Source organism: Acidobacteriota bacterium, from assembly GCA_009861545.1.
Lineage (GTDB): Bacteria > Acidobacteriota > Vicinamibacteria > Vicinamibacterales > UBA8438 > WTFV01.
Genome location: VXME01000084.1, coordinates 1 through 50,884 on the forward strand (window position 1 = coordinate 1; position 50,884 = coordinate 50,884).

40 protein-coding genes, 3 tRNA genes and 2 pseudogenes are annotated in these 50,884 nt (G+C 70.2%); 19 read left to right on the top strand and 26 right to left on the bottom strand.

Annotated elements, in window-relative coordinates; translation table 11 throughout:
• Positions 1–98: 98 nt before the first annotated feature.
• Positions 99–425 (top strand): hypothetical protein, encoded by a 327-nt coding sequence (locus tag F4X11_13795; protein ID MYN66086.1) that lies wholly within the window; start codon positions 99–101, stop codon positions 423–425.
• Between the two features lie 549 nt (positions 426–974).
• On the opposite strand, the gene F4X11_13800 is transcribed toward F4X11_13795, so the two are convergent.
• The 3 genes from F4X11_13800 to ligD form a co-directional block, all read right to left on the bottom strand.
• A tRNA-Arg gene (locus tag F4X11_13800) sits at positions 975–1,051 on the bottom strand.
• Positions 1,052–1,109: 58 nt separating this feature from the next.
• Positions 1,110–1,186, bottom strand: a tRNA-Arg gene (locus F4X11_13805).
• A gap of 89 nt (positions 1,187–1,275) precedes the next feature.
• The gene (ligD, locus tag F4X11_13810; protein ID MYN66087.1) at positions 1,276–3,498 is read right to left on the bottom strand and encodes a DNA ligase D; all 2,223 of its coding nucleotides are present in this window, start codon (positions 3,496–3,498) and stop codon (positions 1,276–1,278) included.
• Positions 3,499–3,558: 60 nt separating this feature from the next.
• Here ligD and F4X11_13815 point away from each other — a divergent pair, with 60 nt between their 5' ends.
• Positions 3,559–4,446 (top strand): Ku protein, encoded by an 888-nt coding sequence (locus F4X11_13815; GenBank protein ID MYN66088.1) that lies wholly within the window; start codon positions 3,559–3,561, stop codon positions 4,444–4,446.
• 85 nt (positions 4,447–4,531) lie between these two features.
• On the opposite strand, the gene F4X11_13820 is transcribed toward F4X11_13815, so the two are convergent.
• The 10 genes from F4X11_13820 to F4X11_13865 form a co-directional block, all read right to left on the bottom strand.
• Complete coding sequence (locus F4X11_13820) at positions 4,532–5,950, bottom strand: PQQ-binding-like beta-propeller repeat protein (GenBank protein ID MYN66089.1); 1,419 nt, start codon at positions 5,948–5,950, stop codon at positions 4,532–4,534.
• Positions 5,947–6,405, bottom strand: a complete 459-nt coding sequence (locus tag F4X11_13825) for a carbon monoxide dehydrogenase subunit G (GenBank protein MYN66090.1) — start codon at positions 6,403–6,405, stop codon at positions 5,947–5,949. Before F4X11_13825 ends, F4X11_13820 begins: the two co-directional genes overlap by 4 nt.
• Positions 6,406–6,455: 50 nt before the next feature.
• Positions 6,456–7,640: a VWA domain-containing protein gene (locus F4X11_13830; protein ID MYN66091.1), complete on the bottom strand. Its 1,185-nt coding sequence runs from the start codon at positions 7,638–7,640 to the stop codon at positions 6,456–6,458.
• A gap of 46 nt (positions 7,641–7,686) precedes the next feature.
• Positions 7,687–8,631 (bottom strand): MoxR family ATPase, encoded by a 945-nt coding sequence (locus F4X11_13835; protein ID MYN66092.1) that lies wholly within the window; start codon positions 8,629–8,631, stop codon positions 7,687–7,689.
• A gap of 3 nt (positions 8,632–8,634) precedes the next feature.
• On the bottom strand, positions 8,635–9,549 hold the full coding sequence (locus F4X11_13840; GenBank protein MYN66093.1) for a xanthine dehydrogenase family protein subunit M: 915 nt from the start codon (positions 9,547–9,549) through the stop codon (positions 8,635–8,637).
• A 4-nt stretch (positions 9,550–9,553) separates the two neighbouring features.
• Entirely contained in the window at positions 9,554–11,935 is a 2,382-nt protein-coding gene (locus tag F4X11_13845; GenBank protein ID MYN66094.1) for a molybdopterin-dependent oxidoreductase, read from the bottom strand.
• Positions 11,936–11,949: 14 nt separating this feature from the next.
• Positions 11,950–12,429, bottom strand: a complete 480-nt coding sequence (locus F4X11_13850) for a (2Fe-2S)-binding protein (GenBank protein MYN66095.1) — start codon at positions 12,427–12,429, stop codon at positions 11,950–11,952.
• A gap of 94 nt (positions 12,430–12,523) precedes the next feature.
• The gene (locus F4X11_13855; protein ID MYN66096.1) at positions 12,524–13,399 is read right to left on the bottom strand and encodes an oxaloacetate decarboxylase; all 876 of its coding nucleotides are present in this window, start codon (positions 13,397–13,399) and stop codon (positions 12,524–12,526) included.
• A complete protein-coding gene (locus F4X11_13860) occupies positions 13,396–14,718 on the bottom strand; it encodes an alkaline phosphatase family protein (protein MYN66097.1) in 1,323 nt (440 codons plus the stop codon). Before F4X11_13860 ends, F4X11_13855 begins: the two co-directional genes overlap by 4 nt.
• 26 nt (positions 14,719–14,744) lie before the next feature.
• Positions 14,745–14,820: transfer RNA gene (locus F4X11_13865), tRNA-His, on the bottom strand.
• Positions 14,821–14,952: 132 nt separating this feature from the next.
• On the opposite strand from F4X11_13865, the gene F4X11_13870 reads away from it, so the two are divergent.
• On the top strand, positions 14,953–16,263 hold the full coding sequence (locus tag F4X11_13870; GenBank protein MYN66098.1) for a SpoIIE family protein phosphatase: 1,311 nt from the start codon (positions 14,953–14,955) through the stop codon (positions 16,261–16,263).
• 54 nt (positions 16,264–16,317) lie between these two features.
• Here the strand turns inward: F4X11_13870 and F4X11_13875 are convergent, their stop codons facing one another.
• Positions 16,318–17,367, bottom strand: coding sequence for a DUF3500 domain-containing protein (locus F4X11_13875; GenBank protein ID MYN66099.1), 1,050 nt, complete (start codon positions 17,365–17,367; stop codon positions 16,318–16,320).
• A 217-nt stretch (positions 17,368–17,584) separates the two neighbouring features.
• Between F4X11_13875 and F4X11_13880 the strand changes: the two genes are divergently transcribed.
• The 3 genes from F4X11_13880 (at position 17,585) to F4X11_13890 (ending at position 23,425) form a co-directional block, all read left to right on the top strand.
• Positions 17,585–19,990: a carbohydrate binding family 9 domain-containing protein gene (locus F4X11_13880; GenBank protein ID MYN66100.1), complete on the top strand. Its 2,406-nt coding sequence runs from the start codon at positions 17,585–17,587 to the stop codon at positions 19,988–19,990.
• A 236-nt stretch (positions 19,991–20,226) separates the two neighbouring features.
• Positions 20,227–21,219, top strand: coding sequence for a hypothetical protein (locus F4X11_13885; protein ID MYN66101.1), 993 nt, complete (start codon positions 20,227–20,229; stop codon positions 21,217–21,219).
• The gene (locus F4X11_13890) at positions 21,209–23,425 is read left to right on the top strand and encodes a carbohydrate binding family 9 domain-containing protein (GenBank protein ID MYN66102.1); all 2,217 of its coding nucleotides are present in this window, start codon (positions 21,209–21,211) and stop codon (positions 23,423–23,425) included. Before F4X11_13885 ends, F4X11_13890 begins: the two co-directional genes overlap by 11 nt.
• Here the strand turns inward: F4X11_13890 and F4X11_13895 are convergent.
• Positions 23,403–24,338 carry a methylenetetrahydrofolate reductase [NAD(P)H] gene (locus F4X11_13895; GenBank protein MYN66103.1) on the bottom strand — a complete coding sequence of 312 codons (936 nt, stop codon included), beginning with the start codon at positions 24,336–24,338 and terminating at the stop codon, positions 23,403–23,405. The genes F4X11_13890 and F4X11_13895 overlap by 23 nt on opposite strands.
• Before the next feature lie 102 nt (positions 24,339–24,440).
• Here F4X11_13895 and F4X11_13900 point away from each other — a divergent pair, with 102 nt between their 5' ends.
• Positions 24,441–26,411: an oligopeptide transporter, OPT family gene (locus F4X11_13900; GenBank protein MYN66104.1), complete on the top strand. Its 1,971-nt coding sequence runs from the start codon at positions 24,441–24,443 to the stop codon at positions 26,409–26,411.
• A complete protein-coding gene (locus tag F4X11_13905) occupies positions 26,408–26,863 on the top strand; it encodes a PqqD family protein (GenBank protein MYN66105.1) in 456 nt (151 codons plus the stop codon). Before F4X11_13900 ends, F4X11_13905 begins: the two co-directional genes overlap by 4 nt.
• A 98-nt stretch (positions 26,864–26,961) precedes the next feature.
• Here the strand turns inward: F4X11_13905 and F4X11_13910 are convergent, their stop codons facing one another.
• Positions 26,962–27,903 (bottom strand): glycerophosphodiester phosphodiesterase, encoded by a 942-nt coding sequence (locus F4X11_13910; GenBank protein ID MYN66106.1) that lies wholly within the window; start codon positions 27,901–27,903, stop codon positions 26,962–26,964.
• A gap of 150 nt (positions 27,904–28,053) precedes the next feature.
• Here F4X11_13910 and F4X11_13915 point away from each other — a divergent pair, with 150 nt between their 5' ends.
• Both F4X11_13915 and F4X11_13920 read left to right on the top strand, forming a co-directional pair.
• Positions 28,054–28,512: an NfeD family protein gene (locus F4X11_13915; GenBank protein MYN66107.1), complete on the top strand. Its 459-nt coding sequence runs from the start codon at positions 28,054–28,056 to the stop codon at positions 28,510–28,512.
• Positions 28,513–28,531: 19 nt separating this feature from the next.
• Positions 28,532–29,476 carry a paraslipin gene (locus F4X11_13920; GenBank protein ID MYN66108.1) on the top strand — a complete coding sequence of 315 codons (945 nt, stop codon included), beginning with the start codon at positions 28,532–28,534 and terminating at the stop codon, positions 29,474–29,476.
• A gap of 117 nt (positions 29,477–29,593) precedes the next feature.
• Here the strand turns inward: F4X11_13920 and F4X11_13925 are convergent, their stop codons facing one another.
• The 4 genes from F4X11_13925 to F4X11_13940 all read right to left on the bottom strand — a co-directional run bounded on the left by F4X11_13925 (position 29,594) and on the right by F4X11_13940 (position 34,029).
• The gene (locus F4X11_13925; GenBank protein ID MYN66109.1) at positions 29,594–31,402 is read right to left on the bottom strand and encodes an NAD+ synthase; all 1,809 of its coding nucleotides are present in this window, start codon (positions 31,400–31,402) and stop codon (positions 29,594–29,596) included.
• A 12-nt stretch (positions 31,403–31,414) separates the two neighbouring features.
• The gene (locus F4X11_13930; protein ID MYN66110.1) at positions 31,415–32,281 is read right to left on the bottom strand and encodes a DUF3014 domain-containing protein; all 867 of its coding nucleotides are present in this window, start codon (positions 32,279–32,281) and stop codon (positions 31,415–31,417) included.
• Positions 32,282–32,392: 111 nt separating this feature from the next.
• On the bottom strand, positions 32,393–32,833 hold the full coding sequence (locus F4X11_13935) for a CHRD domain-containing protein (protein MYN66111.1): 441 nt from the start codon (positions 32,831–32,833) through the stop codon (positions 32,393–32,395).
• Positions 32,830–34,029, bottom strand: coding sequence for a CoA transferase (locus tag F4X11_13940; protein MYN66112.1), 1,200 nt, complete (start codon positions 34,027–34,029; stop codon positions 32,830–32,832). The genes F4X11_13935 and F4X11_13940 overlap by 4 nt, the downstream gene beginning before the upstream one ends.
• Before the next feature lie 128 nt (positions 34,030–34,157).
• Here F4X11_13940 and F4X11_13945 point away from each other — a divergent pair, with 128 nt between their 5' ends.
• Positions 34,158–35,705 (top strand): tannase/feruloyl esterase family alpha/beta hydrolase, encoded by a 1,548-nt coding sequence (locus F4X11_13945; GenBank protein ID MYN66113.1) that lies wholly within the window; start codon positions 34,158–34,160, stop codon positions 35,703–35,705.
• 61 nt (positions 35,706–35,766) lie between these two features.
• Here the strand turns inward: F4X11_13945 and F4X11_13950 are convergent, their stop codons facing one another.
• Both F4X11_13950 and F4X11_13955 read right to left on the bottom strand, forming a co-directional pair.
• Positions 35,767–37,101, bottom strand: coding sequence for a DUF1552 domain-containing protein (locus F4X11_13950; protein ID MYN66114.1), 1,335 nt, complete (start codon positions 37,099–37,101; stop codon positions 35,767–35,769).
• On the bottom strand, positions 37,098–39,413 hold the full coding sequence (locus F4X11_13955) for a DUF1592 domain-containing protein (GenBank protein ID MYN66115.1): 2,316 nt from the start codon (positions 39,411–39,413) through the stop codon (positions 37,098–37,100). The genes F4X11_13950 and F4X11_13955 overlap by 4 nt, the downstream gene beginning before the upstream one ends.
• 27 nt (positions 39,414–39,440) lie before the next feature.
• Between F4X11_13955 and F4X11_13960 the strand changes: the two genes are divergently transcribed.
• The 5 genes from F4X11_13960 (at position 39,441) to F4X11_13980 (ending at position 43,095) form a co-directional block, all read left to right on the top strand.
• Positions 39,441–40,823, top strand: a complete 1,383-nt coding sequence (locus F4X11_13960) for a hypothetical protein (protein MYN66116.1) — start codon at positions 39,441–39,443, stop codon at positions 40,821–40,823.
• 27 nt (positions 40,824–40,850) lie between these two features.
• Positions 40,851–41,204, top strand: coding sequence for an AAA family ATPase (locus F4X11_13965; protein ID MYN66117.1), 354 nt, complete (start codon positions 40,851–40,853; stop codon positions 41,202–41,204).
• Positions 41,205–41,254: 50 nt separating this feature from the next.
• On the top strand, positions 41,255–41,959 hold the full coding sequence (locus tag F4X11_13970; GenBank protein ID MYN66118.1) for an ATP-binding protein: 705 nt from the start codon (positions 41,255–41,257) through the stop codon (positions 41,957–41,959).
• Between the two features lie 42 nt (positions 41,960–42,001).
• On the top strand, positions 42,002–42,619 hold the full coding sequence (locus tag F4X11_13975; GenBank protein ID MYN66119.1) for a hypothetical protein: 618 nt from the start codon (positions 42,002–42,004) through the stop codon (positions 42,617–42,619).
• 74 nt (positions 42,620–42,693) lie between these two features.
• The gene (locus F4X11_13980) at positions 42,694–43,095 is read left to right on the top strand and encodes a nucleotidyltransferase domain-containing protein (protein ID MYN66120.1); all 402 of its coding nucleotides are present in this window, start codon (positions 42,694–42,696) and stop codon (positions 43,093–43,095) included.
• Here F4X11_13980 and F4X11_13985 read toward each other — a convergent pair.
• From F4X11_13985 to F4X11_14000, 4 genes and pseudogenes are all read right to left on the bottom strand, one after another.
• A pseudogene (locus F4X11_13985) lies at positions 43,034–43,219 on the bottom strand (ABC transporter ATP-binding protein). The gene F4X11_13980 and the pseudogene F4X11_13985 overlap by 62 nt on opposite strands.
• A gap of 135 nt (positions 43,220–43,354) precedes the next feature.
• Positions 43,355–44,929 (bottom strand): annotated as a pseudogene (locus F4X11_13990) (ATP-binding cassette domain-containing protein).
• 25 nt (positions 44,930–44,954) lie between these two features.
• Positions 44,955–46,751, bottom strand: a complete 1,797-nt coding sequence (locus F4X11_13995) for an ABC transporter ATP-binding protein (protein ID MYN66121.1) — start codon at positions 46,749–46,751, stop codon at positions 44,955–44,957.
• Between the two features lie 26 nt (positions 46,752–46,777).
• Complete coding sequence (locus tag F4X11_14000) at positions 46,778–47,716, bottom strand: sulfurtransferase FdhD (protein MYN66122.1); 939 nt, start codon at positions 47,714–47,716, stop codon at positions 46,778–46,780.
• Between the two features lie 117 nt (positions 47,717–47,833).
• On the opposite strand from F4X11_14000, the gene F4X11_14005 reads away from it, so the two are divergent.
• The 3 genes from F4X11_14005 to F4X11_14015 all read left to right on the top strand — a co-directional run bounded on the left by F4X11_14005 (position 47,834) and on the right by F4X11_14015 (position 50,375).
• Positions 47,834–48,769, top strand: coding sequence for a hypothetical protein (locus F4X11_14005; protein ID MYN66123.1), 936 nt, complete (start codon positions 47,834–47,836; stop codon positions 48,767–48,769).
• Between the two features lie 171 nt (positions 48,770–48,940).
• A complete protein-coding gene (locus F4X11_14010) occupies positions 48,941–50,083 on the top strand; it encodes a tyrosine-type recombinase/integrase (protein ID MYN66124.1) in 1,143 nt (380 codons plus the stop codon).
• A gap of 67 nt (positions 50,084–50,150) precedes the next feature.
• Positions 50,151–50,375, top strand: a complete 225-nt coding sequence (locus F4X11_14015) for a hypothetical protein (protein MYN66125.1) — start codon at positions 50,151–50,153, stop codon at positions 50,373–50,375.
• Positions 50,376–50,884: the final 509 nt, after the last annotated feature.

Below are 50,884 nucleotides of genomic sequence, written 5' to 3' on the forward strand. Positions count from 1 at the left end.
CGAACCGGCCGATCGCGTCCTCGCCAACCGGCAAAAATAATTGTCGTTGATCAAAAGGGCGAAAGCATGCTGGGTCCGGCTACCGACGAGCGTTCACGATGACCGAAATCGGTGTTCAACTTCCCGAAATCGGCGTTCAACTTCCTCCGAAACCGGCGTTCAACTTCCCCCGAAATCGGCGTTCAACTTCCTCCGACAAACCCATCGAATACGGTGGCGACGCACGCTTCCGCCTGGCAACCACCTTGGCGGCCCTCTTTCTGCCGCGCCCAGCGACCGGCGACGACTTCCGGATCACCAGAATGCTCCGGCGTCAGTCGCTCGTCAGCGCGCCGGCCGTCATCGCGATCGACCGAGGGCGTATCGTCGAGGGGCTGCGGGATCGAGCTCCCGCTGCTCAACGACGGTCATTTGCTCGACGATGATACCCGGCACGCAACCCCTTCGGCTGCTTGGTCAATGGGGGAAGCCGGACTGCCCGCGAGTTCCGAAGCGCCTCGTGGTACAGCGCCGCGTCTCCGCCCTTCGTCGTTGACGATCACCTGAGTCCGGCGCGCTGGCGGCCGGAGCTGGCTGAAGACCACGGTCACGCCGCGTCGAAGTACCTCGCGACCTCGAGGGGCTGGACCGTCCCGGTCTCGTTCGGATCCCCGCCCGGCGACGTGCCGGCGCCCCCCGGCCCCACCTGCTGTCGCAATGCGCCGTTCCCGCCGCGGCCCGCCCTGACGAAGTGGTGGCCCCGGACTGCGGAGATCCGCCGGTATGGGAGTTGACCGGGCAGGGCGGCTCGCACGCTGCGAAGCCGCGCGGGCGGGGTGCTAACTTTTTCTGCTAACTTTTGGTGCCTGAAAGGGGCGTCCTGGGACCCGATCTGACCCGATCTGACCCGAACGCGGTAGAGGCGGTCCCGGTCGGAAGAGCGCCAAAAACCCAAAGAAAAAGGCCCTTTTCGTTGAGGAAAGGGCCTGAAGAATTGGCGCGCCCGACAGGATTCGAACCTGTGGCCTTCGGCTCCGGAGGCCGACGCTCTATCCAGCTGAGCTACGGGCGCTTGTATCCACGATCCGCTCGCCAGCCGGATTCCCGGCGGCAGCGAGTACTGACCGCGTTGGCGCGCCCGGAGGGATTTGAACCCCCGACCTACGGGTTCGAAGCCCGGCGCTCTATCCAGCTGAGCTACGGGCGCGCGAACGGCCATCTTACCACGCGGTCCACCGGGAATCTGCGCCGCAGGAGTCTCGCGCCGGCAGACTCCCGACGCGACCCATCGTCGCACTACTCCCCGTAGGCGAATGCCGCCTCGAGTCGCGCCGGCTCGGCGGAGCGCATCTTCGCCCAGAGGTCTCCCACCTGCTCGAGGCGCGGAACGATGGACCGGATCGTGAAGTCCTGCGGCCGGAGACCGGCCGCGACCCCCTCGTGCGCCTCCGTCCAGGCGAGCGGCGTCGACACGCCGGCGAACGGGCTGGCGCGGGCGCTGTAGGCGCAGGCCAGCGTCTTGCCGTAGATGTTCTGCAGGTAGTCGATGTAGACGGCGTCGGGCCGCCGCTGCCGGACCATGCGCTCGACGGTGGCCGCCGCCGGGTGGGCGTCGGCCACCACCGTGGCGACGATCTGGCAGAAGATCATGCCCGCTTCGTAGGGTGTGCCGGGCGGGAGCGGAATGAAGATGTGGACGCCCTCGGAGCCGGAGGTCTTGGCGAAGCAGGGCACGCCGAGACGCTCCAGCTCGTCGTGGAGCCAGCAGGCGACATCGAGCACGCGGTCGAACGTTGCTTCCGGCATCGGGTCGAGGTCGAGGGCCACCTGGTCGGCAGACTCGAGATCGTCCAGCGTGGAGAACCACGGGTCCTGCGAGATGACGGCGAGTTGCGCCATGTAGAGCAGGGTCTGAAGCTGCCCGCCGACCAGGTACGGCACGACCGAGTCGGGCTTGGCGGGGCTCTCGCGGACGGTCGCCACGCGGAGGCCGTCGGGCAGCGGGTCCGGCGCGCGGTGCTGGTAGAACGACTTGCCGCCGACGCCGTTGGGAAACCGCTTCATGACGAGGGGCCGATCCGCGACCACCGGCAGCAGGTGCGGGGCCATGCGGAGCTGGAAGCGGAGCAGCTCGCCCTTGGTGATTCCCGGTTCGGGCCAGAAGACCTTGTGGAGGTTGCCGACGGGGACGCGCGCGCCGTCGTGGAGGACGAGGGTGCCGCGCCGGCGGTTGCGCTCCAGGTCCTCGAGTTGCGCCAGCAGGTCATCGACGCCCGGGTCCGGGTGCTCCGGTTCCGGTGCGGCCGCCCGGTGCTCCGGTCGTGCCGGGGCCGTCGCTCTCCCTGTCTGCGGTGAGGTGCGCGCTTCCTTCTCGACGCGGCCGGTCGGCCGTGTCGCGGCGCGTCGCGCGGGCGGATCGGCGGCGCCGCCCGGGGGCGGGCGCCGCGCCGGAAGCCGGACATCCGCCGGCCGCTTGTCTTCCCGCAGGCCGTGGTAGACGGGATGGCGCAGCACGCCGTCCGGCGTCCACTGGCTGAACCCCGTCTGCACGACGAGGACCGGCTCGACCCAGCGGCGCTTCTCGGACGGTTTCGGCTGTGTCAGCTCCACGAAAGGCGGCGCATCGGTCGCCAGCGGGGTGAGGAGGCCGGCGATGCGGTCGAGCTCGGCGTCGGTGAATCCGGTTCCGACCTGTCCCGCGAAGACGAGCGCCCCGGTCGCCGGTCGACCCTTGCCGGCGGCGTAGTAGCCGAGGAGGAGGGCGCCGAAGTGCGGGCGCGATCCGCGCGGCAGGGTCCAGCCGCCGACCACGAACTCCTCGGTGCGCGTGAACTTCACCTTCTGCCAACCGGAACCGCGGCTGCCGCTGGCGTAGCGCCCGTCGGGGCGCTTGACGATGATTCCCTCCCAGTCGCGCTTCAGGCCGCGATCCGCCAACGCCGCGCCGTTGCCGGTCGTGCTCTCGATCAGGCGTACCGGTTGCGAGCAATCCGGGCGCAGCAGGCGTTCCAGCCGCCGCCGGCGGTCGGTAAACGGGAGCGGCCGGAGATCCTCGTCCCCGTCGCGCAGCAGGTCGAAGACGACGAGCGCGGTCGCGACGCGGCATACCGCCACGCGCACGGCACCGCCCGTCGCGTGCAGCCGCCCCTGCAGGTGCTGAAACGGCAGCGCCGCGCCGTCGTCGCCGGTCGCCACGATCTCGCCGTCCAGCAGCACCGGACGGCGCAGCCGGCGTCCGAGGGCGGCCAGCGGCTCGACGAGATCGGGAAACTGCGCGGTCTTGTCGCGGCCCAGACGTGTGTAGAGGCAGGGGGGCGCCGAGCCGTCCAGCGCCACCAGGGCCCGTATGCCGTCGTACTTCGGTTCGAAGACGAGCTCGGGCCGCGAGAGCAGACGCGCGTGAGCGCTCGGCGGGGCCGATTCGGCCAGCATCGGCCGCACGTCGCGCGGGTCGCCGCGCCACGCCGTCGCCGCCTGCCGTCGCCGCACCTGACGCTTCGCCATGGAAACTACCAGCATACGGGAACCCCGGAGCGCGTCCTGCCGATATATTCAGGGAAGGAACAAGGAGCACGAACGATGGCCGCACGTCCAACCTGGAAGGGCCACCTGAAGGTGAGCCTGGTGACCGTCCCGATCCGGGTCTTTCCCGCGACCAACGCGACCGGCGTCATCCGGTTCAACCAGTTGCACGCCACCTGCCGGACGCGGATCCGCCAGAAGAAGTGGTGCGAGGAGTGCGACACCGAGGTGGACAAGTCGGAGATCGTCAAGGGGTTCGAGTTCGAGAAGGGGCGCTACGTCGTGATGGACGACGAGGACCTCGCCAAGGCGAAGCCCGAGTCGACCCGGATCATCAATCTGCTCCGGTTCGCCGACGTCGAGTCGATCGATCCCATCTACGTCGAGCGGCCGTACTACTTGGCGCCGGACGGGAAGGTCGCCGGCGAGGCGTTCGCGGTGCTCCGTGAAGCCCTCGAGGGCAAGGCGGGCATCGGCAAGCTGGCGCTGCTCGGTCGGGAGTACCTGGTCGCGGTGCAGCCGCGCGAGCGGGGGCTGATGATGTTCACGCTGCGCGCGGCGAGCGAGGTGCGCCGGATGTCGGCGATAGACGAGCTCGAGGACCTGCCGGAGACGGTCAACGAGGCCGAGGTGCAGCTTGCGCGGCAAGTGATTGGAACCTTCGCCGGCGATCTGGACCTGTCGGAGTTCACCGACGAGTACCAGGCGGAGTTGCGGCGCATCATCGACGCGAAGGTCGCCGGCGAAGAGGTGGTCGAGCAGGAAGCGGATTCTCCCGCCAAGGTCGTGAACCTGATGGAGGCGCTGCGCAAGAGCCTCGATCAGGTCAGCGCGTCGAAGAAGAAACCGGTGAAGGCGCCGGCGAAGCGGGCCGCGAAGGGCGCACGCAAACGAGCGTCCGGCGCGGCGGCGGCGGCCCCGGTTCGCAAGCGCAAGCGCGCATGACGGTCACACCGCGCAGGCACGCCCGCCGTGCATCGCGAAGGCGCCGCACCCGGTTGTCGGCAGCAGCGAGCGGCCCGGTCTGCGGTCAGGGCGACAAGTCGAACGCGGCCATCTGCCGGGCGTTCCGCACCAGGATGCGGCCGCCCGCCATGGCCGGGACGTTCCAGGTCTTGCCTTCGATCGCGCGAAAGCCGGCGACCTCGTCGTGGCCGTCCGGCGTCGCCCGCACCAGCACGAGGTCGCCCCGCTCGGTCAGCACCACCAGGTGGTCGCCCGCGGCCAGGAGCTGCCCGTAGCCGTAGCGCCCGCCCTTCCACCGCAGCTCGCCGGTGGCGGCGTCGATGCAGGCGAGTATCGAATTGTCGAGCCCGTAGATGTAGCCGTCGATCAACACGGAGCTGCTGAACTTGTTCTTCATCCGGTTCGATTCCCATACCGTCGCCGCGGTGAGGCGGCTGCCGGCGGGAGTCAGCTCGACGAGCGCGGCGCCCTTTCCGTAGCCGGCCGAGAGGAAGAGTCGCGTGTCGTTTATGACGAGCGGCTGTGCGATGTTGGGCACGACCGGGACGGTCCACGGATACTCCCACAGCAGCGCCCCGTCCGCCGGCCGCAGCCCGGCGGCCCGCTCGGCGGTGACCACCACGACTTGCCGGATGCCGCCCAGCGTCGCCAGCATGGGGGACGTATAGCCCTGGACGTCGTCCAGCACGTGCCAGGCGACGTCGCCGGTGAGGCGGTCGTAGGCGGCCACCGACCAGTCGCGGCCTCCCGGCTGGACCACGACCACGTCGTCGACGACGAGCGGTGCTCCTGACATCGCCCAGGGCAGGTTGGCGGCGCCGCCGTCGGCCAGGATGTCGCGTTCCCACAGGACCGCACCGGTGGAGGCGTCCAGGCAGACGAACCGACCGGTGGCGCCCAGTGCGTAGACCCGCCCGTCGTGCCAGGTCGGCGTGGCCCGCGGTCCCGGCCCGCCCAGCGTCTCCCGGAAGTGCGCCGGCCAGGCGTGCGTCCAGCGTTCGGCGCCGGAATCGACGTCGTAGGCGGCGACCACCTCCTCGTCGCGGCGTTGCTCGATGGTGAAGGCCAGCCCGTCCGCGATCACGAAAGAGGCGTACCCGCCGCCGATCGGTCCGCTCCAGAGCGGCTCGAGCCCCTCGGCGGGCCAGTCGGTGCGAATCGGCGTCTCCGTGTAGAGCCCGTCCCGGTGCGGGCCGCGGAAGTCGGTCCAGACGGCGTCGTGTTCGGGTACCGCCGGCGTCGCCCGGTTCTCACTCGTAGCGGCCTCCGCGGCGGCCGACGGGGCCGCGGCCGAATCGTTCCGATCCGCCTCCAACGCCGCGTAGTGCGCTTCCGGCGCTCCGAACGAGAAGAGCGGCCGCATGCCGTTGCCGGCGAACTCGATCTGCAGGTCGAAGGCGACTACCAGGAGGCCGACCACCCCCGCGGCGAAGGCCGCGAGCAGGACGACCCCGGCCAGCACGCGCCCCGCCAGCGCCGTCACGAGCCGCCTCCCGCCGCACTGGCCCTCTCTTGCAGGCAGGCGAAGAAGCGGTCCATCATCATCTTCGAGACGCCGCCGAGGAGCCGCTGGCCGACGCGGGCGATCGTGCCTCCGACCTGCGCCCTCCCGGTCACCGCGACGCTCGTCCGGGCGCCGCCGTCGGTCTCCGCGAGGGCGACTTCCGCCGAGCCGTTCACGAAGCCGGGCTTGCCCTTGCCCTCGACGGCGAGCGTGTAGCCGGCCGGCTCGTCCTGGTCGGTCATGCGGACCGTGCCCTCGTAGCGCCCGGTGATGGCCGCGATGCCGATGGTGAGCGTGGCCCGGTAGGTGTCGTCGCCGGTCGGCTCCATAGCCTCGCAGCCGGGGAGGCAGCCGGCGATGACCTGCGGGTCGATCAGCAGGTCCCAGACCCGTTGCCGGGGCGCGTCGAACGTGTAGGTGGCCGAAACTTCCATGTGATCAGCATACCGCGCAAACGTCGGCGAGGCGGTGCCGGAAGGAAGGGTCAGGCCGGCGTCGGCGCCTGACGCCGGGCCGGGCGGTGCGCGGGCAGGCCGTTCAGGTGGCGGGCCAGCGCCTCGAGACTGGCCAGGTTGTGCACCGGCAGGAAGTCGTCGATCGACGGCAGGGCGGCCAGCATGCCGCGCGTCAGCGGCACGTAGTCGGGCGACCCGAGCAGCGGGTTCAGCCAGATCAGGCGATGGCACGAGCGCTGGAGCCGCGCGATCTCCGCTCGCAGGCAACCCGGCTCGCCGCGGTCCCAGCCGTCGGATATCAGGAGCACGATCGGACCCTGGCCCCGTACCCGCCGAGCCCAATCGACGTTGAACGTCCGCAACGCGTCGCCGATTCGCGTCCCGCCGCCGAAGTCGGTGATGGTGCGCGGCAGGTGGGGCACCGCGACCTCGGCCTTGCGCGTGACGAGTTGCCGGGTGATGCGCGTCAGGCGCGTCGCGAAGACGAACGACTCGACCCGGCCCAGCCGCCCGCCGCCGGTCAGCGCATGGACGAAGTGCAGCAGCATCCGGCTGTAGCGCTCCATCGAGCCGCTGACGTCGCACAGCAGGATCAGGGGTCGCCGCCTGGTCTTGCGGCGCCGCTCCGGCAGGTCGATCAGCTCGCCGCCGAAGCGCATGTTGGCGCGCACCGTCCGGCGCAGGTCCAACGCGGGGCCCCGGCCGGGCGTCCAGCGCCTGGACGTACGCTCGCCCAGGTCCCAGTGCAGATCGGCCATCATGCGCTCGGCCGCGGCCAGCTCTTCCTCGGTGAACTGCTCGAAGTCCTTCGCGTAGAGCGACTCGCGATCGCTGTAGCTGAGCACCGCCATCCGTTCGACCTGGTAGCCGGTCCGGCGTTCCGCACCGCTGCCGTCCGCATCGGATTCCGGCGCCTCCGATTCGTACTCCGGCGCTCCCGAGCGGCGCTTCTCGCCCATCGCGCTCAGGTCCTTCTCGGTCCAGTCGCCGTGCGGGCGCCGCCAGAACACGCGGAACGCCTCGTCGAACGTGGCGAGATCGTCGGCCCGGTGGATGAGCAGGCTGCGCAGCGTGTGGTAGAAGTCCGCCCGCCGCCCGACGTCGACGTGCGAGAGCGCCGCGGCCACCTCGCGCGCCCGGCCGGCCTGCACGTCGAGGCCCAGTCGGTGGAGCAGCCGGGTGAAGTGGAGCAGGTTGTGAAGGAGGTAGGACACCGTTCGGCAGAGGCTTCAGGAATGCGTGTGCGGCGGGAGCGACGCTCTACCCGGGCGCCGCCACATTCGGCCCGCCCGTGCGCGCGCCCGGCGTTTTCGCCCGGTTGAGCATCTGCTGGATCCGCTCGCCGCGGACGTTCTGCAGGTCTTCCTGCGTCTTCAGCACGATGCCCAGCGTGCGGTCGATGGTGGCCGCGTCGAGCTCCTGCTTGTCGAGCGCCACGAGCGCCGCCACCCAGTCCAGCGTCTCGGACACGCCGGTCACCTTGTAGAGGTCGGCCTGCCGCAGCTCCTGCACGAAGCCGGTCACCTGCTCGGCGAGCACGGCCGGCGCCTCGGGTACCTTCGTAGTGATGATCCGCAGCTCCTTCTCGAAGCTCGGGTAGTCGATCCAGGCGTAGACGCAGCGCCGCTTGAGCGCGTCGTGCAGCTCGCGGGTGCGGTTGGACGTGATGATCACGACGGGCGGCGCCGCCGCCTTGATCGTCCCGAGCTCGGGTATCGTGATCTGGAAGTCGGAGAGCAGCTCGAGCAGGTAGCCCTCGAACTCCTCGTCGGCGCGGTCGAGCTCGTCGATCAGCAGCACCGGGGGCCGTTCCCGCTCCCGTAGCGCCTGCAGCAGCGGGCGCTCGATCAGGAACTCGGGGCCGAAGAGCTCACGAGCCCGCTCGCGGCGGTCGCGCGCCTGCTCGCCGGCCGCCTCGCCGAGCCGGATCTCGATCAGTTGCCGCGCGTAGTTCCACTCGTAGACGGCGTGGGTGACGTCGAGCCCTTCGTAGCACTGCAGCCGGATCAGGTCGGCCCCGAGCGCGGCCGAGAGGACCTTGGCGACTTCGGTCTTGCCCACTCCCGCCTCGCCTTCGAGCAGCAGCGGCCGGCGCAGCTTCAGCGCGAGGTAGATGGCGGTGGCGAGCCCGTCGTCGGCGATGTACCGGCGCTCCGCAAGGAGCTGTCGCAACTCGTCAATCGACTCGGGATTCGACGGCGGCACCGGTCACGCCCGACCGGCCCGCGCGGCGGCTGCCGCGAGCGCGCGCTGGACGTACACCGGCGCGACTGCCTTGCGGTAGTCTCCCGAGGCGAACACGTCGCCGAGCAGGTCCTCGCCGAGATCGCCCGACACCGCGGCGGCCGCGGCGGCGAAGGCCTCGTCCGACGGCGGCTGATCGTTCAACGCCGCGTCGACGCCGCTGCAGCGCACCGGCTTCGGCACGAGCCCGCCGATGGCGACCGAGACGTCCGTGCAGACCGTTTCCTTCGGTTCGCCCTTGATCTTGGAGATCCAGCCCCCGCCCTTCGTGCCGATCGCGAGCGCCGCGGCGACGCCGATGACGGCGTAGCGCGAGGCGGGGTGCGAGAACTTGACGTAGGCGGTGCCGCGGCCCGCGGCCGACGGGACGCGGATCGAGGTCAGCAGGTCGTTCTCGCCGAGCGTCGTCATCATCACGCCGGTGAAGAAGTCGCCGACGTCGACGGACCGCTCGCCGTCCTTGCCGGCCACCGTCAGCGTGGCTCCGAGCGCGGCGAGCACGGTCGGCAGGTCCGACGCGGGGTCGGCGTGCGCCAGGTTGCCGCCGATGGTGCCGCGGTTGCGCACCGCCGGGTCGCCGATCTGGCTCGCCGCCTCGGCGAGCGCGGCGGCGTGCTCCTTGATCGCGTCCGACGCGGCGATCTCCGCATGAGTCGTCAGCGCACCGATGCGCAGCCCGTCGCCGTCGGTCGAGATGCCGCGCAGCTCCGCGATGCGCCCGATGTCGATGACCGCGGCGGGCGCCGCGAGGCGCAGCTTCAGCAGCGGGATCAGGCTGTGACCGCCCGCAAGGAGCTTCGCGCCGGGGTGCGCGGAGAGCAGTTGGCCCGCCTCGGCCACCGAGCCCGCGCGGTAGTACTCAAAATCGGCAGCAAACATTGGCTCAGCTCCCCTTCGCTTCCTGGATGGCGCGCCACACCCGCTCCGGCGTGAACGGCATGTCCACCCGCGTCACCCCGAGCGGCTTCAGCGCATCCATCACGGCGTTGTAGACGGCCGCCGTCGACGCGATCGTGCCCGCCTCGCCGATTCCCTTCACGCCCAGCGGATGGTGCGGCGAGCGCGTCACGGTCGAGATGACGTCCAGGTCCGGCAGCCGGTCCGCGCGCGGGAGCGCGTAGTCGAGCATCGAGCCGGTGACGAGCTGCCCGCTCTCGTCGTAGGCCGCGCCCTCCCAGAGCGCCTGTCCCACGCCCTGCACGATGCCGCCGTGCACCTGCCCCTCGACGATGACGGGGTTGATCTGCGGGCCGCAGTCGTCGAGCGCCGTGTACCCGGTCAGCTCGACCTGGCCCGTGCTCGCGTCCACCTCGACCACCGCGAGGTGCGCGCCGTACGGGAAGACGAAGTTGGGCGGATCGTAGAACGTGGACGCCTCGAGGCCGGCTTCCATGCCCTCCGGCAGATCCCAGGCGACGTTCGCCATCAGGGCGACGTCCTGGATCGTCTTCGCCTTGTCGGGAGAGCCCTTGACGAAGAACTTGCCGTCCGCGTAGTCCATGTCCTCGACCGAGGCCTCGAGCAGGTGCGCGGCCAGCACCTTCGCCTTGTCGCGGATCTTGCGCACGGCCAGCGCCAGCGCCGCCCCGCCCACCGCGGTGGTCCGGCTGCCGTAGGTGCCCCAGCCCATCGGGGTGGAGTCGGTGTCGCCGTGGAAGATCTTCACGTCGCCGGCGTCGACACCGATCTCGCTGGCGACGATCTGTGCGAAGGTCGTCTCCTCGCCCTGCCCGTGCGGTGACGCCCCGATGAAGACGTGCACCTTGCCGGTCGGGTGGAAACGGACGATGGCGCTCTCCCACAGCCCGCCCTGGAAGCCGATGGCCCCGGCCACCTGCGACGGCCCCAGACCGCAGATCTCGACGTAGGACGTGAGGCCGAGCCCGAGGTACTTGCCGTTCGACGGACCGGCGGCCTGCTTCTCGCGCAACGCCTTGTAGCCGGTGTGCTCGATCAGCTTGTCCAGCGCGCCGGGGTAGTCGCCGCTGTCGTAGTTCAGGGTAGTGACCACCTCGTGGCCGTTCTCGAACTTCGGAATGAAGTTCTTCCGCCGGACGTCGGCCGGGTCCATCTCCAGCTTGTTCGCCAGCATGTCGATCAGCCGCTCGAGCATGAACGTCGCTTCCGGCCGGCCGGCGCCGCGGTAGGCCTCCACGGGGACGCCGTTGGTGTAGACGCCGAAGACGTCCTCCTTCAGCGCCGGAATCGTGTAGCAGCCCGACAGCATGAGGCCGTGCAGGATGGTCGGGATGCCGGGCGCCGCGGTCGACAGGTACGCGCCCATGCCGGCGTGGACGGTGCAGCGCAGGCCGGTGATCTTCCCGTCCTTCGTGGCGGCCAGCTCGACGTCCTGGACGTGATCGCGGCCGTGCGTGGTCGCCTGGTAGTTCTCGCTGCGGGTCTCGATCCACTTCACCGGCCGCCCGAGCGTCTTCGAGCAGAACACGGTGATGAAGTCGGCGGGATAGGCGGCGATCTTGCTGCCGAAGCCGCCTCCCACCTCCGGGGCGATGACGCGCAGCTTGTCCTCCGGAATCCCGGTGACGACCGAGCAGAGGAAACGGACGATGTGCGGGTTCTGGGTCGTGTTCCAGAGCGTCAGCTCGCCGGTCGCCTTGCTGTACTGCGCCACCGCGCCGCGCGGCTCCATCGCATTCGGAATCAGCCGCTGCTGGAGGATCCGCTCCTTGATGACGACGCCGTTCGACTCGGCCTCGGCGAACGCCGCGTCGAGGTCGCCGCCGCCCGCCACGGTCCAGTGGAACGCCTGGTTCCCGGGGATGTCCTCCCCGTTGCCGTCCTTGGCGTGCAACTGCGGGGCGTCCGCCGCGGCCGCCTTCTCGGGGTCGGTGACCACCGGGAGCGGCTCGTAGTCGACCTCGATCAGATCCAGCGCGTCGTGCGCCTGATACGGGGTCTCGGCCACGACCACCGCCACGATGTCGCCGGTGTAGCGGACGACGTCCTTCGCGATGCACGGATAGGGAGCGATCTTGAGCTCCGAGTCCGGGAGCAGCCAGGCGCAGGGTGTCGGCGCCAGGGCGCCCTCCGTGTCCGCGCCGGTGTAGACGGCGACGACCCCGGGGGCCGCCTTGGCCTCTCCGGTGTCGATGCGCGTGATGCGGGCGTGCGCGTGGCTGCTGCGGAGCATCGCCGCGTGCGCCATGCCGGGCAGCACGATGTCGTGCGTATAGGTCGCGCTGCCCGTGATGAGGCGCGGATCCTCGCGGCGGCGGATTCCGGAGCCGAAGATTCTGCTGCTCATGGCTGTTTCTCCCGCTACTTGTCCGCCGCGGCCATCGTCTCGGCCGCTTCACGCACGGCGCGCACGATGTTCTGGTAGCCGGTGCACCGGCAGAGGTTGCCCTCGAGGCCGTGCCGGATCTCGTCGTCGCTCGGCGACGCGTTCGTCCGCAGCAGCTCGTGCGAGGCCAGGATCATGCCCGGGGTGCAGAAGCCGCACTGCAGGCCGTGCTTGTTCCAGAAGCTCTCCTGTAGCGCATGCAGCTTCTCGCCGTCGGCCAGCCCTTCGATGGTCTTGACGTCGGCCCCGTCGGCCTGCACCGCCAGCGTCGTGCAGGACTTGGCGGACACGCCGTCGATCAGGACCGTGCACGAGCCGCACTGGCTCGTGTCGCAGCCGACCTTCGTGCCGGTCAGCTCGGCGAAGACCCGGATGAAGTGGACCAGGAGCAGTCGGGGCTCGACCTCCTGCTCGATTAGGCGGCCGTTGACCGTTGTGCGGACGGGGACTTTCACGCGTCACCTCCCAGGGGAGCGGCATTATAGCGTTCGGCGGCGGATGCGCGCCACCGCCGGACTCGCGGGGTCCGGGCCGAAGCACCGCAGGGGACTAGGAATCGCCGCCGTAGCGCTCGGCGAGGGCGTGCTTCTCGCCCACGCCGATCAGGTCGTTGAAGCGCTCGAAGGGGATGAGCCGGTCCTCGGCGCCGGCCGTCGTGCCCTCCGCCCGCAGATGTCCGTACACGGCCTCCAGCGCGCGGGCCGCGGCGTACAGGCCGGACACCGGATAGAGGACGAGCTGGAACCCGAGCGCGGCCAGTTCCTCGCCGGAGAGCAGCGGGGTCCGTCCCTGCTCGACCATGTTCGCCACGGTCGGCCTGGGCGCCGTCCGGCCCACCACCGCCAGCTCCTCGCGCGTGCGGGGCGCCTCGACGAACGTGGCGTCCGCCCCGGCCGCACGGGCCGCCTCCGCCCTTGCGAGCGCCTCGTCCAGGCCGCCGTCGGCGATGGCGTCGGTGCGGGCGACGAGGAAGAAGTCGGCGTCGCCCTTCGCGTCCACCGCGGCGCGGATCCTGCCCAGGTACTCGTCCCGCGGGACGACCCGCTTGCCGCGCATGTGGCCGCAGCGCTTCGGCCACACCTGATCCTCCAGGAAGCAGCCGGCCGCCCCCGCCGCGATCAGCTCGCGCACGGTCCGCACCACGTTCAGCGCATTGCCGTAGCCGGTGTCGGCGTCGACGAGTATCGGGATGCCCACGCTGCCGCAGATACGCCGCGCCCGGTCGATCACCTCGCTCTGGGTCAGGAGTCCGACGTCGGGCTCGCCGATGCAGGTGGCCGAGACGGCGTAGCCCGACACGAACGCCAGCTCGAAGCCGGCCCGCTCGGCCAGCTTCGCCGACAGCGTGTCGTAGACGCCGGGGAAGACCAGGCTGCCGGCCCGGTCGAGTACGGCGTGCACGCGCGTTGCCCCGTCGAGCGTCATTCCGGCGCCGTTCCCGTGGCCTGGCCGCCGCCGTGCGGAGCGGGCTCGAGGGCGGTGCCGAACGCTGCGAGACTGCCGGCGATCTCCGGGTTCGGCGTCAGGCCGAGCAGGTGGGCGACGAGGGGGTAGACGTCGACCGCGTCGACCGCGGGCAGTGCGACCCCGGCCGCGATTCCCGGACCGGCCGCGAGAAAGATGCCGTGCATTTCCGGCAGGGTCGGATCCCAGCCGTGCATGCCGGCCGGGGGCCGGTAGTCGGGGCCGAGGTGCACCATCCCCAGTCCGCTCGGCATGACCAGCAGGTCGCCGAGGCGCGCGCTGCGACGGGCATGGAGGTGTTCCGGGAGCTCCTCGCGCAGGTAGGCGCGCGCATGCACGAGCCGCGCGTTGAGGCGGTCGCGCAGGTCGCGTGCGCGATCCCGATCGCCGACGTGCAGGCTCACCGAAGGTCCGGCCTCAACCACTCGTACGCCGCTGAGCTCCACGACCTCCGACAGCACCGTGGTTCGATCGGGATCCGGCGCGGCCATTCCGTGATCGGAGACCACGACGAGGGCGACGCGCTCTGCGTGGGGCAGCGTGTCGATGCCGTCCATCAGCCGTCCCAGCAGCGCGTCGGCGCTCTCGACGCTTTGGCGCATGTCCGGATGATCCGGGCCGAGCCGGTGGCCGGCGCCGTCGACCAGCGAAAAGTAGAGGGTGACGAGGTGCGGGCGTTGCGCAGGCGGCAGGGCCAGCCATGCCAGGACCTGGACGATTCGCTCGCGGTTCGGCACCCGGCCGTCGTACGGGCGCCAGTGGCTGGGGCGAACGCCGCCGATGTCCGCTTCGGTTCCCGGGAAGAAGAACGCGGCGGAGACCATGCCCTGCTTCTCCGCCGTGACCCAGATCGGCTCGCCGCCCCACCAGGAGCCGTCCTGCGCGTCGTCTCGCCGCCGGTAGCTGAACTCGGCGCCGCGCGTCGGGTCGTAGAAGCGGTTGCCGACCACCCCGTGCGCTTCCGGATGCAGGCCGGTGGCGATGGAGTAGTGTCCCGGAAACGTGAGCGAAGGGAAGACGCTGACGAGGCCGGCGGCGCGCATCCCGCGGGTTGCCAGAAGGTCGAACCGGGGCGTGTCGAAGCGGCCGAGGTAGGACGGGTGAAGGCCGTCGAACGACACGAGCACGACGTGTGGCCGGGAAAGTGTGGAAGGATCGTTGATCCCGCCGGTTCCGATCGTCTGCGCCGCCGCGAATGCCGTCCCCCAAGGCTCCGCGCCGGTACCGCACGCGACAATCCACGCGGCCAGGGCGAGAATCCGCAGCCCGGTGGACAGCATGCGATGCACGGGTTGCCGGGAGGGGATGGGGTGAGTGACGGGGCTTGAACCCGCGACCTCCGGAGCCACAGTCCGGCGCTCCACCAACTGAGCTACACTCACCACACTGCGTGCCGCGAGGCGGACGCCTCGCGCGGGGCACAATCGACCATTGTAGCATCCCGCCGCGGGCGCTCGCCCGGGCCGGCCTTCAACGGCTTCGGCGCAACCGCGGCAGGCACTTACAATAGCGTCATGTCGAAGTCAGTCGATTCCGGCGCGGATGTCGGCCGGCCGTCGGCCCGGATCGGTGACGACGCGGTGGCCGCGGCGCGCGTGATGGTCGATGCGTTCCGCCTGACGACCGACGGCAGCGACGCGGGACGCATACTCAACGGCATCCTCGACGGTCTCGTATCGCTCGTGGACCACGACGCGGCGGGCGTCTACGTCGTCGATCCGCTCGGCGCGCGCGTATCGCACAGCGTCGCCCGCGGCTGCATCAATCCCGCGCCGGTCGACATGGAGGCGCCGTTCGAGGAGCACGGCGTCGTGGGTCGCGTCCTGGCCACCGGCGAGCCGGTTTCGCTGCACGATCAGCCGGGTGTCTGCGAAGGACGCGAGCGGGCGCGCTCGCGGCTGGTCGTGCCGCTCGTCGGCTCGCGAGGCCGCGTGCGGGGGGCGCTCGATCTGTGGTCGGACCGGTCGTCCGGCTACGACCAGGCGGCCGAGGCGGTAATCGGCGTGTACGCGTCCGCCGTCGCCGCGACCATCGAGAACGCCCGGCTGATTGCGGAAGTGCGCGACAAGCGCCGACTCGACAGCGATCTGGCGCTGGCGCGGGACGTGATGGAGGATCTGCTGCCGGGCGCGACCCCGACGCTGGCTGGATTCGACATCGCCGGGGCGCACGAGTCGTCGCTGGCCGTCGGCGGCGACTACTACGAGTTCATCCCGCTGCCGGAAGATCGCTGGGGAGTGGTTATCGCCGACGTCGTGGGCAAGGGCATCGCGGCGGCCCTGCTGGTCGCCGCGATCCGAGCCTCCATCGCCTCGCTGGTCGGCCACGAGCTGGCCGTGCGCGCGATCATGCGCCGCGCCAACCGTTTCTTTCACGAGTCGGTCGAGGAGGGGCGCTACGTCACGCTCTTCTACATGGTGCTCGACGTCCCCGCGCGCAGCCTGCTGTATGTCAACGCCGGCCACGTGCCGCCCGTGCTGGTGCGCGCCGGCGGCGAGGTGGAGCTGCTGGAGGAGGGCGGCGTGCCGCTCGGCCTGTTCCAGGCGCCGCGCTACTTCGAGGGACACGCGACGTTGGGGCCGGGCGACGTCGTCGGGTTGTACACCGACGGCATCGTGGAGCAGACCAACCCCGAGGGGGAAGAGTACGGCAACTCGCGGCTCATCGGGACGTTGCGGGAGGCGGGAGAGGCCGGCGCGACCGAGCTGTGCAGCCGCGTGATGCAGGACGTGCACAGATTCGGAGCCGGCCGGCAGAGCGACGATCGGACGTTGGTGATCATCCGATCGAACGCCGATCCGACCAGGGATCGGATTCCGTCGTGACGGCCCCGAACGAAGAAAAGAGCCGGACGGGAGCCGCCCGCCCGGCCCTGACTCTCAGTTGGCGTTGACCGTGTCGTGCGCGTACCGCTGGTAGTGCGCGGCGAGGACGTCGCGGCCGAAGTCGCCGTCGAAGTCGCGCCACACGCTGTGGACGTGGTTCGCGGTGTTCTGCACGTTGTTGTACTCGATCAGGAACGTCGGGCCCTGCACGCGGTAGTAGTGCCCCTCGCCCTCCTTGAGGCTCCCCATCCAGGCGAACCGGATGCCGTCGAGTCCGGCCTCTTTCACCTTGGCAAGACGCTCGGCCGCGATCGCCGCCGGCTGCGCCTCGGCGTACTCCTCGATCAGCGCCCAGAGGATGTCCTGCTGGCCGCGACTCAGATCGCCGAAGGCGACCCCGGAGTTCTCCTGTATCCCGGCCTCCCGGTCGGAGGTGGTCAGGATGTCGCTCGGGGCCTCGTCGGAGACGATTGCGGCCCTGCGGTGGGCGTCGGACATCGAGGCGATCAGGCTGCGGGGCAGGATGTCCTCCAGCACCAGAACCCGCTCGCCGGCGCGGCTGCCCTCGCGAACGTACGCCGGGTTGGTGCCGAAGAACTGCGGCGTGCTGGAGGCGAGCATCCCGTCGAGGACGGTCCAATTCGCCGAGATGTGGTGCCCCTCGTAGCGCCAGCCCCAGGACCCGTCCGCGGACGGGTCACCGAAGATCATGAAGAAGTACAGCTCGGTGTCGCGGATGGCGCGTCCTTCGCGGTCATAGAGGATCTGCTCGAGCTGCCGGATGCGCTCGGACTTCTCGTAGCCCTCGGCGCTCAGGCTCGCCTCTACCAGGGCCAGCGCCGCCTTCTTCTGCGTCCCGCTCATCGCCTTCAGGGACACGCCCTTGCGCTCGCGGGGGATGTAGTGCCAGTCGAAGCGATCGTCGCTGTTGAACGGGAACATCGCCGCGGAGCGCTGCTCCGGCGTCAGCGAGTCCAGGAACGCCTGCGCCGCCTCGGCCATCGAGGCGGTCTGGCCGGCCTTGTCCTGCATGGTGGCGGCCCCGGCGGTGACGATGGCCAGGACCACGAAGACGAGTGGAACGAGTCGCGCGGACACCTTCATGGGTTTCCTCCTCAGGGCTGTCTTGCGGTGAAGGCGAGCCTACAACCGGGGGCGGGGGGCGTCAAGATGCCGGCCGTCCCCGCGCCGCCCCGGGGGCACGGGTCGGCATTGCCGGCCTGAGAACAGTCTGCGCTGCGCCCTGCGGCGCAAGCTCTCGGCCGACCACCGGAGCAGACGGTCCGCCGCCCATCCGAATGTGCGAGGATCCACACGGTTCATGAAGGTGCTCGTTGCCGGCGGCCTGCCGGCGTTCCTCGTCTTTTGCGCGGCGGCGGCTGCGGGGCAGTCCGGCGGGGAAGGGTCCGCGCAGACGCGGATAGCGGCGGGGACGCCGGCGCCGGTCCCCGACGGGACGCGATTCGAGACCGACGTCGTCATCGACGGACCGCCTGCGCCCGTGGCCCCCGACGTGATCACGCGCGAGGGCGGCCAGGCGACGATGCGCGCCGTCCGGCTCCTTGCCGGCATCGAGGTCGACGGCCGGCTCGACGAGCCGGTCTACGACGCCGTGGCCCCGGTCTCCGACTTCATCCAGCAGCTTCCCGACGAGGGCGCGCTCGCGACCGAGCGGACCGACGCCTGGGTGATGTTCGACGACGAGAACTTCTACGTCGCCGGGCGCTGCTGGGACAGCGCGCCGCCGAGCGAGTGGGTGGCCACCGAGATGCGCCGCGACGCGTTCAACATGCTGAACAACGACCTGTTCGGCTTCCTGATCGACACGTTCTACGACCGCCGCAACGCGCTGCTGTTCTATGCGAACCCGCTCGGCGGCTTCGTCGATCAGGCCCTCACCAACGAGGGCAACCCGAATCGCGACTGGAACCCGGTTTGGGACGTCAAGACGGACCGGTTCGACGGCGGTTGGACCATCGAGATGGTCGTGCCCTTCAAGTCGCTCCGCTACCGCCCGGCGCGCGACCAGGTCTGGGGGATCCAGCTTCGGCGCACCGTGATGCGCAAGAACGAATGGGCCTACCTGACCCTGATCCCGATCTCGGCCGCGGGGTTCGGCGGGCGCGGGGGCGTCTTCCGGGTGTCCGCCGCCGGCACGCTGGTGGGGCTCGAGGCGCCGCCCGCCGGCAACAACCTGGAGATCAAGCCCTATGCCATAGGGGGTTTGACCAGCGTCCCGGGGGAAGTCGCGGGGTTGAATGCCGGCCCCGACCCGCGGGTCGAGGGCGACGGCAAGCTGGGGGTGGATCTGAAGTACGGCGTCACCCAGAACCTGACCGCCGATTTCACCGTCAACACCGACTTCGCGCAGGTCGAGGTCGACGAGCAGCAGGTGAACCTGACCCGCTTCAACCTGTTCTTCCCCGAGAAGCGGGAGTTCTTTCTCGAAGGGCGCGGCATCTTCGACTTCGCCCGCGGCAGCTTCCGTACGGCGCGCAGCCTGCGGCGGGGCAGCGTGCTCGGCGGCGGCGACGCGCCGACCATCTTCTACAGCCGCCGCATCGGGCTGCAGGGCGGGCAGGCGGTGCCGATTCTCGGCGGGGGGCGCCTGACCGGGAAGATCGGCGCGTTCGATGTCGGGGCGTTGAACATCCAGACCGGCAACGAGGCGGTCTCCGGCGCCCTGGACACGAACTTCACGGTGCTGCGCGTCAAGCGCGACATCCTGCGCCGCAGCAGCGTCGGCGGACTCGTGACGAACCGGTCGCTGGCGCTTTCCGGCGAGGGATCGAACCAGGCCTACGGCGCGGACGCCACCTTCTCGTTCTTCGACAGCGTGAACCTCCTCGGCTACTACGCGAGAACGCGCACCACCGGCGTGACGGGCCGCGACACGAGCTACCAGGCCCGCTTCGACTACGGCGCCGACCGCTACGGCCTGGAGGTGGACCACCTGCTGGTCGAGGACGACTTCCGGCCGGAGGTCGGGTTCCTGCGCCGGCGGAACTTCCGCCGCACGTCGCTGTCCGGGCGCTACAGTCCGCGGCCGCGCTCGATCGAGTCGGTCCGCCAGTTCGTGCTGGAGGCGAGCCACGACTACTTCCTGACCGCCGACACCGGGTTCCTGGAAACGCGCCAGAACCAGGTCGCGTTCCAGACCGAGCTCGAGAGCAGCGATCAGTTCGGGGTGCGGCTGAGCGACAGCTACGAGCTGCTGCAGCGGCCGTTCTTTCCGTCGGGCGGAGACGTCGCGATTCCCGCCGGCGGCTACGGCTTCACCGACGTGCGCCTGACGTACGCGCTGGGGCCGCAGCGGCTGCTCAACGGGCGGGTGGAGGTAGCGACCGGCGGCTACTTCGACGGCGACATCACGTCCGTCGATCTCAGCCGCGGCCGGGTCGACCTGCTGCCGCAACTGGCCGTCGAGCCCAGCCTGTCGTTCAACTGGATCGACCTGCCGGGCGGATCGTTGCGCACCGATCTCGTGCGGGCGCGCGTGAACTACACCTTCACGCCCCGGATGTTCTTCAGCGGCCTGCTGCAGTACAACTCCGCGAGCCGGACGCTGGGGACCAACCTCCGGCTGCGCTGGGAGTACTCGCCCGGGAGCGAGCTGTTCGTCGTCTACACCGAGGAGCAGGATACCGATCCGCTGCGGCCGGACCGTTACGACGGGCTTCGCGACCGCGGGTTCGTGATCAAGCTCACGCGGCTGTTCCGCAACTAGCGCCCCGAAACGCCTCGCAGGCTCGGCGTTCGGCCCATCCCCCCGCTCCATGACTCTGCGCCACAGCACTTCGCTTCGCTGTTCTGCGGCGCAGACTCCTGGCATGATTCGCGGTCGCGTGGGCCCGACCTTCCGGTCGAGCGCCGTAAACACCGGGGCGCTCCTGTCCGTCTGACATACTTGGCGGTATGCACGGCCGATCGACACTTCTCGTTCCCTCGCAAACCATGTGGAAGATGCGCATCGTTTCGGGGCTGCTGGCCACGATTCTCTCCGTGGCGCATTCCGCGGCTCAGCCTCCGTCGGGCGCGTTGCCGGCGTCGCCCGGCGACGACGCCCTCGTGCTCGTGGTCCCCTTCACCAACCTCGCCGGTGACCCGGCGGACGACTGGATCGGCGTCGGCATCGCCGAGGCGGTCGCCATCGATCTGCAGGTGACCGGGACGCCGGTGCTGCGCGCTACGGCGGCGGCGCGCGGGGACAGCGGTTCGGGCGGGGTTCTGGAGGTCGGCCGTCGGGCCGGAGCGGGTCGGGTGGTCAGCGGCGCCTACCAGCGCAGCGGAGACCTGATCCGCGTGACCACCCGGGTCCTCGACGTGGCGGAGGGAACCGTGCTCCGCTCCGCGACCGTGACCGGCCTGCTCGCGGACATCTTCGAGTTGCAGGACAGGGTGGCGGCCGAGCTGCGCATCGAAGCGGGGTCCGTCGAGTCACGGCCGCCGGCGCCGGCGGCGGCGGGAATGGAGCGGCCCGCGGGGCCTGCGGCAGCCGCGACCCGGTCGGATGCCCCGGCCGCCGGGGCCGCACCGGGCGCCGCGCCCGGACGCCGCGGGCCGTTCGGCCGGGCGGCGCCGCCCGCGGCGGCGCCGCCCGCGGCGCCCGGCGCGGCGCCGGCGCCGCCCCCCCGCGCCGAGCGCCCCCCCGGGGGGGGCGCCCCCCCCCCCGGGGCGCCCCGCGCCGCCGGCGCGCGCGCGGCGGGGGGCGGGGGCCGCGCGGGGGGCGGCGCCGGGGGGCGGGGGGCCGGGGGGCGGGGCGGCGCCGCCCGCGCCTCTCGGCGCGCCGTCGGCGCCGCCCGCGATTGCCGAGGCGCCTCCGGCAACGGAAGCCGCCGCCGCGGTCGCTCCCGGCGCCGCCGGCCGACCTGTCGTCGGGACCGCCGGCCTCTTCGTCGATGCGGGGCTCATCGACGGGCCGCCTGCGCCTGTGGCGCCGGCGGTGATGACACGTGACGAAGCGGGCCGTACGACGGTGCGCGCGATCCGCCTCGACGAGGGCATCCGCCTCGACGGCGTCCTCGACGAGCCGGTCTACGAGACGGTGCCGGCCATCACCGGCTTCATTCAGCAGGTGCCCGACATCGGGGCGCCGGCGACCGAGCGGACCGAGGCGTGGATCATGTTCGACGACACGAACGTCTACGTGTCGGCCCGCGTGCACGAGTCGGTGCCGGAGAGCCAGTGGGTCGCCAACGAGATGCGGCGCGACACCAGCCAACTCCGCCAGAACGACACGTTCACGGCTTTCTTCGACACGTTCTACGACCGCCGCAACGGCTTCAACTTCTACACCAACCCGCTCGGAGCGCGGGCCGACCAGCAGTTCACCAACGAGGGCAACCCCAACGCCGACTGGAACCCGGTGTGGGACGTGCGGACCGGCCGCTTCGCCGGCGGCTGGACGGTGGAGATGGAGATCCCGTTCAAGACGCTCCGCTATCGCTCGGAGCCGCCCCATGTCTGGGGCATCCAGCTCCGCCGGGCCATCCGGCGCAAGAACGAGTGGGTGTACCTGACGCGGTTGCCGATCTCCGCCGGTGGCGGCAGCGGCTCGGCCGGCATCTTCCGGGTCTCGGCGGCCGGGTCGCTGGTGGGTATCGAGCCGCCTCCCGCCAGCCGCAACATCGAGGTCAAGCCGTACGCCATCGGCGGCCTGACCACGGACCTGACCGCGTCCCCGCAGTTGGTCGACGAGGGCAGCGGCGACGCCGGCATCGACGTCAAGTACGGCATCACCCAGAACCTGACCGCCGACTTCACCTACAACACCGACTTCGCGCAGGTGGAGGTGGACGAGCGGCAGGTCAACCTGACCCGCTTCCCGCTGTTCTTCCCGGAGAAGCGCGAGTTCTTTCTCGAAGGACGGGGGATCTTCGGCTTCGCGCGCGGCGGCGTGACCGGCCGGTTCGGCGGCCCCGGCGGCGGCCCGGTGGGCGGAGTCTTCGGTGACGTGAACGTGCCGCAGCTCTTCTACAGCCGCAAGATCGGGCTGGAAGCGGGCCGCGTGGTGCCCATCGTCGGCGGGGCGCGGGTGACCGGCAAGATCGGGCAGTTCGACGTCGGGGCCCTGAACATCCAGGCCGGCGACGAGGTGGCCTCCCGTTCCGACCCGACCAACTTCACCGTCGTCCGCCTGCGGCGCGACCTCCTGCGGCGCAGCTCCGTCGGAGCGATGTTCACCAACCGTTCGGTCTCCCGGGTGGCCCCGGGCTCCAGCCAGGCCTACGGCGTCGACGGCACCTTCGCCTTCTTCGAGAACCTGAGCCTCATCACCTACGTCGCCCGGACCCGGGTCCCGGGACCGGACCATCGCGGCAAGGACATGAGCTACCAGGGCACGTTCGAGTACGCGGCCGACCGCTACGGCCTGAAGGTCGATCACCTGCTGGTCGAGGACAACTTCCTGCCGGAGGTGGGTTTCCTCCGGCGCGACAACTTCCGGCGCTCCTACGTCACGGGCCGCTTCAGCCCACGGCCGCAGTCGATCGAGAGCGTCCGGCAGTTCAGCCTGGAAGGGAGCATCGACTACATCCTCACCGCCGACCAGAACCACCTGGAGACGCGCCAGAACATCGTGGCGTTCCAGACCGAGTTCGAGTCGAGCGACCGGCTGACGTTTACCGCCACCGACAACTACGAGCTGCTGGTCCGGCCGTTTACGCCTCCGGGTTCGGGCTTCTCGATCCCGGTGGGGGGCTACAGCTTCGCCGACGCGCAGATCTCCTACTCCATCGGCCAGCAGCGGCGCGTCAACGGGACGGTGGCGGTGCGGCGGGGCGCCTACTTCGACGGCGATCTGACGTCGGTGGAGCTGAGCCAGGGGCGCATCGCGGTGCTGCCGCAGATGTCGGTGGAGCCGACGATCTCGTTCAACTGGATCGACACGCCGTACGGCGCGTTCCAGACGAACCTGGGCGTGACGCGGGTGAACTACGCGTTCAACCCGCGGATGTTCTTCAGCGGCCTGCTGCAGTACAACTCGGCCAGCAACTCGTTCGGCAGCAACCTGCGCCTGCGGTGGGAGTACAGCCCGGGCAGCGAGTTGTTCGTCGTATACACCGACGACCGCGACGTCACCGGCGGCTTGCGGCCCGACCGGGGTTGGGACCTGCGCAATCGCGGCTTCGTGGTCAAGTTCAACCGGCTGTTCCGCTTCTGACGGCTGGCAGCCCGGATGCCGCAAGCCCGAGATTCCGGACGATCGCCAGCGCCGATCGCGAGCGGTTGAGGCCGTACAGGTGCAGGCCGGGTGCTCCGCCCGCGAGCAGCGCCTCGCACTGCCGCGAGGCGAATTCGATGCCGAACTCGGTCACCGCTTCGTCGTCGTCCCCCAGCCGGTCGAGGTCGGCGACCAGCGCCGGGGGCAGCGTCGCGCCGCACAGCGCGGTGAAGCGCTTCACCTGTTTCGTGCTCAGGATGGGCAGGATGCCGGGCGTTATCGGCACGGCGACGCCGAGCGGGCCCGTCAGGTGGTCGACCATGCGGAAGTAGTCGGCGTTGTCGAAGAAGAGCTGCGTGAGGATGAACTCGGCGCCGTGGTCGACCTTGTCGCGCAGCCGCCGCCAGTCGACTTCCCTCGCCTCGGTGCAGTCGGGATGGCCTTCGGGAAAGCCGGCGCAGCCGATTGCGAACTCGTCGGACCGGGCCTTCAGGACGTCGATGAGCTGGTAGGCGTAGTCGAACCCGCCGACCGGCCGCACGAAGTCCGGCTCCCCCGGGGGAGGATCGCCGCGCAGGGCCAGGATGTTCTCGATGCCGAGTCCCGCCGCTTCGTCGAGGAAGCCGTTCATCGCCACGCGTGTGAAGCTGACGCAGGTGACGTGCGCCATCGCGGTCAGGCCGTGCTCCCGCTGCATGCGGTCGACGATCGACAGCGTCCGGGCGCGCGTCCCGCCCCCGCCGGCGCCGTACGTGACCGAGCAGAAGTCGGGGCGCGCCTCGGCCAGACGCGGCAGCACCCGCTCGAACAGGCTCTCGTCTCCCTGCGGCGTCTTCGGCGGGAAGAACTCGATGGAAACGACCGGCCGGCCGGCGGCGCCCTTCTCGGCGTAGATGTCGGGAATGCGCTTCACGGCAGCGGAAGTATACCGGCGGGCGAATGACGGACGGTCCGGGGGGCGGGGCGGCCCGTGCGGCGGGGTGACAACCGCCCACCCGTTGTGCAGAATGGCCGGATGAATCCGACCAGCGAGCCGTCTTCGCGTCCCTTCGTGCCGTTCGTGCCCGAATCGTCGGACCTGCCGGAGCTGACGTTTCGCGCGGTGCTGCTCGGCACCGCGATGGCGATCGTGCTCGGCACCGCCAACGCCTACCTGGGGATGCGGGCCGGCCTGACGGTGGCCGCCACCTTCCCGGCGGCGGTGGTGGCGATGGCGGCGCTGCGCCTGTTCGGGGGGTCGATTCTCGAGGAGAACATGGCGCGGACCACCGCGTCGGTGGGCGAGGCGCTGGTCGCCGGGGCCATCTTCACCATCCCGGCGTTCGTCATCAGCGGGGTCTGGGACGAGCTGCGCTATTGGGAGAGCACCGCCATCATGCTGGTCGGCGGCATCCTCGGCGTCCTATTCATCATCCTGCTGCGCCGCACCCTGGTGGTCGAGGCGGAGTTGCCCTATCCCGAGAGCGTGGCTGCGGCGGAGCTGGTCAAGGCGGGGCAGGGCGGAAGGCAGACGGGCGCCAAGTTCGTGTTCCAGGCGATGGGCGTCGCCGGGGGCTGGGAGCTGCTGAAGAACAGCAACGGCATCAAGCTGGTGGCCGACTCGGCCACGTGGTTCGTCTCGCTCGGACAGTCGACCATCGAGATGCTGGGCCGGCAGGTGAACTACGTGGGCGGGTTCCTGCTGCAGTCGCCCGCCGCATCGCCGGCGCTGCTCGGCGTGGGCTTCATCGTCGGGCCGCAGATTGCCGCCACGTTGTTCGCCGGGGCGGTGCTCGGCTGGCTGCTGCTGGTCCCGTTGAGTCTCTTCCTGAACCCGGCGCTGGCCGCCGGGGTGACCGATTCGGCCGGGTTCATCGAGCTCAGCACCGAGGTGTGGCTGCGGCAAGTCCGCCCGCTCGCCGTCGGGACGATGATCGTCGCGGCGTTCTACACGCTGTACAACCTGCGCACGTCGCTCATCCAGGGCATCGGGCGCGCCCTGGGCGACATCGGCTCCTCGCAGACGGAAGGCGCCGGCCGCCAGGACATCGACATCGACGTCCGGAAGACGCTTCTCGCAATCGTGGCGCTGGCGGTGCCCCTGTTCGGCCTCTACTGGTACTTCAGCGAGAGCGTCGGCGGCGCCTTCCTGCTGACCATCATGATGGTCATCCTCGGGTTCCTGTTCGCCGCAGTGGCCGGCTACCTGGTCGGCCTGCTCGGCAGCTCGAACAACCCGATCAGCGGTCTGACGCTCAGCACGCTGCTCATCGCCGCCGTCGTCATGGTCGGCATCGGGGTGACCGGATCCGGCGGCATCCTCGGGGTGCTGGCGGTGGCCGGCGTCGTCTGCTGCGCCTGCGGCATCTCCGGCGACATGTTGCAGGACCTGAAGGTGGGCCACATTCTCGGCGGCACGCCGTGGAAGATGCAGATCGGCGAGCTGATCGGCGTGACCGTCGCCGCCATGGTGCTCATCTGGCCGATGATCCTGATGGACCAGGTCTACGAGATCGGCAGCCCCGAGTTGCCCGCCCCGCAGGCCGGCCTCATGGCGCTCATCTCGCAGGGCATCGTCGGCGGGGACATGGCCTGGCCGCTGGTCATTGCCGGGATGGCCCTGGCCACCGTCCTCATCCTCATCAACGCGCCGTCGCCCATGCTGATCGCGGTCGGGATGTATCTCCCGTTCCCGTCGACGGCGGGCATCTTCGTCGGCGGCCTCGTGAGCTGGTGGCTGTCGCGCTCGCTCGACGAGCAGGCGGCGACCGGCGAGGAACGGACGACCGCGACCAACACCGGGGTGCTCCTCTCGTCCGGCTTCATCGCCGGCGAGGCGCTGATGGCCGTGCTGCTGGCCTTCGTGGTCGGAGCGAGCGAGGCGGTCCCGTGGCTGGTCCTGCCGCAGATCGCCGACAGCGCGCTCGGTGGAGCGCTCATCTTCATCCTGCTCTACTACATGCTGGTCAGGATGCCGCTGAACGCGATGCGCGGCGGCGGACAGTGACCGCCGGGCCGCCGCCAGCACGGGATTCAGAGGCGGACGCAGGTCTTGCCGGCGCGCGAGTAGCCGGTGTCGCGCCCGTTGAGGGGGTTTGCGCCGCCTCAGCCGGCGCCGAAGGCGCGCTGCCCGCAGATGCCACCGCGTTCTGGAACGCTTGCCCGCGCCGCCGCCTGGACTGGCGCGAGCTCGACGACGGGTGCTGCGTCGTGTTGCGCCCGCAGCTCGGCGAGGGACGCATCGGCCGCTGGATCGCCTCGAAGCTGGGCGATCCCTGCTACCGAATCCGTCTCGACGACGTCGGATCCTTCATCTGGAAGGCGTGCGACGGCGAGACGCCGCTGACGCAGATCGCCGGGCGGCTGCGTGCGGAGTTCGGTGAACGCGTCGAGCCGGCCGAGGAACGCCTCGCGCGGTTCATCCAGTCGATGCTGCGGTCGCGAATGGTGTCGAGGTGAGTTCAGGCGTCGGGGGCGTCAGCAAGCCCTTGCGCACCATGTCCGCGAGCATGGCGTCGGCGAGAATGGGACTCCGCTCGGCGCGCGGCGGCACGGGCTTACCGCGTGGTGTCGCATGACCGGGCCACCAGGGCCAGCACCTGGTCCGGATGGTCGGTGAACACGGCGTCGACGCCGGCCTCCATCAGCGCCGCCACCTCGCCGGCGAGGGAGTCGAACGTGGCGTCGAGCCGGTCGGCGCGCAGCGTGTAGGCGTGCACCTGCAGGCCGAGGGCGTGGGCCTGCCCGACGACGGCGGAATCCTGGAACACGAGCTCCTTGGGCACGCCGATGCCGATCGCGTAGGAAGCGATGCGGGTCAGGCCGGCGGGCGTGAGCTGGTCCGGCCGTGCGATGAGCTGCACGCGCGGCAACTCCGTATCGAGCACCGCGAGGGCCTCGGCGTCGAACGACTGAATCCGGATCGGCCATTCGTAGCCGGCGAGCTCCGCGAGCAGGGTGGGGGCCAGCTCCGGCTGCACGCCGGGACTCTTCAGCTCCGGATAGACGCCGACCCGGCGCCCCGTGGTGCGGTTCAGTCCGTCGACCAGCTCCAGGACGTTCGCCAGGCGCGGCACGCGGAACGTCCGGTGGGGGTAGCGGTCCGGCAGGGCCTCGACGATGCGCAGCCTCTCGATCTCCGCGTAGGTGAAGTCGGCCGCGTAGTGCCGGCCGTCGGCCCGCGCCCGGTCCGGGTAGCGCTCGGCGACGTCGGTGGTGCGATCCAGGGTGATGTCGTGCAGGGCGATGGCGACGCCGTCGGCCGTCAGTACGACGTCCGGCTCGATCCAGCCGGCGCCCTGTCCGTACGCGAGCGCGTAGGCGGGCAAGGTGTGCTCCGGCAGGTAGCCCGACGCGCCGCGATGGGCGAGGATCTCCATGCAGCCGTCCTTTCCGTCCGGCTCCCCGGTCGGGGTCCGGTCCTGGGCCGCGGCGGCCGACGCCGCCAGCACGACGGCGGCGCCGCTCAACGCGGCAACGAGTCTTGTCAGGCAGGTCATGGTTGCTGGCCTTTCACCTGGGGGCGCCACCGGCCTTTCACCTGGGGGCGCCATTCCCTCGGACGTATACACTGAGCAGCACGGGGTTGCCGCAGTCGGGAACCCGATTCGGCGCAGAGTCTAACCGGAAGCGGCGGTGGGGAGCACGAGATGTCCTGGTGGGGCTGGCTGATCATCGGATTCGTCCTGGCGGGCGCGGAGCTGTTGGCGGACGCGGGGTTCTACCTCGTCTTCGCCGGCGCCGCCGCGATCTGCGTGGGCCTCCTCGGACTCGCCGGGGTCGTCCTCCCGGCGTGGGCGCAGTGGGTGGCGTTCTCGATGCTCGCCATCGCCTCGGTGGTGCTGTTTCGGCGGAAGTGCTACGACCGGTTGCGGGGCGGCGGCGGCGGCGAGGCGGATTTACGTCATCCGGCAATCGGGGCGACGGTCGTCGTCGACGAGGACGTCGCTTCCGGCGGGCGGACCCGGGTGCGCCTGCAGGGGACGGAGTGGACGGCGGTGAACGTGGGCCCGGATTCGATACCGCACGGGTCCGGCGCCGTGGTGGTCGATACCGACGGCGTCGCCCTGGAGATTGTCGAGGCGCCGTCCTCGGAATCTGTTCATTGACTCGATACGGAGAACCATCATGGATGCCGGTTTCATCGTCGCCCTGGTGCTGGCCCTCGTCGTGATCGTCGTCATCGCGAAGACGGCGGTGGTCGTGCCGCAACAGAACGCCTACATCATCGAGAGCCTCGGCAAGTACTCGAGAACCCTGGAGTCCGGGTTCGCGCTGCTGATCCCGTTCGTCGAGCGGGTCGCCTACCGCCACAGCCTGAAGGAACGGGCGATAGACGTCGAGGAGCAGGTCTGCATCACCGCGGACAACGTGCAGGTGGGGGTGGACGGCGTGCTCTATCTGCAAGTGATGGACGCGCGCAAGGCCTCCTACGGGATCGGCAACTACCTGTTCGCAATCGCCCAGCTCGCGCAGACCACCCTGCGCAGCGAGATCGGCAAGATCGAGCTGGACAAGACGTTCGAGGAGCGCAGCCACATCAACCTGCGCGTGGTCGAGGAGCTCGACGACGCCTCCAATCCGTGGGGCGTCAAGGTGCTGCGCTACGAGATCAAGAACATCAACCCGCCGCACGACGTGCTGAGTGCGATGGAAAAGCAGATGCGCGCCGAGCGGGAGAAGCGCGCCACGATTCTCGAGTCCGAGGGTGACCGGGACGCCAAGATCAACCAGGCCGAGGGCGAGAAGCAGCGCGTCATCAAGGAGTCCGAGGCGGCCAAGCAGCAGCAGATCAACGAGGCCGAGGGCGAGGCGGCCGCGATCCTGGCGGTCGCCGAGGCGACCGCCGAGGGGCTGAAGAAGGTCGCCGAGGCGCTCAACGCGGAGGGCGGCGACAAGGCGATGCAGCTCCGGGTCGCCGAGGACTACCTGGAGCGTTTCGGAAACCTGGCGAAGGCGGGCAACACGCTGATCGTGCCGGCGAATCTGAGTGACGTGGCGTCCATGATCGGCGCCGCCACCACCGTGCTGAGGCAGGTCTCGGACGACGCCGGCGCCGCGCCGCGCGGATAGCGCCGCCGAGACCCGTCGCGAGGCTCCGTGCGCCGGCGCGAGCCCCGCGGGCGGCCTCGTCCGGCGGACATGCCCGCGCCGCGCCGATGGGGTGTGCCTTCCTCGGCGCGCCGCGGCTCAGCCTCCCGGCGCATAGCGGTTGGTGATCGGCAGCCGCCGGTCCTTGCCGAAGGCGCGCGTCGAGATGCGGACGCCGGGGGGGGCCTGGCGGCGCTTGTACTCCGCGCGGTCGACGAGTTGCACCACGCGATCGACGGTCTCCCGGGCGAAGCCGAGCGTCCCTATCTCGGCCGGGCTCCGGTCCTGCTCGACGTACGCTTCCAGAATCGCGTCCAGCACGTCGTAGGGGGGCAGGCTGTCCGAGTCGCGCTGGTTGTCGCGCAGCTCGGCCGTCGGCGGCTTGTCGATGATCCGCCGCGGGATCACCTCGCCGTCGCGGTTGCGCCAGACGGCCAGGCGATAGACCCAGGTCTTCAGCACGTCCTTCAGCACCGCGAAACCGCCGGCCATGTCGCCGTAGAGGGTGGCGTAGCCGACGCTCAGCTCGCTCTTGTTGCCGGTGGTCAGCACCAGCCAGCCGAACTTGTTGGACAGGGCCATCAGCAGGTTGCCGCGGATGCGCGCCTGCAGGTTCTCCTCGGCGACGCCGGGTTCCGTCCCGGCGAACGGCTCGGCGAGCGCGTCGCCGTACGAGACGGCCAGCTCCTCGATCGGCAGCTCCAGGAAACACGTGCCGAGCCGGCGGGCGAGGATCGCGGCGTCGTCGCGGTTCATCCCGGCGGTGTAGCGCGACGGCATGGAGACGGCGGTCACCGCGCCGGGACCGATGGCGTCGGCCGCAATGGTGAGCGCGAGGGCGGAGTCGATGCCGCCCGAGAGTCCGAGCACGGCTCCCGGAAAGCCGTTCTTCCGGATGTAGTCGGCGGTCCCAAGCGTAAGGGCGCGGTAGATCTCCGCCTCGGGAGACAGCGCGTCCGTGGCTTCGCGTACGGCCGGCGGCGGGCGTCGGGAGGGCGCCTGGTGGAGCCGGACAACGGAAACGCGGCCTGCATCCGGTCCGGGCGCAGGACCCCGAACGGTCGCTGCATCCGGTATCGACCGGTCCCAGCGCGCGTCGGACTCTCGCTGCTCGCGGGCGGCGGTCGGGTCGAGGTCCGCGACGAGCATGTCCTCCTCGAACGGTCTGCCGCGGGCGAGTGTCGTTCCGTCCGGTCCGATGACGAGACTGTGGCCGTCGAAAACCAGCTCGTCCTGCCCGCCCACGGCGTTGCAGAACGCGAGGAAGCAGCGGTGATTGCGGCAGCGGGCGGCGAACAGCTCCTCCCGCTCCCGGCCCTTGCCCCGGTGATAGGGCGAGGCCGAGAGGTTGACGACGACCTCCGCGCCGCCGTTCACGGCCGCCCATTCGGCCGGACCGCCCGGCATCCAGATGTCCTCGCAGATGGTGACGCCCACCCGCCGCCCGTCGAGGTCGACCACGAGCGATTCGGTTCCCGGCAGGAAGTAGCGGCGCTCGTCGAAGACGGCGTAGTTCGGAAGGTGGTGCTTGCGGTACAGCGCCGCGACCCGACCGTCGGCCAGGACCGCGGCGGCGTTGTGGAGCCGGGCGGTGGCGGGTGCGGCCCGGCCGCCGCCGGCCGTCCCGGACACCGCCGCCACGGGTTCCGGGACGCCGACGCAGGCAACGATGCCGGTGGCGGCGCCGGCCACCTCGCCGAGCGCGGCGGCGGCGTCCTGCACGAAGCTCGGTTTGAGCAGGAGGTCTTCCGGCGGGTAGCCGGTGAGCGACAGCTCGGGAAACAGGGCGATGTCGGCTCCCCGCTCCCGCGCCTCGCGAATCCGCGCCTGCAGAGCGGATACGTTGCCTGAAAGGTCGCCGACCACCAGATTCGACTGGCAGAGGGCGATACGGATCACGCTGGGCATCGAGGCCGCGCGCTACCGCTGCACGGCGTGGGGCCGGGGCAGATCGCGGAAGCCGAGGGCCACCCCGATCTCCCGGATCTTCTGCTGCACGCGGCGTTGGTTGTCCGGACCCATGCCGATCAACTGGCGCTGCGCCGGCGAGAGGTACTCGAGCGTCTCGTCGGCGTACAGATACAGCGGTCCGCGCGGGACCAGTTCGGGCTGGCCTTCGATGACCGGCGCGTTGAGCAGATGCGCCACCGCCCGCCACACGGTATCGCCGAATGCGTCGCCGGGCTGGCCGAGCTCTTCGTAGGCTTCCCGCAACAACGGACGCAGCCGCCGGTACAGCTCGGCGATGCCCTCCGCGTCGAGCGAGGCCACGAGGGCCGCCGCGTCGTCGTAGCGGGCGTAGCTGGCCGTGGAGATCCGTGGCGCCGACGTATCGCCGTCGATCTGGAAGCGGCCCTCGGGTCGGAGAAACGGTACGTGCTGGGAGGGATTCGTGCCCTCGGCCACGTTGTCGATGACGACGACGACCGTCCGCACGAGCTCGTCCGTGACGAGCCAGCTCGCCAGTTCGGGATTCGCGGACAGGTCCGCGACCAGCTCGCGAACGACCGGGTCGCTCTCGTTGAGCGGCGGCATCTCGAACACCGGCTCCGGCTCGGGTTCCGGCTCCGGCTCGGGTTCCGGCTCGGGTGGCGGAGGCGGTGGAGGCGGCGGAGGCGGCGGAGCCTCCACGACTTCCGGTTCCGGCTCCGGTTCGGGCGCGACGTCCACCAGGAGGTAGCCGACGATCGCGACGACAATCACGATGCCCGCGAGTCCGGCGGCGGGCGGCAGTTGCTTCACGCGGTTCAGCAGGTCCTGCAGCAATGTTGGGTTACCGTTCGTCATGCCGAAACTTCCCGCTGGAGCGTTCCCGGAAGCGGGAACGCCATGGAGCAGTGTTCACGCCGACCCGGCCAACGGGTCGAAATTGCATGCTACCACGGATGCCGCGGCGCCTCAGTCGTCGCGCCGCAGGAGCCAGCCGCGCAGCTCCCCGCCGGGGTTGTTCTCCGTGTGGATCTGCACGTAGTAGCGTTCGCCGCGGAGCTCGGTGAGCTGATCGTCGGTCAACGTGACCGTGTCGACGATTTCCCCGGCGGTGCCGGTCGTCCCGCCGACGTCTATCGCAAACGCGACCCCGCCTCGACGGGCCACCGGCGCGTTGTGCACGTGAGCCGCGGTCACTCCCGAGCTCAGTCCGTCGAACCGCACCGCGACCGTGAGCGCGTTGCCGGTCAGCTCGGCCGCGACGGATCCCGCACCGGAGATCGCCGACGTGGTACGCAGGTCGACCGGCATCCGCGAGAGGCGTTCGCCGTAACGCTCGGCATCCTGTGCGCCTGCCGCCGCGACCAGCAGCACCATGCACAGCGCCAGTCCCAGCTTGATGTTGATCATCGGTTCACTCCTCGCGTGATCGCGCCGACGGGTTGGGGACCGGTCCGGGAGTCGTCGTCCGTGCCGAGCGACTCCAGGATCTCTTCGTTGTGCTCGCCCAGCGCCGGCGGTCGGCGGTGAATGGCCGCCGGCGTCCGCGAGAGCCGGATGGGGTTGCCGAGGCTGCGCATCGTGCCGAGGCCGTCGTGCGGCATGTCGACGACCATGCCGCGCGCCCGCAGGTGCGGATCCTCCAGCGCCTCCCCGATGGACCGAACCTGCGCGCAGGGTACGTTGTGGGCGCGCAGGCGTTCGATCAGCGCGTCGCGCGTGTACTTCGCGAGGCGCGGCGTCAGCTCGGCGATGAGCCGCGGACGGTGGGCCATCCGGTCGGTGTTGGTGGCGTAGTCCGGGTGATGCTCGAGGTCGCCCGCGTTCACTGCGGCGCAGAATTGCTTCCAGAGCCGCTCGTTGCCGACGGCCACGACGACCAGCCCGTCCGCGACCTCGATGGTCTCGTACGGGGTCAGCGTGTGGTGCTGGTTGCCCTCGCGCCCCGGCTCCTCGCCGGTGTTGAAGTAGATCCCGGCCGGCAGCGCGAGGGCCGAGGTCATGGCGTCGAGCAGCGCGATGTCGACGTGCTGGCCCTGTCCGGTGCGGTCGCGGTCCCGCAGCGCGAGGAGGATGCCGTTCATCGCGTAGAGGCCGGCAAGGTAGTCGGTGATCGCGACTCCGACCCGCGTCGGCGGGCCGTCCGGATGGCCCGTGACGTCCATCAGTCCGCTCTCGGCCTGGATGACGGCGTCGTAGCCGGGGAGGTTCTTCTTCGGGCCGATCTGCCCGTAGCCGGTGACCGAGCAGTAGACGAGCCGCGGATTCAGCGCCGCCGCGGCTTCGTAGCTGAAGCCGAGCTTCGCCAGGCTCCCCGGCCGAAAGTTCTCGATCAGGACGTCGGCGGTCGCGATCAGCCGGCGCAGCGCGTCCGCGCCGTCCTCGGACTTCAGGTCCAGCGCGACGCTCTTCTTGCTTCGGTTCAGGCCCAGGAAGAAGGTGCTCCAGCCGTCGCGGTGCGGCGCCCAGGCGCGGGTGTCGTCGCCGTGCGCGGGTTCCTCGATCTTGAGCACCTCGGCGCCCATGTCGCCCAGCATCATCGCGCAGTAGGGGCCGGCCAGCACCCGGGTGAGATCGAGCACGCGCAGTCCGTCGAGAGGAGGCATCGGGTGCCGCGATTATATGCGCGCGGCGGCTCGCTCCGGGCGGACGGTCCGGGACGGTCGTCGCCCTTGAGACGGCGGCGGGACGCTGATAGGGTGGAACCGTCCGGACAATACAAGGAGATGCCACGATGGCCCGCATCCAGCGTCCGTTCGTGAATGCCGCCGTCGCCGCCGGCCTGGCGGTTGCCGCCGCGTGTGCGACTCCCGCCGCGGATCCGGCGGATGCCTGCACCGACCTGACCACGCTGGCGCTGATCGATCTGCGGATCGGGGCGGCGGAACGCGTGCCGGCCGACGCCGGCGTGCCCGCGCACTGCAGGGTGAACGGGACTATCGAGACGGAGATCAACTTCGAGCTGCTGCTGCCCGACGAGTGGAACGGACGGTTCCTGATGGGTGGCGGCGGCGGCTTCGTCGGCAGCGTGCAGAACCAGGCGCGCACGCTCTACGCGCACGGCGGGAGCCCGCTGCAGCGCGGCTACGCGACGGTGGGGACCGACACCGGGCACACCGGCAGCGGCATCGAGGCGGGCTGGGCGCTCGATCATCCCCGGCGGCAGGAGAACTTCGGCCATCGCGCCGTCCACCTGACCGCGGAAGCGGCCAAGTCGATCATCGGCGACTACTACGACCGGCCGGCCGACTACTCCTACTTCGTCGGCTGCTCGCGGGGCGGCGGGCAGGCGATGATGGAATCGCAGCGCTATCCGGACGACTTCGACGGCATCGTCGCCGCGGCGCCCGCCTACGACTGGACCGGCATCACCGCCGGCTTCGTGCAGAACCAACAGGCGATCTATCCCGACGGCGACATCGACGATCCGGTGCTCACCCCGGCCGCCCTCGAGCTGCTCGGGTCGAGCATCCTCGCCGCGTGCGACGCGGAGGACGGCGTCGCCGACGGCGTGCTGAACGATCCCCGCCGGTGCGATTTCGAGCCGGAGGACCTGCCCCGCTGCGCGGGCGATCGGTCCGGCGACGGCTGCGTCACCGCGGCGCAGCTTGCGGCCATCAACGCCGTCTACGACGGCCCCACCTCGAACGGCGAGCCCGTCTATCACGGATTCAACTACGGCGGCGAGAACGACGGCGGCGGGTGGGACTCGTGGGTGGTCAGCGCCCCGCAGCGGCGAGCGGCGGGAGTTCCGAACGCGCAGTACGGTTTCGGCACCGAGCTGTTCAAGTACTTCGTATTCAGCGATCCGGATTGGGACTACACGGTCTACGACTTCTCGACCTGGAAGGAAGACGTGGCCGAGACGGCGGCCATCCTCAATGCCACGGACACCGACCTGAGCGCGTTCCGGGACAACGGCGGCAAGATCATCTACTGGACCGGCTGGTCCGATCTGGCCCTGGCGCCGGTCGGCACCATCGACTACTACGAGCGTCTCGAGGCCGGGGACCCCGCAACCCGCGACTACGCGCGGCTCTACATGCTGCCGGGCGTGCTCCACTGCGCCGGCGGCCCCGGCCCCGACCGCGTCGACTGGGTGGAGGCTATCCGCGCCTGGGTCGAGGAGGGCAGTGCGCCCGAGCGCCTGCTGGCGTCAAAGCTGGATCGGGACGGACAGCCGGCGATGACGCGGCCGCTGTGTCCGTACCCGCAGGTCGCGGTCTACGACGGGACGGGGGATCCGAACGACGCGGCCAGCTTCGCCTGCGCGGCGCCGTAGATTCCACAGCGCGGCCGGACTCGGCGAAGGCGCGAGGTTCCAGCGGCCGGCAGACTCCTGCCTACAACTCGCTCAGGTGCGCGATCCGGCCCGTGCTGTCGCCGATCTGCTCGCGGCGCACGCCCAAGCGGTCGAGCAGGGTCACGAACAGATTCGTCATCGGCGTGCCGCCCGCGTAGCGCAGGTGGCGCCCGCCGTGCAGCTTCCCGCTGCCGCCGCCGGCGAGCAGCGTCGGCAGGTCGTCGTGGGTGTGCGCGTTCGAGTCGCTCAGGCTGCTGCCGTAGACGACCATCGAGTGGTCGAGCAGCGACCCGTTCTCGTCCTCCGCCTCCCGCAGCTTCCCGAGGAAGTAGGCGAGCATCGCCACGTGGTGTCGGTCGATCATCGCCAGCCGGGCCATCTTCTCCGGGTCGTTCTGGTGGTGCGACAGCCCGTGGTGGGCGTCCGGTACGCCGATGGAGCGGTAGGTCCGGTTGCCTCCCTCGCGGCTGTACATCAGCGTGACCACCCGCGTCAGGTCCGCCTGGAACGCGATGGTGACCAGATCCGACATGAGCCGGACGTGCTCCTCGAAGGTCGGCGGGATGCCGTCCGGGCGGTCGAGCACCGGCAGGTCGACGCCGTCGTAGCGAGCGTTCCGGATGCGGCGCTCCACCTCGCGCACCGAGTCGAGGTAGTCGCCCAGCTTGCGCCGGTCGCCGGCGCCGAGGGTGGAGCGCAGCCGTGCCGCGTCGTCCCGCACGAAGTCGAGCAGGCTGCGGTTCTGCCGCGCGCGAACCGCCCGCACCGCCGGGTCGGTGGTGTCGCCGTCGCCGAACAGCCGCGAGAACACCCGGCTCGGGTTGTTCTCGTAGGGCAGCGGGGTCGTCGGCGAGCTCCACGAGATGGTGTTGCTGTAGGCGCAGCTATAGCCGGAGTCGCAGCCGCCCACCATCCGTACGTCCTGCAGCCCGAGCTCCAGGGACGGCAGCGGCGTGTCGCGGCCGATCGTCTCGGCCAGCATCTGGTCGACGGACATGCCGTTGCGGATGTCGGCGCCGCGGGTCTTCTTCGGGTGCACGCCGGTCAGCCAGCTCGCGCCCGCGCGGGCGTGGTCGCCGGGGCCATCGCCGAGCGCCTCGCCGTTGCGGTGCGCGAGCCCGGTCAGAACGAGGAGATCGTCGCGGAACGGCTCGACCGGCATCAGCGTCTTGCTGAACGCGAACCCGGCGCCTTCGGCGGCGGGCGTCCAGTCCTGCATGATGATGCCGTTGGCCGTGTAGACGAACGCGACCCGGGTGACCGGGGTCGACGCGGATGCGAACGCCGGCGTCATCGCGTCGAGAAACGGCAGGGCGACGGTGGCGCCCATGCCTCGCAGGAAGGTGCGGCGGGGCAGCGCTTTTCCGGTGATCATGGCTCCGGAATCCTCCTCAGGCGGAATGGTACGCTATCGACGATGGCCGAGACCAGCGCCGAGAAGCGGTGGTCGGCGGCCGCGGCCCGGCGGCGGATCTCGCGCACCGCCGGCTGGTCGTACGATTCGAGACCGCGGCCGATGGCATAGGTCAGCAGCTTGGCGGCCAGCGTCTCGACGAACTCGTCCCGGCGGTCGAGCAGGACCCGCCGCAGGCCGGCGGGTCCGTCGACGAGCGTGCCGTCCGGCAGCGCTCCCGAGGCCTCGACGGGGACGCCCTCGTCCTCCGTCCGGTACGCGCCGACCGCGTCGAAGTTCTCCAGGGCGAATCCGAGCGGGTCGAGCTTCGCGTGGCAGGCGGCGCAGGCCGCGTTGGCGCGATGCCGCTCCAACGCCTCGCGCAGGCTGCCGGCCGAAGCCTCGGCGTCGGTTTCCAGGGCCGGCACGTCGGGCGGCGGCGGGGGCGGCGGCGCGCCGAGCAGGTTCTCCAGCACCCACTTGCCGCGCAGCACCGGAGACGTCCGCGTCGGGTACGAGGTGACCATCAGCACGCTGCCGTGCGTCAGGACGCCGCCCCGTGCCGTGTCCTCGAGCGGGACGCGGCGAAAATAGCCGCCGTTGACGCCGTCGATGCCGTAGAAGCCGGCCAGCCGCTCGTTCAGGAACGTGTAGTCGGCGTCGATGAGCTCCAGAACGCTGCGGTCCTCGCGGATCAGGTGGTCGAGAAACAGTTCCGTCTCGCGCTCGAAGGCGTAGCGCAGCGAATCGTCGAACTCGGCGAACCGCACCGGGTCCGGCGTCCAGTCGGCCACGTTGCGCAGGTGCAGCCACTGGCCGCCGAAGTTCTCCACGAGCGCCCCGGCCTTCGGGTCGGCCAGCATCCGGGCGATCTGTCCGGCGAGCACCGGCGGGTCACCGAGTCGGCCGCGCTCGGCCAGCGCGAGCAGCTCCTCGTCGGGGATGCTGCTCCACAGGAAGAAGGACAGCCGCGACGCCAGGTCGATGTCCGAGAGGGGATGCGCCGAGCCCGGCGCGGCGTCCTCCGGCGGGCGCGGCGCCCGGAACAGGAAGCTGGGCGAGACCAGCACGCCGCTCAGCGCCATCTCGATGCCGTCCTCGAAACGTTCGCCGTCGGCGCGCCCCATGGCGAACAGGTCGAGCAGCGGGTCGATGTCCGCGGCCGTCGCCGGACGCCGCCAGGCGCGGCGGGCCAGACGCTGCAGGATGCGACGGGCGCACGGCTCCTCCGGCTCGTCCGCCGCCGGCCGGCAGACGAAGAGCTGCCGCTGGATGGCGGTCTCGCCCGGACCGGCCGCGTCGTAGGGGCCGCCGACGAGCACGTAGTCGACGGCATAGTCGTTCGTTTCGGCGCCGTCCTCGCTCCGCGCGTACTCGGTCAGGAACCCGGCTCCGATCTCGTGCTCCCCGGCCGGCAGCGGCAGCCGCAGCTCGAAGTTGCGGGTGAGCTGGTTCGCCTCCTCGGGATCGAAGTCCGCTTCGATCAGCCGGACCCGCCGGCCGTCGACGCGGACGTCCAGAAGGGGCGCCGGCATGCCGATGGTGCGCCGCCCGCCCACGCGCACGGTGAGCGTGTAGTCGGCGTCGAACGCGAAGTAGTGCCGGAACAGGATGCCGCCCCGCTCGTTGGGCGGCAACCCGTCGACGGCCTCGTCGGTGGTCCCGTCCGGCGGCTCGTAGCGCTCGACCACCGGCCGCGGGGCCAGGCTGCCCACCGCCAGCCGGCTCACGCGCCGCGCCGCCGCCACGTACTGCTCGACGTGCAGCGGCGAGACCGTCAGCACGTCGCCGATGTTGTCGAACCCGTAGCCGGAGTCGTCGGCCGGCAAGTCGCGGGCGTGGTCGAGGTCGAGCCCCAGCAGGTCGCGCACCGCGTTGCGGTACTCGGCGCGGTTCAACCGGTGGATGGCGGGCGCCCCGGGGTCGGGGTTCGCGGCCGCCTCGCGATCGAGCGCGGTCTCCAGCCACGATACCAGGCCGGCGGAGACAGCCTCGTCCGGGCGGGGGCGGCCCGCCGGGGGCATCTCGCCGGCCCGCAGCTTCTGGAACACCCTTTCGAGGACGGGCGCGTGCTCGGCAATCCGCTCCGGATCCACCTCCTGCAGCGACAGGCCCGCTGTCAACGTCCGGTCGTTGTGGCACGCGATGCAGTGGCGGCGGACGGTGTCCCGCAGTAGATCGGGGCCGGACGCCGCGTCCTGGTTGCGCGCCTGCCCCGCCGCGATCGGCACGGCCGCGAAACAGAGGAACGCAGAGACCGTTGCTACGGCGAGCGATATTCGTCGTCCGTTCACTGGACTCGGAGTGTAGCATTCGATTCCATGTGCAAGATGGGGTTGTCGGGGACCATGCGCAAGATGGGGTTGTCGGGGACCATGCGCAAGATGGGGTTGTCGAGGCTGGTATTCGCGCTGGGGCTGGTCACGGCGCCGGGTGCGGTCACGCTGGCTTTCGCCCAGGAAGCTCGAGCCGGCTCCACCCCCGAGGCGACACTCTTCGCGGCGGTCCAGCGGCGGGACGCGCGAGCTGTCGCTGCGCTCGTCACCGACGGGGCCGACGTGAACGGGGCGCGCGCCGACGGCTCGACGCCGCTGGCCTGGGCCGCGCTGCGCGACGCCGCCGGCATCGTCGAGACGTTGCTGCAGGCCGGGGCCGACCCGAACGCCGTCGACGAGAACGGCGAGACGCCGCTGCTCTTTGCCAGCGGCAACGGGAACCTGCAGATTGCGCGGATGCTGTTGGATGCCGGCGCCGCCGTCGACGCGGCGCGCTGGAGCGGCGACACGCCGCTGATGGCGGCCGTGCACGCCGGCAACGAGGCGCTCGTGCGGCTGCTGGTAGAGCGCGGCGCGGCCGTGAACGTCGCGGAGCGCCGCATGGGGCAGACACCGCTCATGTGGGCCGTTGCCGGCGGCCATACCGCCATCGCGCGCTTCCTGGTCGACGCCGGCGCCGACGTCGGCGCGGTTTCGACGAACGGCTTCCGCCCGATTCTGTTCGCGGCCGCTTCGGGCGACGCGGACAGCGCACGCGCTCTTGTCGCGGTCGGCGCCGACCCCCACGTTGTCGCCGCCGACGGCCGGGGTGCGTTCCTGATCGCCGCGGCGGAAGGCCGCGACGCGGTGACCCGGCTGATGCTCGACCACGGCGCCGACGTCAACGCCCGCGACCGCGAAGGCGGCACGGCGCTGCACGCGGTCGTCGCGCAGGGCAACGTCGAGATGGCGCGCGAGCTGGTAGCGCGGGGCGCGGACGTGCATGCCCGCAGCGGCGGCGGCCCCGGCGGCGGGGCTTGGCGCAGCACGGGCGGCTTCACGCCGTTTCTCAGGGCGGCGCAGGCGGGTGACGTCGACATGCTGGCCGCGCTGCTGGCGTTGGGGGCCGATTCGGAGGCGGTGACTAACGACGGCGCGGGCGCCGTGCTGCTCGCGTCTGGCAGCCGCAACCTGGACGCGGTCCGCTTCACGGTGGAGATCGGTCTCGACGTCAACATCCACCCGCCGGGACGCCGCAGCGCGTTTCATGTGGCCATCCGCGCCGGCGAGGACGAGATCGTCGAGTACCTGGCCGATAGCGGCGCCGACTTCGAGGCGTTGGACCAGTACGGCCGCACCCCGTTGGAAGAGGCCGAGTTCGAGGCGCCGACGCATACCATCGAGCTGATGCGACGGCTCACGGCGGAGCGGGCGGCAGGAGTACGCTAGACAGGCATAGCTTTACGGAGAGTGAACTTGTACTCCTCGATACAAATCAACGGCTACCGCGGGCTCGATTCGTTCCGGATGGAGAAGCTCGGCCGCGTCAACCTGCTGGTGGGGATGAACAACTCGGGCAAGACTTCGATCCTGGAGTGCATCGAACTTCTCCGCTCGGCGGGTGACCCGCATGTGCTGTCGGCCATTGCAGGCCGCCGAGGAGAGTGGGGACACGCGGATGATCCGGATGTGTGCGCGACTTTCGGACCTCGTCCGGACCCGCTCGACGTGTCGCACCTTTTCGCGAACCACGAGTTGACCGGCAAGATACGTATATTGAGGCGGACCGTAGCGGAGACGTCGCAGCCGCCGGTTGGAACGACAGGGTAACGATACACGTCGAAGACCCGTCGGGTTCGGAGCCTGACGCGGAGGACGACATGACGGGCGATGACGACGAGCGACTTGCCCTTCACGTCAAGTGGATGGACGCGCAGGACGATTTCAAGACTTTCGTCACGGATGAGGGACTCACGTGGGGACTTCGACGGCCGATGCGCCCGCGAAACGGCTCGAATCAGGCCGTTCAGTTCGTCCGGCCCAGCGGTCTGACGTCGGTGGATGTTGTTCGGACGTATAGCAAGTTCGTATTCACGAAAAAGGGTGAAGCAATCAAACAGGCGCTTCGTATCGTCGAGCCGGCAGTCGAGGACATTGCTCCGGTTGCAGATGACCGGAGGCCTTATCGCGACTCACCCGGTGGCGTCGTGCTCAAGCTTCGCGGAATTGAGGGCCACGTCCCGATAGGGAGCATGGGCGACGGCATGTGGCGGATGCTCGGGTTGGCGCTCTCGATTTCGAACGCAAGCGGCGGAGTGCTGCTCGTCGACGAGATCGACACTGGTCTCCATTACACGGTGATGGAGGACATGTGGCGGATGGTCGGCGAACGGGCTGCTGCCCTGTCGGTTCAGGTGTTCGCCACGACGCACAGCCGCGACTGCTACGAGAGCCTGGGGGCGGCCGTGGAATCCGACGTGGGCGACGTCACGATTCAGAGGATCGATCGGAGTCGTGGAAAAGCGGTCAGTTTCACGAACCGAGCCGTCGTGGCCGCCGGCGAGCGAAATGTCGAGGTCAGGTGAGTGGCTTCCAGGAATCGCAGAGACTAACCCAGAAAGCTGCTGGTGGAGGGTGAGACAGACAAGCGTGTAATCCCGTATCTCATGGAAGCGAACGGCGTAATGTGGCCGGATCCGCCTGCCTCCCCCGTGTTCATCGAGCCGTACGGCAGCGTCGATGAGATTCTGAAGCCGGAAGTCATTTCGCTCGAGATAGGGGCATCTGGACTCGATGTCCTGGGCGTCGTGGTCGATGCGAACGGTGACGCTGCGACACGGTGGGACCGTGTCAAGACGTGGTGTGGCAGTGAGTTTCCCGATCTGCCGGACCAGATTCCCGCCGCTGGTCTGGAGCTTGTCCACTCCGGCGGCCCGCGGTTCGGCGTCTGGATCATGCCCGACAACCGATTGACCGGGATGCTGGAGGATTTTCTGGTCGGATTGATTCCGGACGACTCTCGCCCCCTGTACGAACTCGCCACGAATTCTGTCGCCGAGGCGAAGCGCGACGGCGCGCCGTTCCGGGACGTCCACGTACGGAAGGCCGAGATTCACACGTGGCTCGCGTGGCAGGACCCGCCGGATCTGCGATTGCACGAAGCCGTCGAGCATGCCGTCCTGGATCCTGCCAGAGCCGAATCCCGGACGTTCGTGAACTGGTTCAGACGCCTCTTTCGCGTGTAGATGTCCCACGTCCTGCGTGCCGTCGAGGCGCGCGCACCGCATAGAATGGGCGTGTAACGCAGCTTGACGGTTTCATCGGTTCTCTCCGTCCCCTCCTGGACGCGCAGCGGGCGCACGCGGCGTGGATCTTCGGATCGCACGCCCGCGGAACGGCCTCGGCCGAGAGTGATATCGACGTCATCGTCGTGGCGTCGACGGACCGCCCCTTCGTGGACCGGTTCCGGGACTACCTGCCTGCGATCGCGAACGCCGACGGCGGTGTCGACCTGCTCGTCTACACGCCCGAGGAGTTCGCGCGCATGCAGGCGGAGGAGCGCCCGTTTCTCGTCGACGCCCTCGCCGACGCGAGACAAATCCATGGGAGACGCCCGAGCGGCATGCTCGGTCCCGGGACTGAGGGCGTCTGCCCGCCACCTACCGATACGCCGCGGCCTGGATCTCGTACAGCTCCGCGTAGTGCCCTGCAGCCGCCATGAGCTCCTCGTGGCTGCCCACCTCCACCACGCGAGCGCCGTCTAGGACGACGATGAGGTCGGCCATGCGTACCGTGGAGAAACGGTGCGAGACCAGTAGCGTGATGCAGCCGCCGGGGGTCGCGCTTCCGTCTGCGCCGGTCGCCCGATCGCCGTTGGTACCGGGCTCGCGTTGCCCGCCGGCCGCCCCGTTGCCAGCGGGTGTCGCGTCGCCGTTTTCGTCGCTCGCCGTGTCACGGTTCCCGTCGCCGCGCGCGGTGCCGGCGTACCGCTCGAACAGGGCGTGCTCCGTCTCCGCGTCGAGGGAGGCGGTCGGCTCGTCGAGCACCAGCAGCAGCGGTTCGTCGCGCATGAAGCCGCGGGCGAGCGCCAGCTTCTGCCACTGCCCGACGCTCACCTCCACGCCGTCCGGCCAGGTCGGGCCGAGCTGGGTGTCGAGGCCGTCGGCCAGCGTTTCGACCACGTCCTCGGCGCCGGCCCGGCCGATGGCGGCCCGCGCCGCGGGGCGGTCGTCGAGCCGCGGGACGTCGCCGACGCCGACGGTTCGTTGCGCGGGCAGCTCGAAGCGGAAGAAGTCCTGGAACGCGCCGGCGAGGCGCGAGCGCCACGCGGCCGCCGGCATCCGCGCGAGATCCTCGCCGTCGACGAGGATGCGGCCCGCGGTCGGCTCGTACATCTTGCCGAGCAGCTTGACCAGCGTGGTCTTGCCCGCGCCGTTCTCGCCGACGAGCGCCACGACGGCGCTTGCGGGGAGCGTGAGGTCGACGTTCTCCAGCACCAGGCGGTCGGTGCCGGGATAGGCGAACGACACCTTCTCCAGTGCGATGCCGCGCTCGATGCACGCCGGGGCCGGCCGGTCGGCGCGCTCGGCCTGCGCCGCCGCGTAGTCCTCCAGCCACGCCAGGCGTCGCGAGCCGTCGAGCCAGATCCCGCGCAGGAACCCGATCTCGCCTACCGTGGCGCTGACGTACCCGGCCAGACGCGAGCCGGCGGCGAGCAGCAGGAGGACGTCCCCGGGCGAGGCCCGCAGTCCGGCGGCGACGAAGACGGCCGCGCCGACGTACCCGGCGCCGAACACGCTCCAGCCCAGGGTGTGCCAGCCGGCGCTCGCCCAGCGCGCCGCCGCGACCGGGCGGTACCAGCGCTCCCAGGCGGCCCGCCGATCGCCGACGAGGCGCCGGCCGATGCCGGCGATGCGGACGTCCTTGCCGGGCGCGGCGGTCGTGGCGGTGTCGAACAGGTGCCGCGCCAGACGCTGGGCCTGGGCGCCCGCCTGCTCCGCGGCGCGCTCGACCGCCGGCCGCCACGAGGCGGTCGCCACCGTCGGCAGCGCGCACAGGGCCAGCAGCGCCAGCGCGGGGTGGATCGACACCAGCAGGACCATGGTCACCGCCAGGCGCAGCACCCAGCCGCCGGTGCTAAACAGCGACATGTACATGTGGTCGAGCACGAACACCTGGTTGCGGAGGACCGCGAGCCGGTCGAGAAACGCCGGGCGTTCATGGTGCTCGACGGTGGCGACGCTCGCCTGCAGCCCGGCGACGTGCGATTCCAGCGCGATGGTGACCCGGTCGCGGAAGCGGCGCTGGATGCGGTCGCTGGCTACCCGCAGCACCCAGGTCAGGGTCGCGGAGACGGCGAGTCCGGTCGTGGCGACGGTGACGAGCGAGGAGTCGTCGCCGAGCAGCCCGTCGGCGAGCAGCTTCAGCCAGACCGCCATCAGCGCGTCGGGCAGGGCGGCCAGCAGGGCCAGTCCGAAGGCGACGGTCAGCAGCGCCGGCTCCGCGTCGAAGCCGCGCCGCAGCGCCCGCCACATCGCCGGCAGCGCCGCGGGCATGTCGTCGCCGCGGACGCGGGTGGGGTCAGTCGAGGACATCGAGTCCCGTCTCTTCCTCTTCCGCGAAGCGCTGCGCCTGCAGGTCGAACATCGTCCGGTAGCGTCCGCCCAGCGCCATCAGCTCCTCGTGGGCGCCCAGCTCGATGACCCGGCCCTGCTCCAGGACGCAGATCCGGTCCGCGTGGCGGACGGTGGAGAAGCGGTGGGAGATGAGGATGGTCGTCGTCTCGCGGGTCGCCTTCAGGATCCGTTCGAAGATCTCGGCTTCGCCCCGCACGTCGAGTTGCGCGGTCGGCTCGTCGAGCAGGACGATGCCGGCGCCGCAGCGCACCGCGGCGAGCGCCCGGGCCAGCGCCACCCGCTGCCACTGTCCGCCCGAGAGCTCCGTCCCGCCGTCGTAGCCCCGGGCCAGGATGGTGTCGAGGTCGGCGAGGTCCGCCGCCCCGGCCGCGGCCAGCGCGTCGCGAACGACCGCCTCGGGCGCCCCGGCCGGCGCCACGTTGTCGGCCAGCGGCAGCTCGAAGCGCGCGAAGTCCTGGAACACGGCCGTGATCCGCTCGCGCCAGGAATCGACGTCCAACTCGCGCAGGTCCACGCCGTCCACCTCGACGGCGCCTTCCTGCGGCTCGTAGAACCGGCACAACAGCTTGGCCAGCGTGGTCTTGCCGGCGCCGTTCTGGCCGACGATGGCCAGCGACGAACCGGCCGGAATGGTGAGATCGAACCCGTCCAGCACCGGCGTGCCCGGTCCGGAGGGATAGGCGAAGCGCACGCCCGAGAAGCGGATCCCGCGCGCCGGGAGTCCGGCCGCCGATCTCGATCCGCGAGTCAGTGCGCCGCGCGGCGCCATCGCCTCGTGCAGGCGGAGTACCGCCGCCGCCGGCGCCCCCGCGCCGTCGAGGGCCCAGGACAGCCCCCCGAAGGCGATCATGCTGGCGGCTATGGCGGCGCCGGCAAACATCACCAGGCGGTCCAGCGGCAGCGCGCCGGACGTGACGTCGGCGGCCAGCGACCAGAACACGACGGCGTTGGCGGCCAGAACCAGGAGCAGACTCGTCGCCACCGGCCGCTCGCGCAGCTTCGTCGCTTCCCAGCGCAGGTCGTGGAGCCGGCGCCGGTGGCGCTGGAAGCGCTCGATGATCCAGTCGGCGAGACCGAACAGCCGCAGCTCCTTGGCGGCGGGGGCATCCACCGCCAGCCGGTACGCATAGTCGGCATGGCGCTGGGCGGCGCGCACCGCGTCGGTCTGGCGGTCCTTCCACACCGCGCTCTCGCGCAGGAGCCAGTGCGTGGCGAGCCAGGCCCCGCCGAGCAGCAGCGGCGCCCACCAGGCGTAGGCGAACAGGATCGCCACGGCGGTCAGTCCGGCGAGCAGCTCGACGAGACCGGCCGCGATGAAGTCCATCGAGATCGCCAGCGGCGGTCCGCTGATGCCGAGATCGAAGTCGCGCGCCATGGTCAGGTCGCCGGCGAGCTCGGAATCTTCCAGATGGCCGATGCCGGGCGGTTCCACGCAGGCGACCGTCAATTCGTCGTAGAGCCACGCCGCGGCGGCGCTGCCGAGGTTCTGACCCGCAGCAAGGTGCAGCGGTGGGAGCACCTGCAGCAGGACGAACACCGTCCCGACCCCGGCCAGCGGCCAGGTCAGGTCGCCGCCCGCCTCGACGGCGCCGACCAGCAGTCCCATCGCAATGGCGAACAGGGCCGGCAGCAGGCTGCGCACGATTAGAGCAGTCCACCAGATCGTGGCCAGGAACGGGTTGGCCCGCGGGAGGATGGCCAGGAACTTCCACTCCGGGCGGGCGCGCAGGCGTCGGATCACGGAGGCGTCCACCACGAAGCCGTTGCTCACCGGCGTCCCGCCTCGATCAGGGCCTTGACTTGCGCATCGGTGAGCCTCGATTCGTCTCCCTGCCGCGTGGCGATCTCCGCTCGCGCCACGTGCAGGTTGCCCCGCCCGGGCCCGGCGAACGTGTAGAGGGTCATGCCGGCCGCCATCGCCATGTCGACGGCCACGCTCGACGCGGCGCCCACGGACACCATCGCGGGAATGGCCGCCATGAGCGCCTTCTGCACCAGCTCGAAGCCGGCCCGGCCGCTGACGACCAGGATCCGGTCCCGGAGCGGCACCTCGTCGCGCAGCACGAAGTGGCCGATCACCTTGTCGACCGCGTTGTGGCGGCCGATGTCCTCCCGCACGCGGAGCAGCTCGCCGTCGAGCGTGAAGATGCCGGCGGCATGGATTCCCCCGGTCGCCTCGAACAGCGTCTGCGCGGCGCGAAGACGCTCCGGCAGCGCCTCGAACAGCGCAGGACGGCACTCGACCGGTGAGATCGAAGGCAACTCCTGGTCCAGGTCCTCGATCGACTCCTTGCCGCACACACCGCAGGCGGCGGTGGCTCGAAACTCGCGTTCCGGCTCCACGGTCGCGGACCGCGGGGCGGCGTGGCCCGCGTGACCCGCAAGGGTGACCTCGACGCGGTCGCCCGCGAAAGCGGTTACCTTGATCCGGGCCGCGCCGCCGGTTGCCGCGGCTTCCCGTGCGCCCGCAACCGCGCGGAGCGATGCGATCTCTGCGCCGCCCGCGATCATTCCCTCGGCGTGCAGAAAGCCCGCGGCGAGCTCCTCGTCGTCGCCGGGCGTGCGCATCGTCACGACCAGCGGCTTGCCGTCGAGCCGGATTTCGAGCGGCTCCTCGACGGCGATCAGATCCTGATCGAGCATCTCTCCCCGGCGCCGGACGGCGACGGATCGGAGCGCCGGCGAGTGCGCGAGGTCGGATGGCATGCGTCGATCATAGTCCCGGCGGGCGGCGCATCGATGTGGTGACGGTCCGGGCGCTCGCGCCACGGACTCCCGGGCCCGGGCGGCCTATATACTGCTGTGGATCTGGAGGATCGCAGAATGCACAGCACACGTCGTCCTTTCGGCTTCTCCGCACTACTGACGGTTCTGCTTTTCGCGCTCGCGACGGCCCCGGCCTTCGCCCAGTGGACGCCGGATCGCCTCGCGGCGGACGAATCCGAGCTGCCGCGCACCCCCTGGGGCGCTCCGGACCTCCAGGGGGTCTGGAACAACTCGACCACTACGCCGCTCGAGCGGCTGACGAGCGAGGAGCAGGCCCTGAGCCGGGAGGCGCGGCAGGCGGTCATCGCCGCGACGCGGGGCACGGGCGCAGGCTGGCTGGAGCAGGCGGGCAACATCGAGCGCGAGTCGCTGATCATCGAGCCGCCCGACGGGCGCATCCGGATGGCCGATCAGGGCGTGCGGCGGCTCATCGACCGCGAGAACGCACGGGCCGGCCGCGGCGAGGCCGATTCGTGGCGCGACCGCAACAACTGGGAGCGGTGCATCTCGCGCACCCTGCCGACCGCGATGATCCCCACGCTGTACAACGCCAACTACCAGATCTTCCAGACGCCGGACCACTTCGTCCTGCTGATGGAGATGATCCACGAGGCGCGCATCGTGCCGCTGGACGGGGCGCCGCACGCCTCCGGCGCCATCCGGCAGTGGCTGGGCGACGGCCGCGGGCGCTGGGAGGGGGACACGCTGGTCGTCGAAACCCTGCACTTCAACGGGAAGCTCGACGGGGGCGACTACCAGCCGTCGCACGTCACCCCGACCGGGCCGCGCGGGTCGGGGGAGACCCTGCGGCTGACCGAGCGCTTCACGCTGGTCGACGCCAACACCATCGACTACCGGGTGACGGTCGAGGATCCGCAGACCTTCGCCGCGCCCTACACTGCGGCCATCCCGATGCACCGCTCGGCCCCCGGCGTCACGCTGTTCGAGTACGCCTGCCACGAGGGAAAGCGTAGTCGCGTGTTAGGTCGGTAGGTCCCCCGCCAAAAACCCCAATAACCACGGGGGTTTACCCCCCGCAACCCGCATCCGATACCCCGTCCGCAAAAATCCGATCAACGGGACGTGCGTCCGTCCAATGTGGGAAGGGCGTGGTATGCTGTCCGCAGCTTGACGGTATCGGATTTGACACGGTAGGGGGACATCATGAAGCTGACGCAGCGACGGGTTGACGGGATGACGACGCCGGGGCGCTACGCAGACGACGGGGCACCGACCCTGCACTTGCTGATCGGACGGGACGGCACCAAGGCTTGGGTTCAGCGTCTTGTCATCGCAAGTCGGGACGGGTCCCCCGGTCGCCGCGTGGATCGGGGTCTTGGTCCGACCAAGGCGGTCCCCTTGACCAAGGCCCGGGAGATCGCGTTCGACAACCGCCGTCTCGCGCGTCAGGGTATCGACCCCCGTCCGACCGTCAAGGACACAGCGCCGACACTGGCCGAGGTGCTGGACAAGATGGAGAAGGATGACCGGGGGGTCGAAAAGGGTAAGGGGCTGCGCGACAGCACCAAGCAGGCACGCGCTACGTATCTGCGATATGCGGATGCCCTGATGTCGATGCCCATCGACACCATTGGTAGGGTCGATGTCTTGTCCATCTTGCGTCCAATCTGGATTGACCGACACGCTACCGCCGTCAAGCTGCGCGGCATCCTTCGTCGGGCTTTGGGATGGGGACAGGGTCACGGATACATCGAAGTCAATTGGGCCGGGGATGCTATCGAGGGTGCACTGCCCGCAGTCAACAACGGGACCGACCATCAGGCGGCTGTCGATTACAAGGACGTGCCCGGTGTCTACCAGGGCATCAAGGGGGACGGGGACGTTGCACGCTGCATGCGGCTGGTCATCCTGACTGCGTGTCGGTCGGGAGAGGCGATGTCTGCAAAGTGGGATGACATCGACCTTGATGCGCGTACGTGGACCATCCCCGCGTCCGATAGCAAGGTCGGTAAAGGACACGTCGTCCCGTTGACGGATGATGCTGTCGCGCAGTTGGGGACCCCTGGTAAGGGTCTTGTGTTTCGCGGACGGTCCGGGGCCGAGCTGTCTAAGGGTGCGATGCGTGCAGCGCTGCGCAAGGTCTGCCCCAAGTGCACCATGCACGGATTCCGCAGCACGTTTCGGACTTGGGTCCAAGATGCGACCGACCATCCCCGCGTGATTGCCGAGCACGCGCTAGGACACGCTGTTGGTAGCGGGGTCGAGCGCAGCTATGCACGGGGGACGATGTTGGACAAGCGGCGGGTCTTGATGGACGACTGGACGGACTACGTCAACAGCAAGTAAGGGGGACACGATGCTTAAGTCAGACGGTTACTATGGACGGTTTGTTGATGACGACAAGGGGGACACCATGCACGACGAGAAGCAAGTGACGCTAGTAGACGGACGGTGCATCATCGACAAGGACAAGCAAGTCAACGCGGGTCCCTACTGTGCGGACTGTGGACGGTTTGTCGCGCAGCATCTTGGATACCTTGTGACTGCGGATGAAGCTCTGATGATGGATGGCATTGTCGATCTCCATTTTGCACCGGACCAGCCGCCCGCACCCGACAACGGAGACTACAGCAAGTGACTACCCCACTTGTCCATATCAAGCGTCGGGGGTCCCGGTTCGCACTGTGCGGACGCGGGGCCGTCGATTACATGGCATCGACACTACAAGCTGCCCGCGACCTTGCGTCCCGCCTTTGGGTCGCTAATCCCCGACTGGCAGCACCCGCGCCCGTGTGCGGGTCCTGCCGTCGTCTGTGGCGGTTAAAGCACCCGGTCTAGTCCCACCAGGGGGAACCCTTGGTCGCAACGACCGGGGGTCCCCGACCACTTACCCGACATTGGCCTAGGCCAGATACGGCGGATCGCCGTCAAGCGGTCTGTGTGCCCCGTAGCGGCGTCCCGGACCCGGACACCCTAGACATCGACCGGGGTCGGAAAATCGCCATCACGCGGCGCTGACGCTGCCGATCCTGACGGGTCCAACCCGAGTTGTGCCCGCAGCGCTGCAAGCGTCTTGCGAACCGCGACCCCGGTTGATCAACGACAATTATTTTTGCCGGTTGGCGAGGACGCGATCGGCCGGTTCGT

Excerpts from the sequence above, each read along its gene's own strand:
- F4X11_13815 (MYN66088.1), top strand. The coding sequence starts at position 3,559 with ATGGCCGCACGTCCAACCTGGAAGGGCCACCTGAAGGTGAGCCTGGTG.
- F4X11_14000 (MYN66122.1), bottom strand. The coding sequence starts at position 47,716 with ATGCCATCCGACCTCGCGCACTCGCCGGCGCTCCGATCCGTCGCCGTC.
- F4X11_13930 (MYN66110.1), bottom strand. The coding sequence starts at position 32,281 with ATGACGAACGGTAACCCAACATTGCTGCAGGACCTGCTGAACCGCGTG.
- F4X11_13860 (MYN66097.1), bottom strand. The coding sequence starts at position 14,718 with ATGCTGTCCACCGGGCTGCGGATTCTCGCCCTGGCCGCGTGGATTGTC.
- F4X11_13870 (MYN66098.1), top strand. The coding sequence starts at position 14,953 with ATGTCGAAGTCAGTCGATTCCGGCGCGGATGTCGGCCGGCCGTCGGCC.
- F4X11_13920 (MYN66108.1), top strand. The coding sequence starts at position 28,532 with ATGGATGCCGGTTTCATCGTCGCCCTGGTGCTGGCCCTCGTCGTGATC.
- F4X11_13890 (MYN66102.1), top strand. The coding sequence starts at position 21,209 with ATGACACGTGACGAAGCGGGCCGTACGACGGTGCGCGCGATCCGCCTC.
- F4X11_13925 (MYN66109.1), bottom strand. The coding sequence starts at position 31,402 with ATGCCCAGCGTGATCCGTATCGCCCTCTGCCAGTCGAATCTGGTGGTC.
- F4X11_13935 (MYN66111.1), bottom strand. The coding sequence starts at position 32,833 with ATGATCAACATCAAGCTGGGACTGGCGCTGTGCATGGTGCTGCTGGTC.
- F4X11_13960 (MYN66116.1), top strand. The coding sequence starts at position 39,441 with ATGTGCAAGATGGGGTTGTCGGGGACCATGCGCAAGATGGGGTTGTCG.
- F4X11_13910 (MYN66106.1), bottom strand. The coding sequence starts at position 27,903 with ATGACCTGCCTGACAAGACTCGTTGCCGCGTTGAGCGGCGCCGCCGTC.
- F4X11_13795 (MYN66086.1), top strand. The coding sequence starts at position 99 with ATGACCGAAATCGGTGTTCAACTTCCCGAAATCGGCGTTCAACTTCCT.
- F4X11_13880 (MYN66100.1), top strand. The coding sequence starts at position 17,585 with ATGAAGGTGCTCGTTGCCGGCGGCCTGCCGGCGTTCCTCGTCTTTTGC.
- F4X11_13885 (MYN66101.1), top strand. The coding sequence starts at position 20,227 with ATGCGCATCGTTTCGGGGCTGCTGGCCACGATTCTCTCCGTGGCGCAT.
- F4X11_13845 (MYN66094.1), bottom strand. The coding sequence starts at position 11,935 with ATGAGCAGCAGAATCTTCGGCTCCGGAATCCGCCGCCGCGAGGATCCG.
- F4X11_13940 (MYN66112.1), bottom strand. The coding sequence starts at position 34,029 with ATGCCTCCTCTCGACGGACTGCGCGTGCTCGATCTCACCCGGGTGCTG.
- F4X11_13825 (MYN66090.1), bottom strand. The coding sequence starts at position 6,405 with ATGGAAGTTTCGGCCACCTACACGTTCGACGCGCCCCGGCAACGGGTC.
- F4X11_14010 (MYN66124.1), top strand. The coding sequence starts at position 48,941 with ATGAAGCTGACGCAGCGACGGGTTGACGGGATGACGACGCCGGGGCGC.
- F4X11_14005 (MYN66123.1), top strand. The coding sequence starts at position 47,834 with ATGCACAGCACACGTCGTCCTTTCGGCTTCTCCGCACTACTGACGGTT.
- F4X11_13950 (MYN66114.1), bottom strand. The coding sequence starts at position 37,101 with ATGATCACCGGAAAAGCGCTGCCCCGCCGCACCTTCCTGCGAGGCATG.
- F4X11_13915 (MYN66107.1), top strand. The coding sequence starts at position 28,054 with ATGTCCTGGTGGGGCTGGCTGATCATCGGATTCGTCCTGGCGGGCGCG.
- F4X11_13855 (MYN66096.1), bottom strand. The coding sequence starts at position 13,399 with ATGACGCTCGACGGGGCAACGCGCGTGCACGCCGTACTCGACCGGGCC.
- F4X11_13900 (MYN66104.1), top strand. The coding sequence starts at position 24,441 with ATGAATCCGACCAGCGAGCCGTCTTCGCGTCCCTTCGTGCCGTTCGTG.
- F4X11_13945 (MYN66113.1), top strand. The coding sequence starts at position 34,158 with ATGGCCCGCATCCAGCGTCCGTTCGTGAATGCCGCCGTCGCCGCCGGC.
- ligD (MYN66087.1), bottom strand. The coding sequence starts at position 3,498 with ATGCTGGTAGTTTCCATGGCGAAGCGTCAGGTGCGGCGACGGCAGGCG.
- F4X11_13970 (MYN66118.1), top strand. The coding sequence starts at position 41,255 with ATGACGGGCGATGACGACGAGCGACTTGCCCTTCACGTCAAGTGGATG.
- F4X11_14015 (MYN66125.1), top strand. The coding sequence starts at position 50,151 with ATGCACGACGAGAAGCAAGTGACGCTAGTAGACGGACGGTGCATCATC.
- F4X11_13875 (MYN66099.1), bottom strand. The coding sequence starts at position 17,367 with ATGAAGGTGTCCGCGCGACTCGTTCCACTCGTCTTCGTGGTCCTGGCC.
- F4X11_13840 (MYN66093.1), bottom strand. The coding sequence starts at position 9,549 with ATGTTTGCTGCCGATTTTGAGTACTACCGCGCGGGCTCGGTGGCCGAG.